Below are 43,437 nucleotides of genomic sequence, written 5' to 3'. Positions count from 1 at the left end.
ACCCCGGCGCCCACGACCACGCCGGCGACCAGCACGTGCCCCACGTCCGCCTCAGCGGCCTATGGCTGGAACAACTGGGCTTTGCCATCGGCACCAAGCTGCGCATCACCGCCAGCGAAGGGCAGCTACTGATGGAGGTGTTGCCGCCGGTGGAGACGCCGGCCAGGGCGCGCAGCGTGCGGCGATGATGCTGCGGCTGCCAGCCGCCTTGCGATTGACCTCGGTGCCCGATGCCACTAGCGTCGCAGCCACACCAGCGCACAACGGACGCTTCATGATCGCGCGCCCCCTCTACGCCTTGCTCGCCACCCTCGCTCTGGGCGCATGCGCCCACACGGCGGCCACCCCAGCCCCGGCAACCGTCACGGAGACATCTGCCATGAATTCCTCAGCCGAATCCAAAGTCACTCCTGTTGGCAGCGAACCCAGCGGGCCGATACGAACAGCAGAGGATGCGCTCACCCGCATGCTTGCATTGATTCAAGCAATTCACGGACTGGACGATCTGACACCCGACTACCTGGAGTACAAAATGGGGGTTCCGGTGACGCGTGCGGCAGCTGATCCCAAGCGTTATGGCGCCAGTGCTCCGCTTACCAGTGAGTGGGGTTACAGCTTTGGCATGGATCAGACGCCTACTGCGGGGCGTTGGTTCGAGTTCACTTTTATTCCAGCGCAAGCGGGTGCTTCCCCGTCCATGACGGAGATCTGCAGGATCGATTTCGATACGTTTACCAAGAAGCTGGAAAACATCGGGTTTGTACGTCAACGCAACATGGTGGAAGACGGGCGATGGATGAGTGACTTCTTCAGCCGCCCAGGCATGCGGGTGGAGGTGTTTCCACGAGGTGAGGCCGATGCACCGCAGGAGCGGGTGGAGCACCACTGCGTTGAATGGATCTACATCCGTTAACCCAAGGAACGGCCATGCCTTTGAGTCCACAGGCGCAAGCCATTGTTGATGACTTCGGCCGCCAGCTAGGCGTCACCCCCGAACATGTCATCAATCTACAGGGTGTGCTTGCCGCATCGCCGGTTCTGCTTGACCAATTCAATGATGCGGTTGCCAAGCAACGCGTACTCAGTCTAAAACCTCTGACTGATCCGAATGCAGGCGGGACGTTTACGCCGGATGAGAATTCCATCCGGCTGCCGCTGTCCAGGCTTTCCAATGGGCCTGGCGGAAAGTTGCTTGATTCCGGTGACATGACGTTTGTGCTGGGGCATGAACTACAGCACGCCATGTACAGCCCAACTGCAGCTGCTTCCCGTAAGGCGTTCGAAACCGCAGCGGTGCAGATAGCCAAGACAACGCACGATTATTCGGACGCAGCGGAGAAGGTTTTATCAAGCAACCGTGTAGATGAAGCAAGCGCAGAAATTGCAGGCTGGAATGCAACCGTCAGTAGGGTAAAGCAAGCAAAGCCGGATGCCTCCCTGGAAGATATCTTTCGGGAAGCACCCGGCCGTATGCACGACTTCATTGATCGAACTGGCGGAATGCCGCGATTCAATTACGCACTCAAGTCCAACCTTACCTTGAACGCAGATATGACGATGCCCGTCACTCCTGCCAACGTCGAGGCAATGGGTGCAAACTTCTTCGACAAGGATGCCAAGAGCACTCGCATCGGCTATACGGGTCAGTCCGACTACGCCAACCACTACGGCCCGTGGGTGGTTGGAACGGCTGCCATCTACGAGCGCCACTACAACAAGCCAAAGCCAGGAGACCCGGAACAGCCGATGATCCTGGACATGCAGCGCTTGGGATTGAAGGAAGAAGTACTGGAGCGCAACGGCATCGACCTAGGCAGCAATACCCGCCCCATGCCTTACCTCGACAGCAGCACGCAGCCACCGACGCCCGGCTTGTTCCAGCACAGCAAGAATACGCACCTGCACGTCTCGCCCATCACTGCACGCGAACTGGAACAGGAACTGCGGGAACGCGATCCCCAGCTGCCAGGCTCATCAGCTCAGCTCCTTCCATCAGACCCTGGCCACGCGGATCACTCGCTTTACCAGCAAATTAGGGATGGGGTGCAAAAGCTCGATGCCCAGCATGGCAGGGAGTGGGATGCATCGAGCCAGCGCATGACGGCCAGCTTGCTGTCGCTGGCAAAAGAGGAAGGGTTGTCGCGGGTGGATCATGTGGTGCTCAACAACCCAACGGCTCAGCTGGCGGGCGGCGAGAAGGTCTTCGTCGTTCAGGGCGCCCTCAACGACCCGGCTCACCAGCGTGCCCATATGTCGACCATGGACGCCGTGCAGACACCAGAGACCCAGTCGTTCGATCGCCTGCAGGTAATCAACCAGACTCAGGCTCAGGCGCGCGAACAGCAGCAGGCGCTGGAGCAGTCCCAGCAAGCCGTCAGCCAGGCTGGTCCGTCGATGACGCGCTGAGTGTTTCGCAACGAGATAACGAGGTCCAAATAACGGTTCCAGGTTCACTTCCACGGCAGCCTGGCCGTCGCCAAACCATCGCGCCCATGCCTGCGCGCGTAGCGGCATAGATCGGCAGCGATGCTGGTAGTGACACGACAACGGCCGCAGTACGCGGCCGTTGTCGTTAGATCAGGCAACCAGGATCGTCTTCCCGAATCCCGAATCCCGAATCCCGAATCCCGAAGAATCAATGATCGCTGGAACGCAAGCTATCCACATCCAGGATCAGCGCCATGCGGCCGTCGCCGATCAGGGTGGCGCCAGCGTAGCCGGGCAGGCCGCGCAGGGCACGGGGCAGGGGCTTGATCACCACTTCCTCGCGGCCGCGGACCTGGTCCACCACCAGGCCGAAACGGGTTTCGCCGGCCTGCAGCAGCACCACGGTCAGCAGCGGCGGCTGTTCGGCAGGTACGCCCAGCCAGCGGCGCAGGTCGATCAGCGGCAAGGTGTGCGAGCGGCGGTCCAGCACGGCGCGGCCGTCGAACCAGCCCAGCGAGGTCTGCGGGGCATGCAGCACCTCGACCACGCGCGCCAGCGGCAGCGCATAGACCGCTTCGCCGGCCTGCACCAGCAGGGTCGGCAGGATGGCCAGGGTCAGCGGCACGCGGATCATGAAACGGCTGCCGCGCCCCAGTTCGGACTGGATCTGGATCTGCCCGCTGAGTTCGCGGATGCGCGATTGCACCACGTCCATGCCCACGCCACGGCCGGAGATGTCGGTGACCTCGGCCTTGGTCGAGAAGCCCGGCATGAAGATCAAATGCAGGCACTCGTCGGTGCTCAGGCGGGCGGCGGCTTCGGCGTCTATCAGGCCCTTGTTGCGGGCGATTTCGCGCAGGCGTTCGGGGTCGATACCGGCGCCGTCGTCCTGGATCTCGATGCTGACGTAGTCGCCTTCCTGCTGCGCGGACAGGCGCACATGCCCGCTGCGCGGCTTGCCTGTGGCTTCGCGCAGGGCCGGCGATTCAATGCCGTGGTCGATCGCATTGCGCACCAGGTGCACCAGCGGGTCGGCCAGGGCCTCGACCAGGTTGCGGTCCAGTTCCGTCTCGGCGCCGATCAGTTCCAGCTCCACTTCCTTGGACAGGGTGCGCGCGACATCGCGGGCCACCTTGGGAAAGCGCGAGAACACCTTGCTGACCGGTTGCATGCGGGTGCGCATCACCGCGGTCTGCAGGCGTGCGGTGGCGATGTCCAGGGTGCTGACCGCGCGGTCGAGTTCTTCGTCGCGCAGGCGGGTGCGCAGGGTCTTGAGGCGATTGCGCGACAGCACCAGTTCGCCGATCAGGTTGACGATGGCATCCAGGCGCTTGGTGTCCACGCGCACGGTCTGCTCGGCGTCGGCTCCCTTGGCCGCCGCCTTGGGCGCGGCCTTGGCGCCGGGCGCAGCGGCGCCATGTGCGTCGTCGGGTGCGGGCGCTGCGGCGGCGGCCTTGGGCGCGGCCTTGACTGCCGGCGGGCCGCTCTTGGCATCGAACTGCGCAATCAGCGAGGCCGGTGCATGCGGCACGGCTTCGCCCGAGCCCATTGCATCCAGCATGGCCTGCAGGTAATCCAGCGACTGCTGCGCGGCATCGAAGTGATGCGCCTGCAACACCGCCTGGCCGGAGCGCGCCATGCCCAGGGTTTCCTCGGCGGCGTGGCAGAGCTCGACCATGGGCTTGATCGCCAGAAAGCCGGCGCCGCCCTTGAGCGTGTGGAAGCCGCGGAACACCGCGTTCAGCTGGTCGGCTTCGTCAGGTGCCTGTTCCAGCGACACCAGCTGTTCGCCGAGGCGATCCAGGATTTCCTGGGCCTCGACGATGAAATCGGCAGCAATATCGTCTGGAACAGCACTCATGGTTACAGCCCCAATCCGGACAGCAGGTCATCGGCGTCGTCCTGCGACACCGCGTGACGGTCCAGGCCCTTGACTGCAGGACCGGCAAGACCGCCGTCGTCTTTCTTCGGCTCTGGATTCTTCGGCGGCAGGCCGAGCGCACCGAAACCCTCGTGCACGCGCCGGACGATGCCGGCCACGCGACGGATGATCTGCCCGCTCAGGTCCTGGTAGCTCTGCGCCAGCGACAGCTCGGTCAGGTTGTGGCGCATCTTGTCCATCAGCGCGCCCTGGTCCTGATTGAGCCCACCGTCGCGTAGCTGGTTGGCCAGCTCACGGCATTCCTCGACCAGATCCAGCGTGCGATGGCTGGCCTTCTCGGTCATCTCCACCACGTGGTCCAGGCGCGAACACGCATCGTCCAGCTCGCCGGCTTCCTCGGGCACGGTGGGCAACTCGCCCAGCGCCTGGCCGAGTTCGCGTGCAAGCCGGCTCAGGCCCTGCATCATCGGGCGCGTGCGCAGGGCGGCGAGGTGGTCGACCTCGCGCTTCCACGCAGCTTCGTCACCGCTTTCCAGTGCATCGAGCGCGCCCTGCAGGCGGTCGATCAACGCGGCGCGTTCGGCATTGGTGTCCACGGTGGCGTTCATCAGGCGGTCGCCGCCAGACGTTCGAACACCTTGCCCAGCTTCTCTTCCAGCGTCTGCGCGGTGAACGGCTTGATGATGTAGCCGTTCACACCGCACTGGGCTGCTTCGATGATCTGCTCGCGCTTGGCTTCGGCGGTCACCATCATCACCGGCAGGTGCTTGAGCTTGGCGTCGGCGCGGATGTTGCGCAGCAGGTCGATGCCGGTCATGCCGGGCATGTTCCAGTCGGTGACCACGAAATCGAACGGGCCGGCCCGCAACGCTGCCAATGCGCTGTTGCCGTCTTCGGCCTCTGCGGTATTGGTGAAGCCAAGATCGCCCAACAGATTCTTGACGATGCGCCGCATCGTCGAGAAGTCGTCCACGATCAAAATCCGCATGTTCTTGTTCACATCAAGCTCCTAACACTAAAAAATACGCGAAAAAATCATTCGTCGATTTCGACACCGGCATCGGCCAGTTCGAAGACCTTGAGGCGGCCGCGCAGACGCACCACCGCCTGGCCATGGATCTGGCACACGCGCGATTCGCTGACACCGAGCACGGCGCCGATTTCTTTCAGGTTCAATTCCTGTTCGTAGTACAGCGACAGCACCAGCTGCTCGCGCTCGGGCAACTGGCCGATGGCCTTGCCCAGCTCGCGGCCGAACTCGCCGCGCTCCATCATCTGCTGCGGATTGGGGCCACCCTTGGCGGTGGTGTCCAGCTCGCCGTGATCCTCGATCCGCGACTCCAGGCTCAGCACCTGGCCGCGGGCGGCATCTTCCATCAGACGCAGGTAGTCCGGCAGCGGCATCTCCATCGCGGCGGCCACTTCGGTGGCGGCGGCGGCGCGGCCGGTGTGCTGCTCGATCTTGCGCACGGCCGCGGCGGCATCGCGTGCACGGCGGTGCACCGAACGCGGCACCCAGTCGCCACGGCGGATCTCGTCGATCATCGAGCCGCGGATGCGGATCGAGGCATAGGTCTCGAACGAGGCGCCCTGCTCGGAATCGTAACTGCGCGAGGCTTCGATCAGGCCGATCATGCCGGCCTGGATCAGGTCGTCCACTTCCACGCTCGCCGGCAGGCGCGCGGCCAGATGGTGGGCGATGCGGCGCACCAGGTCGGCGTGCTGGGTGACGATGTCGTTGGCGTTGTTGCGCTGCACGGCACGGTACTGCGCGGTGGCCGTGGTTGCGGTAGCGGTGCTCATGCGGCCACTCCCCGTTGGATGATGCGTTCGACGAAGAATTCGACGTTGCCGCGGGACACGGTCGGGGCCTGCCAGCGCGAGGTACGGCGAGCGATTTCTGCAATGGCCTGCGCCGACGGACTGGCGGGGTAGGCCTTGATGACCGGTTGCTGGCGCTGTACCGACAGGCGCAACCAGTCGTCCTGCGGCACGTGGCCGAGGTAGTTCAGCGACACGTCGCCGAGGAATTTTTCGCAGACCCGCGACAGCTTGTCGTACAGCAGGCGGCCTTCGTTGGGGTCGCGCACCATGTTGGCGATGATCTGCAGGCGGTCCACGCCGCGTTCGCGCGAGAGCACCTTGATCAGCGCGTAGGCGTCGGTGATCGAGGCCGGCTCGTCACAGACCACCACCACGGTGTCCTGGGCGGCCTGGCAGAAGGTCAGCACGCTGTCGGTGATGCCGGCGGCGGTGTCGATGACCATCACGTCCAGGTCGCGCTCCAGTTCGGAGAACACGTTGACCAGGCCGATGTGCTGGGCCGGGGCCAGTTCGGCCATGTGGCGGCGACCGGAGGCGGCCGGGACCACCAGCACGCCGCCGGGACCTTCGATGATCACCTCGTCCAGCGTGCAGCGGCCGGCGATCAGGTCGGCCAGGGTGTACTTGGGCGACAGGCCCAGCACCACGTCCAGGTTGGCCAGGCCCAGGTCGGCGTCCAGCAGCAGGGTGCGCTTGCCCATGTCGGCCAGCGCCACGGCCAGGTTGGCGGAGATGTTGGTTTTGCCCACGCCGCCCTTGCCACCGGTCACGGCAATGGTGCGCACCGGGCCCAAAGGCTCGGGACGGGTCGCCGACAGGGGGAAGGCGTTGGTCAGCTTGGCGTATTCACGCGACTGCATGGTTGTGCTCCGGAGTACAGGGCTTATCGGCAGCGCGCCGCAAATCTTCAAGGCGAAGAACGAGACTGGCGGCATTGGCGCGGTGCAGGTCGTCGGGGACCCGCTGTCCGTCAGTCACCCAGGTGATGGGCATTTGGTGATCGACGACGACCGACAGCGCACTACCGAAGCGGCCGGTCTCGTCAAGTTTGGTCAGCACCACGCCCTGGGGCTTGGCGTGGGCGAAGCGGCGCACGACCTCGTCGAGGTCGGAAAAGTGCGCGTTGGCAGGCAGCACCAGCAGCGAGGTGACCTGGTGCGCGGCGCGCAGCCAGTTCAGCTGCGCGGCCAGGGCGCGGTCGCGCTGGCCCATGCCGGCGGTGTCGATCAGCACCAGCTTGTAGTCGCGCAGGCGCTCGAGCAGTTCCAGCAGGCTCTCGGCGCTGTCGGCCTCGTGCACGGCGATGCCGAGCTGACGGCCGTAGCTGTGCAGCTGCTCGCGGCCGCCGACGCGCTGGGTGTCGGTGGTGACCAGGGCCACGTCGCGCGGGGCGTGCTGGGCGGCGAAGCGCTGCGCCAGCTTGGCGATGGTGGTGGTCTTGCCGGCACCGGTCGGGCCGACCAGGGCGATCACGCCGCCGCGTTCCAGCGGGTCGACCGGGGCCACCGGCAGGCGCTTGGACAGCAGGCCCAGCATCAGCCCGCGGCCGCGGTGCAATTCGGTATCGGCCGGGATCTGCAGCGCCACATCGCGGATCAGGCCGGCGTCGAAGCCATAGTCGTCCATCAGCTCCAGGGCCTGCGCACGCACCGGTGAGCCGCGCAGGCGCTCGTCGGTGAGGCGGTTCATTTCGCGCTCGATCATCTGCCGCATCAGCGCCAGCTCGCCGCGCAACTGCTTGAGTTCTTCGTCGTTCTGCGGCGCCGGGACGGCGGCGGCCGGCACCGCGGCCAGCGCCGGCGGGGCGGCCACCAGCGGCGGCAACGCGGCCGGCGGCAGGATCTGCGGCAGCGCGTCCAGGTCGAAGTCGGCGTCGTCAGCCAGCGCGTCTTCGTCCTGGTCGTAGCCGGCCTGCACAGGGGCGGCGGCGGCGGCCATGATCGGCGTCGGCGCCTGCACCGGGGCGGCCTGCACGGCGGCGCGCTGCACCGGGGCGGTGGTCAGGAAGTCGGCGAACAGTTGTTCCGGCACCGCCGACAACGCGTGCTCCTGGCGCGGCGCGGCGGACACCGCAACGGCGCGGGCCAGGGCCTGGGCGGCGGGCGAGGGGACGGCGGCGGTACGGACCGGTGCGGCGACCGGGGCCTGACGCGGCACGTTGACCGGCTGGCGCAGCGCCATCGCGGCGATCATGTCTTCGGCGGCGCTGGCAACGCGCTGGCGCTGGCTCGTACCGGCATCGGCAGCCGGCGCGAGCGGTGCGTGGACCGGCGCGGCCGCGGCTTGCGGGGCCGGGGCCTGCTGGGCAGGTGCCGACGGGATCGGCGCGGCGGCAACCGCCGGCGTCTCGGAGCGGGCGGTTTCCAGGGCGCGCTGCACCAGTTCTTCGTCGTAGTTGCTGGCAGCGACGATCTCGATGCCTTCGGCGGTACGGCGATTGGACAGGATCACGGCGTCCGGGCCGTGTTCTTCACGCACCATGCGGAATGCGGTGCGCATGTCCGGGGCAACGAAGCGTTTGATTTTCATGCCAAGTGCCTCCAGGAACGGGACCCGCCGGACGCCGGACGGGTGCGCGATGAATGTGGGTGCGTTGCCAGCGTCATGAGGTGCCTGTCCCGTTCGGTTGTTCCAAGTGCTGCTCTCGCCCCGCAGCGGTGACGCTGGCTGCGGTCTCGCCAGAGCTAATGCATGTGGTGTGCCAAAACGTGGTGCCAGGGTTCCGGCGCGGGGACCCTGGTCGGTCGGGGTGGGGCGGCGGCTGTGCGTCTGGTCCGGATTGGGAGTTCAAGTCAATGGATTGATTGACTTTTCTCCGGGCCGGCACGGTGTTGGCATTGCCCGTGCGGGCGGATGCGCTGGCGGTGCGGGCGCCGGGATTGCTGTGCCCGGCACGCCTCGAAACGGCCGGCGGCGTGCAATCGATTGGATGGCCGGACTGGTGGCGGCTTTCCGACGCCGGATGTGGCGGTCGGTCTGAACGCGTTGCCGGTCGGCGTGTTGGAGGCACAACGGCCTGACGATTTCGTAGGAGCGCACCCGGGCGCGACGGGGCTGTCCCGGTAACGCCGGTCGCGCCCGGGTGCGCTCCTACAGGGTGTTCTGGTTTGCGGCGTGCCGTCGGATACCCGGCGCGTCGTAGGAGCGCACCCGGGCGCGATGGGGCTGTCCCGGTAACGCCGGTCGCGCCCAGGTGCGCTCCTACAGGGGTGTCCTGGTTTGCGGCGTGCCGTCGGATACCCGGCGCGTCGTAGGAGCGCACCTGGGCGCGATGGGGCTGTCCTGGGAAAGCCTGTCGCGCCCGGGTGCGCTCCTACAGGGGTGTTCTGGTTTGCGGCCGTGCCGTCGGATACCCGGCACGTCGTAGGAGCGCACCTGGGCGCGATGGGGCTGTCCTGGGAAAGCCCGTCGCGCCCGGGTGCGCTCCTACGCCTTAGCTGATCGTGCCGACCAGCTTCAGGCGCTTGTCTTCGGGCACTTCGCTATAGGCCAGCACCGACAGGGACGGGACGCTGTGGCGGACCAGGCGGGCCAGCGCGGCGCGGACCTGGCCGGGGACCAGCACCACCGCCGGTTCGTTGCGGGCTTCCTGCTTGCCGACGCAGTCGGCCAGGCTCTGGTGCAGGCGCTCGGCCAGGCCGGGTTCCAGCGCCACGCCGTTGCCGTGGGTGGATTCCTGCAGCACGCGCTCCAGCTGCGGGGCCAGCGTGTAGACCGGCAGCTCGGCCGACATGCCGGCGATCTCCTGCACGATGAAGCGGCCCAGCGAGGTGCGTACCGCGGCGGTGAGCGTGGTCGGGTCCTGGCTGTGCGGGGCGTGCTCGACCAGCGCTTCGACGATCTTGCGCAGCTGGCGCACCGGGATGCGCTCGATCAGCAGGTTCTGCAGCACGCGCACCACCACCGACAGCGGCAGCGCCTTCGGCGTGAGGTCCTCGACCATCTTCGGCGCGGTCTTGGCCAGGGTCGCCAGCAACTGCTGCACTTCCTCGTGGCCGAGCAGTTCCGGGGCGTGTTCGCGGATCAGGTGCGACAGATGGGTGGCGACCACGGTGGCCGGGTCGACCACGGTGTAGCCCATCGATTCGGCATAGGCGCGTTGGTGTGGCTGGATCCAGGTGGCATCCAGGCCGAACGCCGGGTCCTTGCCGGGAATGCCGTCGAGCTGGCCGAGTGCACCGCCCGGGTCCAGCGCCAGTTCGCGGTCGGGATAGATTTCAGCGGTGGCCACCGGCACCCCGTGCACCAGCAGCCGATACGCGTTGGCCGACAGCTCCAGGTTGTCGCGGATATGCACCGGCGGCACCAGGAAGCCGATGTCCTGGGTGAGCTTGCGGCGCACGCCCTTGATGCGCGCCATCAGTTCGCCGCCCTGGTTCTTGTCCACCAGCGGAATCAGCCGGTAGCCCACTTCCAGGCCCAGCGGGTCGATCGGGCGCAGCTCGTCCCAGCTCAGCTCGGAGCTGGCCTGGGCGGCGGTGGCCGCCGCGGCGGCCTTGGGGTCGGTGGCCGGGTCGCCGGTCGGCGGGATGACCAGGCTGCGCTTGTACATTTTCCAGGCGATCACGCCCAGGATCAGGCCCAGCGTCAAAAACGCGACGTTGGGCATGCCGGGCACCAGGCCGACCAGGCCCAGGATGGCCGCGGCCACCGCGAGGGCGCGGTGCTGGCCGAACACCTGGCTGATCATGGCGCCGCGCATGTCCTGCGCGCGCGAGGCGCGGGTCACCAGCAGGGCGACCGAGGACGACACCAGCAGGGCCGGCAGCTGTGCCACCAGGCCGTCGCCGATGGACAGCAGGGTGTAGGTGGAGGCGGCATCGACAAAGCTCATGCCGTGCTGGAACATGCCCACGGCCATGCCGCCGACCAGGTTGATGAACAGGATCAGGATGGCGGCGATGGCGTCGCCGCGGATGAACTTGTTGGCACCGTCCATCGCACCGTAGAAGTCGGCTTCCTCGCGGACCTCCTCGCGGCGGGCCTTGGCTTCCTCGCGCGTCAGCAAACCGGCGTTGAGGTCGGCGTCGATGGCCATCTGCTTGCCGGGCATGGCGTCCAGGATGAAGCGGGCGGTCACTTCCGACACGCGCCCGGCACCCTTGGTGATGACCACGAAGTTGATGATGGTCAGGATCGCGAACACCACGATGCCCACGGCGTAGTTGCCGCCGATGACGAACTGGCCGAACGCCTCGATCACCTTGCCGGCCGCGGCATGGCCGTCCTGGCCGTTGATCAGGATCACGCGGCTGGAGGCCACATTCAGCGCCAGCCGCAGCATCGTGGTCATCAGCAGCACGATCGGGAAAATGGTGAATTCCAGCGGGCGCTGCACGTACACCACCGCCAGCAGCACCATCAGCGAGATGGCGATGTTGAAGGTGAACAGGGCATCCAGCACCGGTGCGGCCAGCGGCACCATCAGCATGGCCAGCATGGCCATCAGGGCCAGTGGCGCGCCCAGGCCGTTGCGCAGCAACTCCATGATGCGCCGGGCGTTCATCGGGGCGGGTTGGGCGCTCATGCGCTGGCTCCCTTGCCGAACTCATCCACGTCCAGCGACGGCAATTCCGGCATCGGGCCGCCGTTCCAGCCACGCAGCTGGTAGACGTAGGACAGCACCTGGGCCACGACCGAATAGAGTCTCACGGGAATTTCCTTGCCAATTTGCGCTTCTCTATACAAGGCGCGTGCCAAAGGCGGGGCGGTGACGATCGCCACCCGGTGCTGTTCGCAGGCTTCGCGGATGCGGAAGGCCATTTCGTCCACGCCCTTGGCCACCACGATCGGGGCGCGCATCTTGCCGCCTTCGTACTTGAGCGCCACCGCATAGTGGGTCGGATTCATCAGCACCACGTCGGCCTTGGGCACCGCTTCCATCATCTGGCGCTGCGACATCTGCATCTGCATCTGGCGGATGCGGCCCTTGACCTCCGGGCTGCCCTCGCTTTCCTTCATCTCGCGCTTGATCTGTTCGCGGGTCATCTTGAGCTTCCGCAGCCAGTTCCACTTCTGGTAAGGGGCGTCGATGGCGGCCAGCAGCACCAGCGCGCCTGCGGTGTAGAACAGCAGGCTCTTGGTGAAGTCCAGGCCGTTGCCCACGGCCTGTTCCAGCGGCTGGTTCACCAGCGAGCGCAGGCCGTGCAGGCCCTTGGAGATGCACAGGCTGGCGGCCAGGCCGACGAACAGCAGCCGCAGCATCGACTTGACCAGCTCGGCCAGGCTGTTGCTGCCCCACATGCGCTTGATCCCGTTGGCCGGGTTGAGCTTGGTGAGGTCGGGCATGATCGCCTTGCCAGAAAACCGCAGCCCGCTCATCAGCAACGGGCCGGCCAGGCCGGCGGCCAGGCAGATGCCGATCAGCGGCAGCATCACCCACAGCAGTTGCAGCAGCAGGTCACCGAAATGGCCGAACAGCGCCATCGGGTTTTCACGCATCTTCGGGTCCGGGCTGAGCGCGGTCTTCATCCACACGCTGGCGCCATCGCCGATGCCGCGGGCCAGGGCCATCAGCGCGAACACGCCGGCGCCGAACACCGCAGCGGTGGACAACTCGCGCGATTGCGGGATGTTGCCCTGCTCGCGGGCTTCGCGCAGGCGTTTTTCGGTGGGAAGCTCTGTGCGTTCGCCGCCGTCTTCGGACTCGGACATGGAGATGCCGGTGGGGGATCAGCCTGGCCTCATGCAAGCTGCGTTCCAATTGGGGCCGGGAATCGGGAATCGGGATTGGGGAATCGGAGAGCGGTGATCGCGTGGAGCCGCTGGCGGGGTGTTGTGGTTGGTGGTGAGCAAGCGCACGCCGGGCTCTGTGGATGGCGCTGCCATCGCGATAGATCGCCCCGCCTGCGCGCCTGCGACGGCTGTTGCAGTTGGAAGGCGCGCAGGTCGCCGCGTGCGCGGGGGAGGCCGCAGGCAGGAAATGGGGGGCGGCGGACCAAGTGTAGGCTGGTGCTTGGCTTGGTTGGCGGGTCAGAGAGTGATGGCAGGTGCCGGGGCGGCGGTCGTTTTGACGCCTTTCGCTTAACGGGTCGGGCGAGTTGCGCCGTCGCGTTGGGCGACCACCACCGCGATGAAGTGCTCGGCGTCCATCGGCCGGCCCAGCAGATAGCCCTGCAGCTGGTCGCAGCCCAGCCGTTCCAGGGTGTTGCGCTGGGCGGCGGTCTCCACGCCCTCGGCCACCACCTGCAGGCGCATGGTGTGGGCCAGTGCCACCACCGCTGCGACGATGGCGATGTCTTCCGGGCCGTTGTCCAGGGCCTGCACGAAGCTGCGGTCGATCTTGAGTTCGTGCGCGGGCAGCTTGCGCAGGTACATCAGGTTGGAATAGCCGGTGCCGAAGTCGTCGATGGCGATGCGCACGCCCAGCGTGTTGAGCTGGCCGAGCGTGCGCAGGCAGGCTTCGGCATCGCGCATGGCCATGCTCTCGGTGATTTCCAGGGTGAGCTGGGCCGGCGGGATCGCATGGTCGGCCAGGGTGGTTGCCACCTCGTCCAGCAGGCTGGGCGAGGCCAGTTGCGTGGCCGACAGGTTGACCGCCACGCGCCAGTGCCCATGTCCGGCCTCGCGCCAGTCACGCATCTGCCGGCAGGCCTGCTGCAGGACCCAGCTGCCGAGCGGGCCGATCATGCCGCTGCGCTCGGCCAGCGGGATGAAGCTGTCCGGCGGCACCAGGCCGCGCTCGGGGTGCTGCCAGCGGATCAGCGCCTCGGCACCGATCGGGCGGCCGTCGTCGGCGCAGTACTTGGGCTGGTAATGCAGGACGAACTGGCCCAGTTCCAGCGCACGCGGCAGATCCTGCAGCAGCTGCAGGCGTTCGCGGGTGGTGCCGGTCATCGAGCGCTCGAAAAAGCTGTAACGGTTGCGCCCGGCCTGCTTGGCGTGACGCATCGCCGCATCGGCATGGGTCATCAACTGATGCTCGCTGCCGGCATCCTCCGGATACAGCGCAATGCCGACGCTGCTGCTGAGGCGCAATTCCTGGTTGGCGACCAGGAACGGCACCGCCAGTGCCTGCAGCAGATGCGCGGCGATCGCGGCGGCATCCTCGGGGTCGGCGATGGCCGATACCAGCACGAACTCGTCGGCACCCAGCCGCGCCAGGCTGCCATGGGCGCGCCGGTGTGCACGCATGCGCTCGGCCACCGCCACCAGCAACTGGTCGCCGAACGGGTGGCCGTAGCCATCGTTGATCGCCTTGAATCCATCCAGGTTGATCAGCATCACCGCAAAGCGTTGCCCGTCGCGTTGGGCGCGGTCGATGCCCTGCAGCACGTGCTCGTGCAGCAGCACGCGGTTGGGCAGGCGGGTGAGCGGGTCGTACAGGGCCGCCTGCACCAACTCGGCATTGGCCTGTGCCAACGACGCGGAGAGCACGTCGGTGCGTTGCTGGAACCGCCGCGACAGTACCGAGATCACCAACGCCAGCGCCAGCAGCGCCAGCGTGACCAGCACCACCACGGCCGCCAGCCAGGGCAGCGGCAGGTGCGCACCGGCCGCCGCACCGCAGAGGCTGCCGGGCGCGAACCGCGCGGCCGCCATGCCGGTGTAATGCATGCCCACGATCGCCACGCCCATGATCATCGCCGCGATCAGCCGCAGGCTGTAGCGGCGGCCGCCGTGGCGCAGCCGGAAGGCGATCCACAACGCCGCTGCCGAGGCGCCGATGGCGATGAGGATGGACAGCCCGAACAGCAGCGGGTCGTAGCTGATGGCCGGGGACATGCGCAGCGCGCCCATGCCGATGTAGTGCATCAACGCAATGCCCAGCCCCATCAGCACCGCACCCAGGCCCAGCCGCGGCCACGGCAGGTTCGCACGCGAGGTCAACCACAGCGCCAGGGCCGCGGCCAGAATCGCCGCCAGCATCGACCAGGTGGTCAGCGCCAGGTCGTAGCCCAGCGGAATCGGCAGGCGAAACGCCAGCATGCCGACGAAGTGCATCGACCAGATGCCGATGCCCATCGCCACCGCGCCGCCCATCAGCCAGGCCACGGCATCGCTGCCACGACTGGCCGTCACACGTGCGGCCAGATGCAGCGCGGTATAGGAGGCCAGCACGGCCACCACCAGCGACAGCATCACCATGCCAGGGTTGTAGGTTCCGACCACCCATCCACTTCCAGCGCCGAAGGACGCGCTTGCTCAAGCACGTAGCGACCCCGGGCGCCAGTTCTTGAGCGCCTGCGGGCAGCCAGCGGCGATCCAACGCGCATGCGCTGATCGGCCTGGCGCGGGCGGCAGGCGATGCGGTGATGTGGCGCGTCAGCCATGCAGTTTCTGCGCAAGGCGACGATGCTGCCGCACCTGTGATCGGCAGGCGGGTCGGCGTCACTGCACGCGTGGGTGCCGTGTATCGGAAGCAGGATCCGTACGTGGGTGTCGAACCGACCTACGCCCGGGCGGCAGCGCGCATGCTCATGCCACCGACGATTCGGGCTCTTCCGGTTCGATGCGATTGCGGCCATGCCGCTTGGCGCGGTACAGCGCTTCGTCGGCACGCGCCAGCAGCGTGGCGGCGTTGTCGCCGCTCCGGAACCAGGCCACGCCCACCGAACAGGTCACCTGCAGCGGCCGGGTGGTGCCGACCTCGTACGGTGCCAGGCTGAGCTTTTCGTGGATGGCGCGCAGCCGGTGCTGGCTGTGCCGCGACATGCCCGGCAGCAGCAACAGCAGTTCCTCGCCGCCATAACGGCCCACCTTGTCCGAGTCACGCAGGCAGCCGCTCAGGCGCGCACCCACCTTGGCCAGCACCGCATCACCGACCAGGTGCCCGTGCTGGTCGTTGACCAGCTTGAAGTGGTCCAGATCGATCAGCACCACCGCCAGCGGATGGCCGCCGTGCGCGCAGGCCTGCAGTTCTTCGGCCATGGCGTCGAGCACGCCGGAGCGGTTGAGCAGGCCGGTCAGGGCATCGTGGCTGGCCTTCAGGGCCAGCGCTGCGCGCGCGCTTTCCAGGTCGCGTTTTTCGTGTTCCAGCTGGTAGGTGCGCTCGGCCACCAGTTCGGCGAGCATGCGCTCGCGTGCAACCAGGTGGCGATGCCGCCAGCGCCACAGGCCGGCCAGCAATGCGCTGCCGATCAGCACATACAACGCGATCGCCGGCGGGCTGCGCCACCACAGCGGCGCCACCGCAAACGCCAGCTCGGCGATCGGCGAGGCCGTGCGGCGGTAGCGGTCCAGGACCTGCACCTGCAGGCGGAAATGCCCGGAGGGCAGCGGCGGTTGGTCGATCGACAGATCCTCGCTCTGGATCCATGCGTCGTGCAGGCCGCGCAGGCGGTAACGCACCGTCAGGCGACTCGGGTCGTCGTACACCTCCATCGTGGACAGCTCGATATGCAGCGGCTTGTCGCTCCAGCCCAGCAACTGGCCTTGCTGCACCGGTACGCCGCCGCGGCTGACGCTGTCGATGCGCACGCTGGGCTGGCGCGCATCGAACAGCTGCGCCGGATCCAGCAGATGACTCACGCCGCGCGAGGTGCCGATCCAGACCGATCCATCCGGATCCTCGGCGAAGGCCGCTTCGGAGATGTCGTCCCACAGCAGGCCCTGCGACTGCGACAGATGCGCCCAACGCTCCCCGTCGTAGACCTCCACGCCGCGTGCGTGGCCCACCCAGACCCTGCCGATGCTGTCGCCACGCATCAGGTAGACGCCGACCTCGCGCAGCGCTTCGTCGCTGATCGCCTGCAGGTCCAGCCGGTCGCCAAGCAGCATGCCGTGCCAGAGACCGGGCCGATAGAACGCCAGCCACACCTCGCCGCCATCGCTGATGTGGAACTTGCTGATCCACGGGTCGGACGTGCCGCCGTTGACCAGCACCTCGACCCTGGACCAGCGCGCGCCCTGCAGGCGGAACAGGCCGTTGGCGGTGGACACCCACAGCGTGCCGTTGGCGGTCTGCTGGATGTCGGTATAGGCGATCGTGGGCATGTCGGCGACCGCTTCCATCGTGCCGCCTTCCAGCGGGCGCCGGATCACGAACAGCCCGCCCGCGCTGAGCATCCACATCCGCCCCTGCCGGTCGATCAGCAGGCGGCGCGCGGTACGCGGCAGCTTGGCAACCTGTGCACTGCGGCCATCCGGCCAGGTGCGGCGCAGGAAACCGGCCGAATTGAGCGTCCACAGGCTGCCGTCGGCACTGCGTTGCATGCCAATGATCTGGATCCCGGAGGCCGGCAAGGCCGGGACGAACCGTCCCCCGGGATCGGCCTGGCGGCCGGCACCGTGTTCGTTGCCGACCAGCAGCGCCCCCTGCGCGTCGCGGGCGATCGACCAGGTGGGGGCGGCCGGCATGCCTTGCGAGGCGTCCCAGTTCTCGATCCATTCGTAGCCGGCCCAGCGCACCAGGCCTTCGCCATCGACGGTCATCCAGACATCGCCATCGCGGTCCACCAGGATCGCGTCGCTGCTGCCGGGCGGCAGCCCGTTGCCGGCACCGAAGCTGCGCCAGCGGCCGTTTTCCCAGCGCGCCAGACCGTCGTTGCGGCGGACCAGCACGCGCCCTTCGCGGTCCAGCACCAACGGCGCCTGTCGCCCGATGGTGCTGCCATCGAGCAATGGCAGCGGCCGCACACTGAATCTGCTTGCGCCCGGCGCGCGATACAGCAGGGTGCCGGTGCCACGCACCCACAGTGCGCCGTCATGGTCGCGCAACACGCTGTACCAGCGATCTTCCGGCACGCCCTGGTCCGGCCCGTAGACCTGCACCTTGCGCTGCGCATCGATGGCGCACAGCCGCCTGGCGCAGCCGGCCCACAAGGTGTCGCCTTCCACCGACAGGCTCAGCACCTTGGCCAGTTCGGGCACGCGCACCCGGGTGGCGGTGTCCAGCAACGGTTCGCTATGCCAGCGGCCATTGCCGCGTGCGCTCAACCGCTCCAGCGTGCCGCCATTGGCCAGCACCGTGCCCCAGGAGGGACTGGCCAGCAGCATGTCTTCCTGCAGATGTTCGGCCTCATCGGGGGCCAGCTTGCGGAAGCCGTGCTCGTCGCCGACAAACAGCGCCTGGAAGCCGGCCACCCACAGCCGCCCGTCGGCGGCTTCGCTCATCGAGGCAATCGGTTCGTTGCGCAGGCCATCCAGCTCGACCTGCTGGAAGCTGCGCCCGTTGTAGCGATACAGGCCGCTTTCGGTGCACACCCACAACAGCGTGGTGCGGGTCTGCAGCAGACAGGTGCCGGCAAGCCCGAGCAGGCCCTGGTCGTGGGCATAGCGACGAATGCTCGCGCTCTGCGCGGCAGCCAGATCGGCCAGCAACAGCAATCCCAGCAGCAGCACCGCCAGCAACGGTGCACACCGGTGTGACGACCTGCATTGGCGGTACTCAGACCCCACGGGCGTTGCACTCTCCCACGCGTCGGCCTGCGTGCTCCGCGCCCTTCGCGCGGGTGTCTCACGCTTGCCATGGGCGGCCCCCATCGTAGGCCGCAGTAAACCGACTAGCGGCTGTTCACGTGTGTTTCTTTAATGCGTGAGCAGGCATGGTGGCGTGATTGCGCAGCGGGCACCGCCATATAAGTGGCCTGTTGTTCCCGAGCCGCGCACTGTCGCTGCAGGCGCGATCACGCAGATTGCTTGATGCCGGTTGCGCAACGGCTGTGTGCTGCCCGCGTCCAGGCCTCCATTCGGCAGCAGACATGGCGTTGTCGGCGATGCGTCGGTAAGGCGCGCTGCGTGCCCCGGCCGGTTTGCAGATCCCAGCATTGGCGCTGCTTTTCAGCTTGCGTGGCAATGCAGGTTCAGCCGTTGGCCGCCGCGTGGTAGGCCACCTGGTCGTAATCGATGCGGTTGCGTCCACTGCGCTTGGCGCGATAGAGCGCGGCGTCGGCCCGGGCCAGCAGTTGTTCCAGGGTTTCGCCCGGCTGGAACCAGGCCACGCCCACCGAACAGGTCACCGGCAAGCCGCCGCCATCGATGGGGTAGTCGCCGCAGATGCCGCGATGCAGCGCCTGCAGGCGACGGCTGGCCTCGGCACTGAGCCCCGGCAGCAGCGCCAGCAATTCCTCGCCGCCGTAGCGGCCGATGCGGTCGTCGCCGCGCACCAGCGTATCCAGGCGCCGGCCGACCTCGGCCAGCACCGCATCCCCGGCCAGGTGGCCATGCAGGTCGTTGACCAGCTTGAAGTGGTCCAGGTCGATCAGCGCCACCGCCAGCGGCTGCGCGCCGGTATCGGCATGGGCCAGCATGCCGCGCAGCGCGTGCAGGATGCCGGCGCGGTTGAGCAGCCCGGTCAATTCGTCATGGGTGGCCTTGAGTGCGAGTTCGGCGCGCGCCGCTTCCAGCTCGCGCTTGTCCTGCTCCAGCTCGGCGGTGCGCTCGGCCACCAGCTGCTCCAGCTCGCGCTTGCGTCGCAGCAGCTTGCGTGTGCGCCAGCGCAGCAACGCAATCACCGCCGCAATGCCCAGCAGCACGTAGCCGGCCATTGCCGGTGCGCCGCGCCACCACGGTGGGCGCAGCACGAAAGGCAGCCGCGCCACCGGGCTGGCGCTGCGCTGGTAGGCGTCCAGCGCCTGTACTTCCAGCGTGTAGGTGCCGGGTGGCAGCAGGGGATAGGTGAGGTGGCTCAGCGAGGTCGTGGTCCAGCGCGCCTGGTGGCCCTCCACCCGGTAGCGGAAGCCGATGCGGTCCGGGCCGCCTTCGGCGCCGGGTGCGCTGATGTCCACATCCAGCGGCACCTGCGACCAATCGACCTGTGTCCCCGCGGTGATCGCCTGGTTGCCACGCCGCACGCGCAGGATGTCCGCGCGCAATGGCGGTGCAGCGAACACGCGCAACGGATCGATCAGATGGGTGGCGCCGCGACTGCTGCCGAGCCAGATGCTGCCATCCACGTCCTCGAAGAATGCATTGGCCGACATGTCGTCCCACAACAGGCCCTCGGTGCGCGTGGCCCGCGACCAGTGGCCGTTTTCCAGCATGTCCAGGCCCTGGCTGCTGCCCAGCCACAGCCGGCCCTTGCGGTCGTGGCGCAGGATGAACGGCATCACCCGCGCCACCAGCGGGTCGTCGACCGCGCGCAGCGCCAGCACGCCATCGGCCTGCAGGCGGCCATGCCACAGCCCGGTATCGCGCAGCGAGATCCACAGCTCGCCATCGGGGGCAAAATCGATCAGGAAGAAATCCTGGCTGGGCAGCGCGCCACGCACCTGCACGCGTTGCCAGGTGCCGTCCGCCCGCCGGTTGTACAGCCCCTCGCGGGTACTGGCCCAGAGCCGGCCCCGGGGATCGAGATCGACATCGCCTATGAACGCGGCCGGCACGCCCGCATCGCGGGTGGCCTGATACGGCGCGCCCGGCGGCATGTGATACAGGCCGCGCGGCGTGGTGATCCACAAGGTGCCGGTGGCGTCGAACAGCAGCTTGTTGATCGGCAGGCCCAGCTGCAGCACGTCGACGGTCCTGCCGCTGTGCGGATCGCGCCGCGCCAGTGCGCCGGATGAGCGCGCCACCCAGGCCGCGCCGTCTGCCGGCGAGAGCGCCATGGAGATCGACTGCAGCAGCGGCTGCCCGTCGTCCAGCGTCCAGGGTTGCATGCGCCCGCTGCGCGGATCCAGCATGTTGGAGCCGGCATCGCCGCCGACCAGCAGTTCCCCGCTGGGCAGGCGCTGGATCATCCAGGTCGGCGCTTCTGCCAGCCCCTGCTGCTCGTCCCAGTGCTCGATGTTGCCGTAGCCCAGCCAGCGCTGTACGCCCAGGCCGCGGGTGCCGATCCACAGCTGGCCGGTGCTTTGCATCATCAGCGGGCCGACCATCGGGCTGATCGGCAGCCCCTGGTCATGGCCGAAATAACGCCAGTGATCGCCTTCCCAGCGCACCAGGCCGCGATCGGAACGCGTCAGCAGGCGGCCCTGTGCGTCTTCGGACAGGGTGGTGGCCGCCGAGAGCGTGTCGAAGCTGGTGCCTGCCGGTGCCGCATGACTGCGGAATACGCGCTCGCCCGGCGCACGCGCCAGCACCAGGCCACCGCCACGCAGCCACACGGTGCCCTGGTGGTCGCGGAAGATCGCCCGCCACTGCCGCTCCGGCACACCGTCGGCTTGCCCGAGCAGCTCGCTGCGCCCGTTCGCGTCGATCCGGCAGACGTGCTGTCCGCAGCTGGTCCATAGCGCCGTGCCATCGGCCAGCAGTGCCTTGCCGGCGGGCAGGGAGGTGCCATCGGCCAGCTGCAACGGCAGCGGGCGCACCGACCAGCCGCCCGTGCGCTCCGGCGACAGGCGCAGCAAGGCGTTCTCGCTGACCACCACCATGCCGTCGGCGTAGGCGGCCAGCACGTTGCCGCTGTCGGCGCGGATCGGTTTGCCGTCATGCAGGAGTTGCACGAATGCGCCACTGTCGCGGACGAACACGCCGTTGGCACTGGCCACCCAGAGCCGTCCTGCCGCATCCAGCGCCAGTGCACGGATGTAGCGCGCATCCAGGCCGCTTTCCTGGCCGACCGGTATGAAGCTCTCACGCTCGAAGCGGTGCAGGGCCAGCTCGGTGCCCACCCAGACCACGCCCTGGCGGTCTTCGAGCAGGCTGTTGACGGTCATGCCCTGCAGGCCATCGGCCTGGGCGTAGTCGCGGAAGCTGTAGGTCTGTGCCTGGGCGTGCCCGCACACCACGATCCCCAGCATCCAGACGCAGGCCCGGGCCCACCAGTGGCCGCCTCGTGACGCAATCGGAGCGAACAGCGCAGACACGTTGGGCATCGGTTCCCGCGGGCGTTGGCGTGGGGTGAGTGATGGCGACTGGCGGTATCAATCGTCCTGTGGCGTTGACGGCTGGACAGGGCGAAACTTGAGGCAGTTCACAGTTACGGATGTGCCCGCTAGGCGGTCAATTCCCTGGCGGCGTCGAAGGCGGTATCGAACATGCGCTGCACGGGCGGGGCGAATTCGCTGGCGAAGCTGGACAGCAGGAACAGCCCCAGCAACACCGTCAACGGCAGGCCCAGCTGCATCGGGTTCAACGCCGGCGCGGCTTTGGCCAGCGCACCGAAGGCCAGGTTGACCGCCAGCATCGCCACCATCATCGGCAAGGCCAGGGTGAGCCCGCCGCGCAGGATCTGCAGGAACAGGGTGGGCGCCACTTCGGCGAATGCGGCGGCGTCGGGGATGGCGGTGCCGATCGGCAGGGCCTTGTAGCTGTCCACCAGCAGCGCGATCACCGCAAGATGGCCGTTGGCCGCGAAGAACAGCAAGCCGAATCCCAGGTAGAACCACTGCGCGATCACCCCGGAGGTCACCCCGCGCAGCGGGTCGGACATCTGCGCGAACGACAGGCCGGTGGACTGCGACACCAGCTCGCCGGCCATCGCGCCGGCCTCGAAGATCAGCTTGAGCATGAAGCCCATGCTGGCGCCCACCGCCAGCTCACGGGCGACGCTGAGCACCGCCTGCGCGGTGAATCCGTCCCAGTCCGGCACCGGCGGCAGCAGCGGCGCCAGCACCATCGACAAGGTGCCGGCCAGCATCACCCGCACCCGTCCCGGTACCGCGCGCGTGCCGATCAACGGCATCGCGGTCAGCAACGCACCGGTGCGCAGCATCGTCCACATGATCGCCCCGACCATTGCGAACGCGCGCTGGCCGTCGATCACCATCTGGGTGGCAGCATCCATCCGCGCCGGTCCGCTAACCGATCAGATGCGGAATGCGCTGGAACAGCGCAATGGTGAACTCCACCAGATGCCCCAGCAGCATGCTGCCGGTGGCGAACAAGGTGGCCGTCAGCGCGACCGCCTTGGCCACGAAGGCGATGGTCGGCTCGTTCAACTGGGTGGCGGCCTGCACCACACCGATCACGACACCAACGACCAGCACCGCCAGCAACATCGGTCCGGCAATCCACAGGACGGTGACCAGGCCACCACGCAATTCGGTCAGGGCGATTTCAGGGCTCATGGGTGTGGTGATGCAAGTGGGGTGCCAAAGGGAATGGGATTGGGGAATCGGGAGGCGGGAATCGGGAGGCGGGAGGCGGGAGTGTGAATAGGGGGAGGAGATTTGAGCTGTGCGTCGGGGTATGGGCTGACGAAGGTGCGGTCTGCAGAAGCTCGCCCCTCTCCAGTGAGAGAGGGGTTGGGGTGGGGGTACGAGGCGATGCCTCGCCACGCGTGTTGGGTGGCTCGGCTGGGGTATTGCGCAGCTGTGCGCTTTGGCCGCTGTTGGCTGCACTGGCTACCGCTGTTGTTGTTTGCTCTGCGGTTGCGTCGGCGTTTGCGGCTCGGCCTTGGCACGCCGGCAAACCGGGTGGACACGCCGGCAGGCGGCGCGTGTGCAACCGCGCGGCTACGACGCGTTGAAGCTCGCCGCCAACGTGCCCACCACCAGCACCCAACCATCCACCAGGATGAACAGCAGGATCTTGAACGGCGCCGAGATCAACATCGGCGACAGCATCATCATGCCCATCGACATCAGCACGCTGGCGACCACCAGATCGATGATCACGAACGGGATGAAGATCAGAAAGCCGATCTCGAACGCCGTCTTCAGTTCGCTGGTCACGAACGAGGCCACCAGCACCGGGAACGGCACCGCGTCCGGGCCGGCGTACTTGCCGTCGCCGGCCATGCCGGCGAAGGTCATCAGGTCGGTCTCGCGGATCTGCGCCAGCATGAAGGCGCGCAGCGGCTGGGTGGTCAGCGTCCAGGCGGTCTGGAAATCGATCTGGTTGTTGAGGTACGGCGACAGGCCCGCGCCCCACATCTTCTGCCACACCGGCATCATCACCAGCGCGGTCAGAAACATCGACAGCCCCAGCAGTACCTGGTTGGACGGGGTCTGGCCGGTACCCAGCGCCTGGCGCAGCAGGCCCAGCACGATGGTGATGCGGGTGAAGGCGGTCAGCACCAGCAACATCGACGGCAGCAGGGTGATCGCCGTCATCAGTAGCAAGGTCTGCAGCGGCAGGCTTACCGGCTGGTCGCCGATGCGGCCAACGCTGACATTGGGCAACGACGGCAGCTGATTGGCACCGGCGGGCGCGGCCGCCGGCGCTGCGGCGGGAGCGGCGGCCTGGGCCATGGCCGGCAATGCGGCAGGCGTGGCCGCGGCCAGCAGCGGGCAGCTCATCACCAGCAGGATCAGCACCAGGCGGAGGCTGCGCCCCCAGCGATTCCAACGACTCAACATGTCACGGGTCCTTGCGCAGCTTCTGTGCCAGCAGCTGGGCGAAATTGGGAAGTTGCTTGAAGTTGGGCAGGGTGGGGGCGGGCGCGGGCGGCAGCGGTTCGGACAGGGTGTGCAAGGTGTTGATGCCGCCGGCGGTGACGCCCAGCAGCAATTGCTGGCCGTTGACCTCCACCACCACCACGCGTTCCTTGGCACCCACCGCCAGGCTGGTCACCAATCGCAGGCCCTCGGTGTTGCGGAAACCGCTGCCGGGCATGCGCTTGAGCAACCAGCCCAGGCCGACGATCAGCGCCAGCACCAGCAGCAATGCAAAGATCGCGCCAAACAGGCTGGGCGAGGACGGCGCCTGCGCGCCGACCTGGGTGGCCTTGGCCGCGACCGGCGCGGCAGCGGCCAGCAGGCCGATCACCGCAGCCTCCGGATCCGTTCGCTGGGGCTGACCACGTCGGTCAGGCGGATGCCGAAGCGGTCGTTGATGACCACCACTTCGCCATGCGCGATCAGGGTGCCGTTGACGTACACGTCCAGCGGTTCGCCGGCGCCGCGCTCCAGCTCCACCACCGAACCCTGGTTGAGCTGCAGCAGGTTGCGGATCGGGATGCGCGCGCGGCCCACTTCCAGCGACAGCGTCACCGGCACGTCCAGGATGACGTCCAGGTTGAGGTCGGTGGCATTGTTGTCGTGCTCGGCCTGCAGGCTGTCGAAGGTGGCGGGCGCGGCGTCGAGGGTGTCGGAGTTGATCATTTGCTGGAATCCTGGGAGGGAACGGCGCGTGGGGCTTGCACGCCGGGCGGGCGTACGGCGGTGATCTTGACGGCGTTGTTGCCATTGGACACGCCGAATTCGCCGGTGAACAACGGGATGTCTTCCACGCACAGCGGCACCTGTGCGGGCAGGTCGATCGGCAGGATGTCGCCGACCTTCAGGCCGGTGAGCTGGCGCAGGCTCATGCGCTTGCTGGCCAGCACGCTGGACAGGGTCACCTCGGCGGTGTCCAGTTGCTCGCGCAGCATCACGTTCCAGGAGTCGTCGCGGTCGTTGCGGTCGCTCTGGATGCCGGCATCGAGCAGTTCGCGGATCGGCTCCAGCATCGAATACGGCAGGGTGATGTGGATCTCGCCGCCGCCGCCTTCCAGTTCGACATGGAAACGGCACACCACCACGTACTCGCGCGGGGTGACGATGTTGGCGAAATGCGGGTTGATCTCCGAGTTGATGTACTCGAAGTCCACTTCCATCACCGGCGCCCAGGCTTCCTTCAGGTCGGCGAAGGTCTGCTTGAGCATCAGCTGCACCACGCGCATCTCGGTGGCGGTGAATTCACGGCCTTCGATACGGGTGTGGTAACGGCCGTCGCCGCCGAAGAAGTTGTCCACCACGGTGAACACCAGCGTGGGTTCGAACACGATCAGGCCGGTGCCGCGCAGCGGCTTGAAGCGGATCAGGTTGAGGTTGGTGGGCACATACAGCGAGTGCATGTACTCGTTGAACTTGACCAGGTCGATGCCGCGCACCGACAGGTCGGCAGAGCGCCGGATCAGGTTGAACAGGCCGATGCGCCACAGCCGCGCGAAGCGCTCGTTGACCATCTCCAGGGTCGGCATGCGGCCACGGATGATGCGGTCCTGGCTGGACAGGTCGTACTGGCGCGCCTCGCCGGGCAGCGGCTCCGGCTCGGTGTTGACCGCACCCGAATCCACGCCATGCAGCAGGGCATCGATTTCGTCCTGGGAAAGCAGATCGCTGACGCTCATGGGGCAGGCCTTACTGGGTGACGAAACTGGTGAACAGCAGTTCTTCGACGCACTTCTTGCCGGTCTCGCCGGTCATGACCTTCTGCGCTTCGGCCAGGGCCGCCTTCTGCAGCTTCTGCTTGCCGACCAGGTCGGCCACATCGGCGGCCTTGACCTGCGACAGCAGCATCAGCAGATGCGCGCGGATGGCCGGGGCGTTTTCGGTGATCAGCTTGAGGTCTTCCGGATCGCGGGTGACCAGCTGCACTTCGACCTGCAGGTACTGCGGGCCGTCGCCGGGGTCGGCCAGGTTGACCACGATCGCCGGGTCCATCGGGAAGTACTGCGCCGGCTTGGGCACCTCGGCCACCTTGGGCGCGTCGTGCTTGCCGCCTTTCTCCTCGCCCTTGTGGCCGAAGAAGAACCAGGCGCCGCCGCCGGCCGCGGCCAGCACCACGACCCCGACGGCGATCAGCAGAAGTTTCTTGCCGCCCTTCTTCTTGTCGCCCTTGTCGTCTTTGTCTTCGGTCTTCTTGGGTTTTTCAGCGGCTGCCACAGTCTGCTCCAGGGGAATGCTCACCCAGTGGATGCAATTGGCATGCCAATGACGCGACGGTTTCCTGGCGCACGTGCAGGTTCAACGGCAAAACCCCCGCAAGCCTTGCGCTGCGAGGGTGGGTGGGCGGTGCCGGCACGTGCCGACACGCGGTTTTCGGCCGCGCCGGGACGTTCCCGGCGCGCGGACTCAGGCGTAGGCGTCCAGCAATCCACGCTGGCGTAGCACCACCGACGGAATTCCGACGGGTGGGCTGTCGTCCAGGCTGAGGCCGTTGCCGTCGCTGCCGCCACCGTTGCGGTTGCCGGACTGGCTCTGCTGTTGCTGGCCGACATCGGCCTGGCCGAGCTGGAAACCGTTCTGCCCGAGCATTTCGCGCAGGCGCGGCAGGCTCTGCTCCAGCGCCTGGCGCACGTCGGCATTGGCGGAGCTGAAGCTGGCATTGACCTTGTCGCCGTCCAGGTGCAGCCGCACCTCGACCGGACCCATCTCGTTCGGGGTCACCTTGATATGCGCATGGCCGATTTTCTGGTCGGCCAGCCAGCTCATGCGCGCGCCGATGGCGTCGTCGAAGCTGTCGCTGCCCATGTCCGGGGTCGGGGTGGGCGAGGCGCTGAACACCGGCGCCGGGTCCTGCAGGCGGCCGAGCGCGGTCGCGGTGGTGGTGGTTGGCAGCACGAACGCCGGGGCGTCCGGCGCTGCCGGGCCGGCGCTGTCGTCGGCGCCCGGGTCCAGCGCCTTGGTCGCCATGCTCATCAGCGCAGCCGCCTGGGCGTCGCCGCTCAAGGCGGTGACGGACGTGGGCTTGGCCCCGGCGGCGGCAGCCGGTGCCAGCGCGCCCAACGCGGGCAGGGCGGTGCCGGCGGTCGTGGGTGCGGCGGATGCGGCTGCATCGGTCGGCAGCGCAGTTGCGGTCGGCGTGGTGCCGGCGGCAGCGGTCACGCCGGCCGCCAGTGCCGCGGCTGCGGCGGCGAGTACATCGCCACCGGGCAGCGCCTGCGTCAGCAGGCCCATGCCGAAACCGCCCAGGCCCGGCGGTGGCCAGCTGGGGTCGGTGGCGGTGGCCGCGTCGGCCGGCGCGTCTTCGTCGTCGGTTGTGGGCTTGCCGGTCTTGGCGGAGCCGGCGGCGCTGCTGCCGTCGGCGGCAGCCGGTTCCTTGGCGCCGGCCTTGGCGGCCTTGGCATCGCCATCCTGCGCGCGCGGGCGTGCGGTGGCATCGCCGGGCGCATCGTCGCCGTGGTCGTCGTCGCTGCGTTGCCTGTCGGGCTGGCTGGGCTTGGGCGCGGCCTGCTTGGCCGGCACGCGCTCGGGCGCCTGCGGCGGGGCCTGGTTCGGCGTGTTGGCCGGGTTGAGCATGCGCGCGAACTGGTCCTGGCCGGCGTCCGGCTCGGACGAGGGATCGCTGTAGCTGGATTTCCTGCCGGTGCTAGCGAGGGCGCCGAGGCCGGCTGCAAAGGCGGACAAGGGGTTCATGCGGATTCTCCGTGGGTATCTTCGCTGCGGGCCAGGCGCGAACGACGCGCGCCGAGGTCGTCCATCTCACGCTGGTCGCGGCGTTCGATCACCTTGTTCTCCTGCGCGCGGTAGCTGGCGGCCAGCTGTTCCAGCACCTGCTTCTCGCGGCTGGCCAGCAGCAGCCGGGTGCGCTCGGCTTCCACCTTGTTGCGGTTGTTTTCCACCGTCTGTGCCTGCTGCAGCACCGCGCTGTCGAGCCGGTCCAGGAAGGCGCGGCGGTTGCTCAGTGCAGCGGCGCTGGTGCCGGCCATGTGGCTGTTGGCGTATTCCTCGGCGTAGCGGCGCAGCTCTTCCAGGCGCGACTGGTGGGTGTCCAGGGCGCGCTGACGCTCGGCCAGGTCGCGCGCCACCTTGTCTTCCTGTTCCTGGGCGCGGCGCAGCAGCGGGTCGATCCGTTTGGATTGCATCATGGATTAGTTCTCGGGTTCGACCAGCCGCTGCAACGCGGACAGGCTGTCGGGCAGGTCGGCGGCCCGGTGGACGTCCTGGCCGAGGAATTCGACGATCTCCGGCCAGCGCGCCAATGCTTCGTCGGTGGCCGGATCGCTGCCGCGCTGGTAGGCGCCAATGGCGATCAGGTCGCGGTTGGCGGTGTAGGCCGACAGCAGCCGCTTGAGCTTGCGGATGCGCAGGCGCCAGGTGTCGTCGGCGATGTCCTGCACCACACGGCTGACCGAGGATTCGACGTCGATGGCCGGGTACAGGCCGCTGTCGGCAACCCGGCGCGAGAGCAGGATGTGGCCGTCGAGAATGGCGCGCGCGGCGTCGGCGATCGGGTCCTGCGGATCGTCGCCTTCGGTCAGCACGGTGTAGAAGGCGGTGATCGAGCCGCGCCCCTTGGCGCCGTTGCCGGCCCGTTCGACCAGCGCCGGCAATTTGGCGAACACCGACGGCGGGTAGCCGCGGGTGGTCGGCGGCTCGCCGACCGACAGGCCGATCTCGCGCTGCGCCTGGGCGAAACGGGTCAGCGAGTCCATCAGCAGCAGCACGTTCAGGCCCTGGTCGCGGAACCATTCGGCAATGGCGGTGGCGCGGTAGGCGCCATGCAGGCGCGCCAACGGCGGGCGGTCGGCCGGGGCGGCCACGACCACGGCGCGGCGCAGGCCTTCTTCGCCCAGCGTGGTTTCGACGAAGTCGCGCACTTCGCGGCCACGTTCGCCGATCAGCCCGACCACGATCACGTCGGCCGAGGTGAAGCGGGTCATCATGCCCAGCAGTGTCGATTTACCGACACCGGAACCGGCGAACAGGCCCACGCGCTGGCCGCGGCCGATCGGCAGCAGCGCGTTGATCGCGCGCACGCCGACATCCAATGAGGTGGTGATCGGCTCGCGCGCCAGCGGGTTGATCGACACGCCAGCCATGCTGACGCTGCCTTCGCCGCGGATCGGGCCCTTGCCGTCCAGCGGGGTGCCGTCGCTGTCGATGACCCGGCCGAGCAGGCCTTCGCCCACTTCCACGCCGCCGCGGCGCCGCGAGGGCACCACGCGGGCGTTCGGCAGCAGGCCATGCAGTTCGGCGCTGGGCATCAGGTAGGTGCGTTCGCCGGCGAAGCCGACCACTTCGGCATCGACCCAGCCGCCGTCGACCTCGACCTTGCAGGTGGCGCCCATCGGCGCCTCGCAGCCGGTGGCTTCCAGGGTCAGGCCGACCGCGCGACGCAGGATGCCTTCGCGGATCAGGGTGCGCCCGGCCGTGGGCTCCAGCCCGAGGCCGCCCAGGCGGGTGGCCAGGCGCAGGTTGCGCGCGTCCAGCCAGTCGGCCGGGGCCGGGGTGGTGCCCAACAGGTCGCTCACAGGCCTGCTCCGGATTTGCGCATGACCGTCTCCAGCGCGGCCCGCAGGCGCGCATCCAGTGTTCCGTCCACGCGCACGCTTTCGGCGTGCACGCGCAGGTCGCCGCGGCTCAGGCTCAGGTCCGGGGCCACGCGGGTGGTGCTGCTGGGCGCCAGATGCGGCAGCAGCGCGGTGATGTCGTCCGGGTGCAGGCGCACTTCCACCTCGCGGCCGGCCCCGCCGACTGCGTCGATGGCCTCGTGCACCAGCTCGGCCAGCAACTGCGGGTCGGCCTGATAGGCACGCCCGACCAGCGAACCGGCGATGCGCACGGCCAGCTCGCCGAGCGCGCCGACCACTTCGTTCTCCAGCCGCGCCAGCGGGCGGGTGAAGTTGTCCAGGATGCCGTCGATCTGCGCGGTCAGGCGGCGCACCTCCGACTGGCCCTGGGCAAAGCCGTCGGCATGCCCGCGCGCAAAGCCTTCCTGCTGGGCGGCGTCTTCGATGGCCTGGATCTCTTCCAGGGTCGGCGGACGCAGCACCGGCTCGTACACCGCCGGTTCGTCGAATTCCGGCTCCGGCGGGGCCGGCTCCAAGTGCAGGTCGGGGGCCAGCCAGCGGGTGACGATGTCGGTCATACCATCGCCTCCGCACCGGCGCCGCCCAGGCTGATGGCGCCTTCGTCAGCCAGGCGGCGGACGATGGTGAGGATTTCCTTCTGCGCCGCTTCCACGTCGGCCAGGCGTACCGGGCCGCGCGCTTCCATGTCCTCGAGCAGGATCTCGGCCGCGCGCTGGGACATGTTGCGGGTGATCTTCTCGCGCACCTTGACGTCGGCGCCGCGCAGGGCCAGCCCCAGGCGCTCGCCGGAGACTTCGCGCAGCAGCGTCTGCAGGCCGCGGTCGTCCAGGTCCACCAGGTTGTCGAACACGAACATCAGGTCCTGGATCTTGCCGGCCAGGTCGGCGTCGATCTTGCCGATCTCGCCCAGCACGCCCTGGTCGGCGCCGGTGTCCAGGAAGTTTAGGATGTTGGCGGCCACCTTGATGCCGCCCACGTTGGACGACTTGAGGTTCTGGTTGCCGGAAAACTGGCGCTCCATGATGTCGTTGAGCTCGCTCAGCGCATTGGGCGGGATGCCGTCCAGGGTGGCGATGCGCAGCAGCACGTCGGCGCGGGTGCGCTCGGGCAGCAGCTTCAGGGCCTCGGCGGCCTGGTCGCTGTCCAGATGCGCCATGACGATGGCGATGATCTGCGGGTGCTCGTTGCGCACCAGGTCGGCCACCGCGCGCGGGTCCATCCACTTCAGGGTGTCCAGGCCGGTGGTGTTGCGGCCGAGCAGGATGCGGTCGATCAGGCCACCGGCCTTGTCGGCGCCCAGCGCCTGGATCAGCACGTTGCGGATGTAGTCGTCGGCGCCCACGCCCAGCGAGGTCTTGCCGGCCAGTTCGCCATTGAACTCGTCCATGACCTTCTCGACCTGGTCGCGCGAGATGCCGGTCATGGTGGCCATGGCGATGCCGATCTTCTGCACCTCCTTGGGGTCCATGTGCTTGAGCACTTCGGCGGCGTCGCTTTCCCCAAGCGACAGCAGCAGCACGGCGGCGCGCTGTACGCCGGTCATCGGTGGTGTATCAGGCTTCACTGGCGACCCATCCCTTCACGACTTGTGCGACACGTTTTGAATCGGCTTTGACTGCTTCGCGTGCGAGGCGCATGCGTTCTTCGTAGGCGTCCGGCAGCGCGATCGGGGTCTTGCGGTCCTGACCGAGCTGGGCGGTGTCCTCTTCCAGGCGCGGCATCAGGTCGTCATCGTCGACCATCCGCACGTCGGCGCTCTGCGGAGTGCCATCGTTGCCGCCCTTGGCCTGCTTTTCCTTGATCGCGGTCACGCCGGTGAGCTGGCGCAGGGTGGGGCGCACCACGCCGAACAGCAGCGCCAGCACCACCACCGCACCGACCAGCAGGCGCAGACCGTTCTGCACGCGCGGGTCTTCCCACCACTTCGGACCTTCCTCGCCAGCGACCGCTTCGCGCACGAACGGGGCGTTCATCACCGACACCGTATCGCCACGGGCCGCGTCGAAGCCCACCGCCTGCTTGACCAGGCCCTCGATGCGGGTGAGCTCGGCGGCCGTCAGCGGCTGCTCGACCATCTTGCCCTTGGCACCGGGGCGCGGGACGTTGTCCAGCAGCACCGCCACCGACACCCGCTTGATGCGGCCGGCCGGCTGGCGGGTGTGTTGCAAGGTCCGGTCCAATTCGTAATTGCGGGTGGCGCTCTTGGAACTTTCGGTCGGCGCGGCCGCTGCGGCGGCCTGGCCATTGGCAGCGGCCGGGGTGCCCGGTGCGCCGGCAGTGGCGTTTGCGGCCGGCGCCGGCGGCTGGCCGGGGCTGTTGCTGGTGGCGCCCGGCGGGCCCTGCGGGCCGGTGGCGCTGGTGCTGGTGTCGCTGACCTGCTCGCTGCGCAGCTTGGCCGGCTCGCCGTTGTAGAGTTCGCGAGCTTCCTCGACCACCGAGAAGTCCATGTCCACGCTGACTTCCGGGTTGACCCGGCCCGGGCCGGTCATCGGCTCGAGCAGCTCGCGGATACGCTGGTTGTAGGAGCTTTCCTGGCGACGCACCTGTTCGAACTGGGCGGCGTGCTGGGCGGCGTCGCTGTTGGGATCGGCGATGGAGAGCATGCGGCCGCTCTGGTCGACCACGGTGACGCGCTCGGGGGTCATGTCCGGGATGCTGGAGGCGACCAGGTTGACGATGGCGTCGACCTGGTTGCGTTCCAGGCCCTGGCCACCGCGCAGCTCCAGCACCACCGAGGCGCTGGCCACGTCACGCTGGCGGGTGAAGGCGCTGGGCTTGGGAATGGCCAGGTGCACGCGGGCTTCGCGCACCGGGCGCAGGGTGCCGATGGTGCGCGACAACTCGGTCTCCAGGGCGTGCTGGTAGCGGGCGTTTTCGACAAACTGGCTGACGCCGAAGCCCGGGTCCTTTTCCATCAGCTCGAAGCCGCCGCCGGTTTCCTTGCCGGTCAGGCCGGAGCCGGCCAGCTTCAGGCGGGCGTCGTACAGACGGTCCTGCGGCACCGAGATGGCGCCGGTTTCCTGGTCGATCTTGAACGGGATCTGCGCGGTGCGCAGCAGGTCGGCCGCCTCGGCATTGCCCTTGTCGTCCAGGCCGGTGTACAGCGACTGGTAACCGGGTTTCTGCGACCAGAAGAACACCGCCAGACCGGCCGCCACCGCCACGGCGATCATCGCCATCATGGTCAGCTTGCGGGTGATCTGCAGGCTGCGGACACGGTCGAACCATTGCCCCGCCTTTTCGGCGTTCTGGTTCATGTTTTCTTTGGTGATCGCGAGTGCCATGTGTCGTCAACCCTTACAGCGGCATGTTCATGACGTCCTGATAAGCCTGGACGAGACGGTTGCGGACTTCCACGGTGGCGCGGAAGGCCACCTGGGACTGCTGGGAGGCGACCATGACCCGTGCCAGATCGGCACTGGGGTCGCCCATTTCGAAGGCCTTGGCCAAGGCGCCGGACTTCTGCTGTGCCTCGTTCACGCCGCCGATGGCGCCGCGCAAGGTCTCGCTGAAGCTCGGCGCCTGGGTGGCCGGCGTTCCCTGCGTGCCGGCCAGCCCCTGGATCTGGTTGCCGCGCGCCGCATCGCCCACCGCACCCATCGGGCCTTGGCCCATCTGCGTCTGGTAGCTGCGGATCTGCGAGAGGATGGAGGTAACGGAGTCGCTCATGGGTGCGGTCAGCCAGGGAGGCATCCACACCAATGCAAGCGGCGTGCCGAAACTGCGCCGGGATTCCGGCGCGGGACGTTCCTGGGGCGCCGGTCACGAGCACGTCGCAGCGATTCCGGCCCCCATCCGCCCTTCGGGCACCTTCCCCCGCACGCGGGGGAAGGGAGCCGATGGTGGTCAGCTGCAGTGCGCCGACAGATCACGCGCAGCCAAGGTTTTCCCTTCCCCCGTCACGCGCAGCCAATGCTTTCCCTTCTCCCGCGGGCGGGAGAAGGTGGCGCGCAGCGCCGGATGAGGGCGGCACTGTCAATTGCCACGCCGCTGCATGCATGGCAACGCGCGGACTGGCGTGTGGTCGCACGCCCCCATCCGCCCTTTGGGCACCTTCCCCCGCACGCGGGGGAAGGGAGCCGGCAGGCGACCAGTTGTAGTGCAACCGACAGCTCACACGCAGCCAGGCATCCGTTCTACCGCAAGCGGGAGAACGCTGAAGCGGCGTGCCAGGCTAGTCGGGCAACCAGGCCGCCCGCCAGGTATCCAGGTTGCTGCCGCGCAACATCCAGTCGCGGCGCACCACGTCACGCAATGCCGCGCCTTCTGCCGCCGAAGCGGCCGGGTCGGCCAAATGCTCACGGATCGCGCCGATCCAGTCGCGGTAGCGGTTCTTCACCAGGGTCACCGGCAGGCCGCCCTGGTAGCAGCGCACGTCGCTGGCGATCACCGGGTAGCCGCAGGCGCCGTACTCCAGCAGGCGCAGATTGCTCTTGCACTCGTTGAACAGGTTTTGTTCCACCGGTGCCAGCGCCAGGTCCAGATCCAGCGCCGCCAGTGCGGCCGGGTAGTGGTCGATCGGCACGCCGGGCTGGAACTGATGGATGTGCTGGCGCAGTGCGAACGGATACATCCCCATGAACACCCATTCGACCTCGTCGGCCAGCTCGCGCACCACATCGGCGATCAGTTCCAGGTCGCCGGTGTGGCTGGCGCCGCCGGCCCAGCCGATGCGCGGCTTGCCGCCCTGGCGTTCCTTACGGTCGGACCGCGCGGGCAGGTGTTCCCACCAATGCGGCGGCAGGCGGTTCTCGGCCACGCGGATGTCGCTGTGCAACCCGGCGAATGCCTCGGCCAGCGCCTGGGTGGACACCACGAAGCGGTCCACCATGCCCAGCCCACGCCGCACTGTCTTGAGGATGTCCTTGGGCATGTGCTCGCGATGCGCGTTCTTCAGGGGCAGGTTGGGCAGATAGTCGTCCAGCTCATAGACCTTGAATGCGCGCGACAGCGCCTGCATCCGCCGCATCGCTTCCAGTCGCGGCTCGCCGACCTGGCGTTGCAGGATCACCACGTCGGGATCCTGACGCGCCAGCTCGCTGATCTCCAGATAGCCGTTGAACAGCACGCCTTCGACCATGCCGGCCTCGCGCAGGGCGCGCAGCGGCTGGATCACCCGGTAGTGGCCGCAGCCTTCGACATCGGCGGGCAGCGCGATCATCGTCGGCAGCGGTCGCCACGACTGCAATGGCCGCCAACTGGCGCGCGGGTCGGCCAGCTGGAAGCCGGCGCCGGGATCCAGCGAGAAGCCCGGGTTGTAGGCCGGGTCGTTGGCCATCACCGGTAGCCAGCGCGCATACATCGCTTCTTCGTCGAGTGCGGTGGAGGGCGTTGTGTCGGGAGGATCGATCAGCAGCTGCGCGCGCGCGGCGTAGACATTGAGATAGCCGGCCTGCTGCAGGCGCAGGCACAGATCGACATCGCTCCATTGCGCCAGCGCCGGCTCCTGCGCAAAGCCGCCGGCGTCCAGGAACAGCTGGCGCGGCAGCATCAGGCATTCGCCACTGAGCGCGCTGTAGTTCTGATCCAGCTGCAGGCGTTGCAGATAGCCGGAGTCGTCGAACGCGGCACCTTCGAACGCGCGTGCTGCCGGTGCGCTCAGGCCCAGCAGCAAGCCGGCGTGATGCACGGTGCCGTCACCGCGCAGCAGCTTGCCGGCCACCGCGCCGACCTCCGGGCGCAGCGCGTGGTTGAGCAGCTGCGCCAGCCAATCGGCCTTGATCGCCGCGGCGCCCGCTGCCAGCCACAACAGCAGCTCCCCACGCGCCTGCCCGGCCGCCGCATTGCAGGCCGCCTCGCGCGAGGGCGCACCGTCGAAGCGCAGCACGCGGATCTGCTGCAGGCCAAGGTTGTCGATGCCCGCCAGCCAGTCGCGCAGCGCCGGCTCGGCGCTGTCGCCGCGATCCAGCAACAGCAGCTCGTAATGCGGGTAGCCGGTGTTGGCGAGCACGCTTTCCAGGCAGCGTTGCAGCTGCGCCAGGCGGCCATCCACCAGCACCAGAATGCTGACCAGCGGCTGCTGTGCATGGCGGTAATCCACCGCGTGCCGGCCGGGGCCGTTGCTGTCCACCACCGCGTCCACGTATCCGCGCGCGGCAAGATGGCGGCTGATGGCGCGCTGCTGGTCTTCGTCGCCATGCCGCGTGCTGGCCGATGCCACCAGCAAGGGTTCGGCGATGTGCTGGACGCAGGCCAGGCCGTAGCGTTCGACTAGCCCCAGCTGGTAATCCAGTTCGAAGGCGTCGCCCGTTCCAGCCGGAAAACCGCCATCGGCAACCAGCGTGGGGTGCCGGAACAGCCAGTGCCGCGACATCGTCGACGGCGCACTCAGCAACATGTCCAGATATAGCGCCGGCCGCATCGCCAGCCCCAGCTGGCCGTCGTCCAACGCGACCACTTCATCGGCGTAGATGGCCTGACACGTGTCCGGCAGCGCAAGCATCTCCAGCGCCACGACTAGCAGGCCGCTGGCGGTGAACAGGCTGCCGGCCTCGACCAGCAGTACCCAGTCGATGGACTGTTGTGCGGCGATGGTCCGGTTGAGCGTGGACACCAGCCCGTCCGGGCCGACCAGCACACCGCGCTCGCCGTGCTCGGCGGCCTGCTGCGGGGAGCTGCTGAGCACCCAGGTCTGCTGATTCGGATAACACGCCACCGCTGCCAGGCTGGCCTGGGTTGCGGCCACCGCTGCCGCGTCGCCAGTGTCGTCGATCAGCATTACTGCGATCCGCGGGCCGCCCGCATGCGCCTGCAAGCGCGCATCGATCAAGCCGCGCTGGACCATGCTCGGATGCCGCACACCCAACCAGGTGGACGGCGACACGCGCTCGGCCAACCCCGCGCTCTGCATCAACGCATTGACCAGATCCACCGACTTGAACACGCGTGCCTTGTGCGGGCTGAGTGGGGCGACGCGCACTTGGCGGTTGTCGCCGCTCTCGCGCCGCCAGCCCAACTGGCGGATGCCCTGGCGCAGATCTTCGTGGCCCTGGTCGCCGACCCCGACCTGATCGCGGCCGGCCTGACTGAACTGCACGCTGGACACGCGAAAATGCGTGAGCGGGCTGGACAGCAAGGCCAGGTTGCCGTGACGCAGCAGCTTGACGTAGATCGCCAGGTCGCCGACCCAGTGGATGGCCTTGCCGTTCAACATCATCAGCTCATTGCCCAGCGCCACCAGGTCGGCGCGCCGTGCAAGCACGCAACTCGGCTCGCCGATGAAGTTGATGGCATGGTCGGCCAGGAACGACACCAGCTCCGGCCCGTCGATCAGCACGTCCTCGCCGAACGAAAAGTTGGTGGCCAGGATGTCGGGCAACGGGGCGCCGTCATCGTCGATCCGCAGCCGGCGCGAGGACGCCAGCGCGGTGCCGGGGTTGCGTTCCATCGCCGACACCAACTGCGCAATGCAGTCCGGCTGCAGCACATCGTCGTCATGCAGGAACTTGACGTATTCGCCTTGCGCCAGGCCGATGCCCTTGATGGTGCTGCCGAGTTCGCCCAGTCGCGCCGGATTGCGGTGGTAGCGGATCGGGAAGGGAGCGCTCGCCAGGCGCGGCGCCAGCACAGCCTCAATCGCGCCATCGCCATTGTCGTCGCAGATCACCAGTTCCAACGCCGTGTAGGTCTGCGCCAGCACGCTGTCCAGCGCCTGCGCGACATAGCGCGGCTTGTAGGCGGGCATGACGATGCTGACCAGGGCGTTGGGCGTCATCGGCGATCGATTGGCTTGAACAGTCACAGGTGGATCCAAGGCGCGGAACGGGGGAGGGCGGGGCGCCCCATCGTGCGCCAGTAGATAGCGCACCTGGGTGGGGTTCAACCTGGCCGGTCATGCAATAAGCGTGCCGTCGGTGGTGCGGTGGCAACCTGACCGGCAGCGGCACGCAGTCGCCCTTAGGGCTGAGGACGATCTCGCGGTTGTGCTGAGTCTTTGCGATACACCACCTCGATCCAATCGGTACGCAGGCTCTTTGGGTTCTTCGACAGTTTGGCGATGTCCCACAACGAAAAGCCGGCCGCCTGCATCAGGTTGACCACCTCGACGAAGCTGTTGGTCTTGCCGTAGAAATCGTAAAGGCCGATTTCGATCACTGCGCAGTCGGTGTGCTGCAGGATCGCAGTTGCACCCTCCAGCACCTGTCGCTCGAACCCCTGCACATCGATCTTGAGAATATGTACCTGGGCGATCCCCAGCAAGACGCAGGCATCGTCGAGGGTGGTCTTGCTGACCACAATTTCCTCGTTCGTCGCCTGCCGCGCATAGCCGAGCGAGTCGGTGGACTCCGCGTTGATCGGCAGCAACCCGCCCAGGTGCGAGATGCTCTGCCGGTAATAATGACCGACTTCTTCCTTCTCGCCCAATGCAACACACCTGGTGGTCGTGCCGAACTGTGCAGCCACTTTTTCCAGCTCGGCAAAATTCTGCGGATCTGGCTCGAACGAATACATCTGGCAATCCGGATAAATCGACTTGAAGTGCTGGATCGACTCGCCGCGATGCGCACCCACGTCCAGCACCACCGGCGCGTCGGTCTTCAGTAACTGGTCGAAGAAGCGACGTGGCGAATACGCCTGGGCATGCGCCTGGTTTCTGAGATCGGATGTGCCGCAGATGGGCGAATGCATGCCGGGCTGCGTGTCGGACGTCTCATCCTGGCTCATGGCGCGTTCTGCTCGCCGAGCTGCATCATGCGCAGTGCCGCTTCCACCCGCACTACATCAGCCGGCGTATCCACCGCGATCGACTGGTTGCTCATCTGCACCATGCGCACTTCGAAGCCCAGTTCGAGAAAGCGCAGGATCTCGATATCCTCGATTTCTTCCAGGGGCGTCTTGCAAGACACCGATGCAAACGCCTGCAATGCCTGCCTGGGAAACGCATAGGCGCAGACCTGCCGCCAGGCGTGCCGGAACTCGCCTTGCTTGGTGACCGGGATTGCCGCGCGCGACATGTACAGCAAACGCCCATCCGGGCGAACGACCACTTTGGGCACGCTCGGATTACGGAACTCGTCGATGTTGGCGACCGGGCAGTAACCGTTGATCACATCACTCGGCGCTGCTGTCGCAGCGTCTATCAGCAGGCGTAGGTCTTGTGGATTGAATAGCGGATCGTCACCCTGCACATTGATGTAGGTGTCCACGTCGAGCTGTTGTGCAACTTCGGCAACGCGATCGGTGCCGGTCAGGCAGGCACTGGAGGTCAGCAAGGTGCGGATGCCGGCCTGCTCGCAGGTACGTTGAATCACATCGCAGTCGGTGGCGACCAGAATCTGCTCGGCCGGCGCCGCCTTGGCGCATTGCTGATAGGTGCGCACGATCATGGGCACACCGCCTAGCTCGATCAACGGTTTTCCGGGCAGGCGCGAAGAGTCGCGTCGCGCGGGGATGATGATGGCGTAAGTCATAGAAGCCTCCTGGCAACCGATGGCGTTGAGTGGCGAGGGCGGCTCAGCCAACTCTGCCTTGCCAAAAATCGGTGGAGTTGAGCTCCAGCCGGCTGACTGCCTCGGCAGCCTCAAGTACCGCATCGGTGTCAGTGAACAGCCGGTTCCACAAGTCCGTCGAGAAACCGTAGCTGTTGTCGCGCGCTACATTGAACAACGACACGAGCTTCAATGACGTCCAGCTCATCTGTGGCTCCAATGCCAGCAGACGGGACTTTGCAAAACGGTAGCTGTCGACCAGGGTCTCTGCCGGAAATCCGAGCTGGCGTGCGTAGCTCTTCCACAACGACGATTCGAAGGCGTATTGGCTCAGCTGTTGAAAATGCCGATCGGGTGCAAGTTCGTTCATTGGAGAAAACTCGTCGTCCGCATAATTCGCCGGTCGCGGATCCTCTGGCATCGACTACAAAGCCAGCATGTCCTGCGTCCTGCCAAGCATGGCTTTCTCGGTGAAAAGGAACGGGATGTTTCGAAACCCCGCTCCCAAAGAAATTGCGATTTTTCCTTGATTGCGTTTGCCTCTGAAATGGACATTGATGGCGTCGTGCGTTGAGCCGGTCAGCACGTTGTCGCTACGGCAACGCACCGCAAACGCGATGCCTTGCTCGGCCAGATGCTCCACGCCCAGACGTGCGGAACGCAGCACCGCATTGCGGTAGTGCAGGCCCAGGTTGTCCGGCTGAGGCACCAGAATCAGCTTATCCAGCCAGGGCCTGCAGCGGTCCAGTAGCGCACTTGGTTGGTGGTCCCAGGTCACCATGCACTGGTACGCCCAAGGGAAACGCAGACGATTCCAGGCCAGCACCAGGGGCGTAAAGTCGAACGCTAGCCCCTGCACGAAGATGCCGGTATCCGGCTTGGTCAGTTGTCGCGACAGTTGCAGCTCGGGCAACAGGCGCGAGAAATCCTGCAATTCCTGCAACAGTGCAACGCTGCCCTGGCCGTATTCGACGGCACGTACCGTGCGGAAACGGCCATGTGCCTTTGCAATCTGGTTCATCACCTCTGCGGCGTGATTGGAGAAGATGACGATCAGCACATCATCGACCGATTCCTCCTCCAGTGCCGAAGGTGGTCTGACCGGCAGGCCATGGACAGTTGTGCCCTGATTCTCCGGCCGCGGGCAGATGGTGTACTGCAAGTTCAACTGCTGGGCGATGGCTGGATAGAAATCACGGAAAAACTGTCCTGCCCCCCAGCCGATCAACTTGGTGCTGCGCAGATTCAGTCCTGGATATTTGATCGTGGCTCGCTCGATCGAGCCGACTGCTAACGCCATGACAGGGCTTCCTTATGTACTTTGCTGGTCTTATCAGTGTCATTGAATTCGGAGATGCTGTTGTTCTTCGTCGAGCAGCATCGCGCCGATTGCGATTGCGATCATCCAGCGCCATGTCACGATCGAGTCGGCGACATGGCGCTGGGCGCCTGACGGATGCGGCGTAGGCGGTCATCGTCGGACAAAGCGGGCCGCGCACATCGCGACGATTTTTTAAGCCCCCCGCGTTGCGGGCGTCAGTCATCGCTCCATCTCTCAAGTCGTGAGTTTCCCCGGGCTTACTCCGCCCAGGGCGGCGGTGCGGCACCGGCCACGGGCGATGCATACAAAACGAGGTCGTAGTAGTGGCCGGGAGAGTGCTGGCGTAGACGGAAGTGATAGCCATCGACCAGTTTGTCCAGTTGCTCCACGATATCCAGCAGATCCTGGGCGTAGTGGTATACACAGATGGCCATGCGGGGGCGCTGGGTACGGATGAGGTGAGATGCGCCTTCCAGTGCCCTGGCCTCGAACCCTTCGATGTCCAACTTCAGTAGGGTGAGCTTTTCCAGCTCGTCGTCCAGGCGTGTCGTAGCCACGGAGATTCCGCCATTTGGCGATACATGGCTGGAAACGGTGCCGGTCTGCTCGAAGCGCAGCGTCGTCTGTTCGTTGGAGATGGCTTTCTTTATGGCCCTGAAGTTATGCGGGGGAAGGGGGAGGGTGCTGGCGATGCCCTCCAATTTCTGGAAGTTGATGCTATCGGGTTCAAAGGCGGTGATGCTTTCATAATGATGGCGGGATGCTTCCAGAAACTTGTGCACGATGGGGCCCTGGAAGGCACCGCCATCGCAGAAATGTTCACGCCGACCCAGCTGGAATGTGCTGCTATCGGCGTATGTTGAAAAGTACTCGTTGATCGGCGTCGCCCAGCAATCCAACAGGAGGCTGGAGTTGTAGGTCAGGCGGAACAACAGGTTGCTGTAGAGCGTAAAGACGCTGAGATCGTCGTCCAGTCGATCGGCAAGACGCAGGAATTCGTCCAGGCGCGCAAGCGTCCGCTGACGGTATACCCGGGCAGGCTCGTATACGGCGGGCAGCCCACAGTGCGCAACGGCCAGGCAGGCATCCACCCTTTCAATGCCTGCTTGTTCGCAGAGCTTGCGGGCAAGACCCGATTCTCCAGGGCTGTAGGAAAAATCGATGGCCAATGCCTGGGGATGCTGAGCCGCTTGTTCAATGAACTGGCGCGAGCTCCAACGCGGCACGCCATGAACGGTGTCGCTGTCGCTTGGCTGGTCATCGACGGCGGCAATGACATGGCTGGAGCGCTGGACGATCTTTGGGCCATAAATCTCGCCAATGCCCGAGCGCGGATGGAGCAGAAAGAGGGGGCGTTGCTCGAAGCGTGGGATCAGCGGATCCAGGCAAGGCGCAATGCTCAGTTGCTCGATGCCCGCGCTGGTACAGAGGTCATTTGCAAACGCCCGACCGCGCGGGCTGCAAGAGAAATCGATAGCGATCGCATCGGCGTACTGCCCTGCCTTGGCAAGGAACTCCTGACTACTCCAGCGCGGTGCGCCGTGAATGCGGTCCAGGTGGATGCTTTGGTCATCAATCGCGGCAACCACATGGCGCAGGTCGGCAACGACGCTGGGGCCATGCACCACGCCAGCATAGGACTCGGGAGCGACGAGGAATGCAGGGCGGCCGGCAATCGCGGGCAGGCGCGCGATGACATCTTCGAGTACGGGGCGCTCCTGCTCCGCAATTCGGAGAATCTGTTGGCGAAGCTGCTCATTTCTTGAGCTCATGAACGTCATCTCTCGTAGGTGTGAATAGGGGCGTCGTAGCGGGCGTCGAAATAGGTCTTGGCAGGTACGTCCTCGCAGTAGACGCGCGGCCAGCCAAGTTCGCAGCTTCGTCCCACCTTGACGCCACCGCGCACGATGGCGCCAGTCCGCAGGATGCTATTGCCGCCGATCTCGACGCCCGCGCCGACGTGCACACCGTTCTCTATCCAGCATGACGATTTGACGCGGCATGCCGGTCCGAGGTGCGCGCCGGCATGGATGACGGTGTTGTAGTCGATCCTGCACCCGTGCCCGACGACGGCATGGGCACCCACGAATGCGTTGAGTCCGATGACCGTGTCAGCGCCGATGGCTGCGCTGGGGTGGATGAAGGGCTCCAGCTTGAAGCCACGTTCCATTGCTGCCTGCATCAATTCCATGCGCTTGAAGTTGCCGAAGCGTTCGTCGAAAGCCACAAACATGGCCCCTTCGGTCGGATTCAGCCCATCCAGCACGCCAAGATCGAACTCGTGTCCCGCGTCTTGTGGCACGTCGACCCTGATGACCGTCTCGTCCTGCCGCGTCTGCTTCCAGGCATGAAAGGCCAGGTCGAGGTAGTCGCTGCTGCCGATGATCCACCTAGATTTCATGTTCGGTCTCCATCAGCGTCGTGTACCAGCGTTCGACCAGGCGATTCATGGATTCATAGGCTCCCTGGGTAGGTAGCGGAGCGTCTGTGTGCAAGGCCGCCTGCACCCGCTCCATGATGTCCACGTCTTCGCCTACCACCACCTTGCTGCCGTGCATCTGTGCCAGTAGCACTTGGCTGGAGGAACCGTAAGGCTGTTTCCTGCGTGCGCTAAACCAGTAGATTTCCAGGTCGGTCTGGTCCGGCGCGACGGGAATGTGGTGTTCCAGGGTGAAGGAATAGCCGCCGTTAGCACTGGCGATATGCAGGTTTGGGAAGGCAAGCCAATTGAAGTAGGCGTCCTGCTTGCCCCAGCGTTCCACTTTCTCGTGCC

General features: G+C 66.9%; 36 protein-coding genes (1 of these 36 running past the window's edge). 3 read left to right on the top strand and 33 right to left on the bottom strand.

The features are described 5' to 3' along the window. The 3 genes from EO174_RS16885 to EO174_RS16875 form a co-directional block, all read left to right on the top strand. Positions 1-188 (top strand): SymE family type I addiction module toxin (locus tag EO174_RS16885; protein ID WP_126946051.1); only part of this gene is annotated, 188 nt, incomplete at its 5' end. A gap of 86 nt (positions 189-274) precedes the next feature. Further along, positions 275-913 carry a hypothetical protein gene (locus EO174_RS16880; RefSeq protein WP_126946048.1) on the top strand — a complete coding sequence of 213 codons (639 nt, stop codon included), beginning with the start codon at positions 275-277 and terminating at the stop codon, positions 911-913. 14 nt (positions 914-927) lie between these two features. Then, positions 928-2,406 (top strand): XVIPCD domain-containing protein, encoded by a 1,479-nt coding sequence (locus EO174_RS16875; RefSeq protein ID WP_126946045.1) that lies wholly within the window; start codon positions 928-930, stop codon positions 2,404-2,406. 229 nt (positions 2,407-2,635) lie between these two features. Here EO174_RS16875 and EO174_RS16870 read toward each other — a convergent pair whose 3' ends face one another. The 33 genes from EO174_RS16870 to EO174_RS16715 form a co-directional block, all read right to left on the bottom strand. Further along, on the bottom strand, positions 2,636-4,288 hold the full coding sequence (locus EO174_RS16870; RefSeq protein WP_126946042.1) for a chemotaxis protein CheA: 1,653 nt from the start codon (positions 4,286-4,288) through the stop codon (positions 2,636-2,638). 2 nt (positions 4,289-4,290) lie between these two features. After that, entirely contained in the window at positions 4,291-4,917 is a 627-nt protein-coding gene (locus tag EO174_RS16865) for a protein phosphatase CheZ (protein ID WP_104585132.1), read from the bottom strand. Further along, positions 4,917-5,309 (bottom strand): chemotaxis response regulator CheY, encoded by a 393-nt coding sequence (gene cheY / locus EO174_RS16860; protein ID WP_002813536.1) that lies wholly within the window; start codon positions 5,307-5,309, stop codon positions 4,917-4,919. Before cheY ends, EO174_RS16865 begins: the two co-directional genes overlap by 1 nt. A 35-nt stretch (positions 5,310-5,344) precedes the next feature. Then, the gene (locus EO174_RS16855) at positions 5,345-6,112 is read right to left on the bottom strand and encodes an RNA polymerase sigma factor FliA (protein ID WP_047125417.1); all 768 of its coding nucleotides are present in this window, start codon (positions 6,110-6,112) and stop codon (positions 5,345-5,347) included. Next, a complete protein-coding gene (locus tag EO174_RS16850) occupies positions 6,109-6,993 on the bottom strand; it encodes a MinD/ParA family protein (protein WP_047125416.1) in 885 nt (294 codons plus the stop codon). Before EO174_RS16850 ends, EO174_RS16855 begins: the two co-directional genes overlap by 4 nt. After that, a complete protein-coding gene (flhF, locus tag EO174_RS16845) occupies positions 6,980-8,662 on the bottom strand; it encodes a flagellar biosynthesis protein FlhF (protein WP_115677177.1) in 1,683 nt (560 codons plus the stop codon). Before flhF ends, EO174_RS16850 begins: the two co-directional genes overlap by 14 nt. A 904-nt stretch (positions 8,663-9,566) precedes the next feature. Next, positions 9,567-11,639 (bottom strand): flagellar biosynthesis protein FlhA, encoded by a 2,073-nt coding sequence (gene flhA, locus EO174_RS16840; protein ID WP_024937671.1) that lies wholly within the window; start codon positions 11,637-11,639, stop codon positions 9,567-9,569. A gap of 17 nt (positions 11,640-11,656) precedes the next feature. After that, positions 11,657-12,787 (bottom strand): flagellar biosynthesis protein FlhB, encoded by a 1,131-nt coding sequence (gene flhB, locus EO174_RS16835; RefSeq protein WP_126946039.1) that lies wholly within the window; start codon positions 12,785-12,787, stop codon positions 11,657-11,659. Positions 12,788-13,156: 369 nt separating this feature from the next. Further along, complete coding sequence (locus EO174_RS16830) at positions 13,157-15,244, bottom strand: EAL domain-containing protein (protein WP_126946036.1); 2,088 nt, start codon at positions 15,242-15,244, stop codon at positions 13,157-13,159. A 306-nt stretch (positions 15,245-15,550) separates the two neighbouring features. Continuing rightward, positions 15,551-18,472, bottom strand: a complete 2,922-nt coding sequence (locus tag EO174_RS16825) for a ligand-binding sensor domain-containing diguanylate cyclase (protein ID WP_164740244.1) — start codon at positions 18,470-18,472, stop codon at positions 15,551-15,553. A 404-nt stretch (positions 18,473-18,876) separates the two neighbouring features. Beyond that, complete coding sequence (locus tag EO174_RS16820; RefSeq protein WP_164740243.1) at positions 18,877-21,828, bottom strand: ligand-binding sensor domain-containing diguanylate cyclase; 2,952 nt, start codon at positions 21,826-21,828, stop codon at positions 18,877-18,879. Positions 21,829-21,947: 119 nt separating this feature from the next. Next, positions 21,948-22,739, bottom strand: coding sequence for a flagellar biosynthetic protein FliR (fliR, locus tag EO174_RS16815; RefSeq protein WP_053051291.1), 792 nt, complete (start codon positions 22,737-22,739; stop codon positions 21,948-21,950). 13 nt (positions 22,740-22,752) lie between these two features. Beyond that, entirely contained in the window at positions 22,753-23,022 is a 270-nt protein-coding gene (locus EO174_RS16810; RefSeq protein WP_005917968.1) for a flagellar biosynthetic protein FliQ, read from the bottom strand. A gap of 387 nt (positions 23,023-23,409) precedes the next feature. Beyond that, a complete protein-coding gene (gene fliP / locus EO174_RS16805) occupies positions 23,410-24,255 on the bottom strand; it encodes a flagellar type III secretion system pore protein FliP (RefSeq protein WP_039521458.1) in 846 nt (281 codons plus the stop codon). 1 nt (position 24,256) lies between these two features. Beyond that, positions 24,257-24,664 (bottom strand): flagellar biosynthetic protein FliO, encoded by a 408-nt coding sequence (gene fliO / locus EO174_RS16800; RefSeq protein ID WP_126946027.1) that lies wholly within the window; start codon positions 24,662-24,664, stop codon positions 24,257-24,259. Continuing rightward, the gene (gene fliN, locus EO174_RS16795) at positions 24,661-24,999 is read right to left on the bottom strand and encodes a flagellar motor switch protein FliN (RefSeq protein WP_104648690.1); all 339 of its coding nucleotides are present in this window, start codon (positions 24,997-24,999) and stop codon (positions 24,661-24,663) included. The genes fliO and fliN overlap by 4 nt, the downstream gene beginning before the upstream one ends. Next, positions 24,996-26,009: a flagellar motor switch protein FliM gene (fliM, locus tag EO174_RS16790; protein WP_104582707.1), complete on the bottom strand. Its 1,014-nt coding sequence runs from the start codon at positions 26,007-26,009 to the stop codon at positions 24,996-24,998. The genes fliN and fliM overlap by 4 nt, the downstream gene beginning before the upstream one ends. Before the next feature lie 10 nt (positions 26,010-26,019). Continuing rightward, a complete protein-coding gene (locus tag EO174_RS16785; protein WP_180496968.1) occupies positions 26,020-26,568 on the bottom strand; it encodes a flagellar basal body-associated FliL family protein in 549 nt (182 codons plus the stop codon). Between the two features lie 165 nt (positions 26,569-26,733). After that, positions 26,734-28,017: a flagellar hook-length control protein FliK gene (locus EO174_RS16780; protein WP_126946024.1), complete on the bottom strand. Its 1,284-nt coding sequence runs from the start codon at positions 28,015-28,017 to the stop codon at positions 26,734-26,736. Then, entirely contained in the window at positions 28,014-28,469 is a 456-nt protein-coding gene (gene fliJ, locus EO174_RS16775) for a flagellar export protein FliJ (RefSeq protein WP_104582704.1), read from the bottom strand. The genes EO174_RS16780 and fliJ overlap by 4 nt, the downstream gene beginning before the upstream one ends. Positions 28,470-28,472: 3 nt before the next feature. Beyond that, a complete protein-coding gene (fliI, locus tag EO174_RS16770; RefSeq protein ID WP_104648693.1) occupies positions 28,473-29,855 on the bottom strand; it encodes a flagellar protein export ATPase FliI in 1,383 nt (460 codons plus the stop codon). Continuing rightward, positions 29,852-30,472 (bottom strand): FliH/SctL family protein, encoded by a 621-nt coding sequence (locus EO174_RS16765; RefSeq protein ID WP_104582702.1) that lies wholly within the window; start codon positions 30,470-30,472, stop codon positions 29,852-29,854. The genes fliI and EO174_RS16765 overlap by 4 nt, the downstream gene beginning before the upstream one ends. Further along, positions 30,469-31,458 carry a flagellar motor switch protein FliG gene (gene fliG / locus EO174_RS16760; RefSeq protein ID WP_016904678.1) on the bottom strand — a complete coding sequence of 330 codons (990 nt, stop codon included), beginning with the start codon at positions 31,456-31,458 and terminating at the stop codon, positions 30,469-30,471. The genes EO174_RS16765 and fliG overlap by 4 nt, the downstream gene beginning before the upstream one ends. Positions 31,459-31,468: 10 nt before the next feature. Then, positions 31,469-33,199 (bottom strand): flagellar basal-body MS-ring/collar protein FliF, encoded by a 1,731-nt coding sequence (gene fliF / locus EO174_RS16755; protein ID WP_126946021.1) that lies wholly within the window; start codon positions 33,197-33,199, stop codon positions 31,469-31,471. A 13-nt stretch (positions 33,200-33,212) separates the two neighbouring features. Further along, positions 33,213-33,584: a flagellar hook-basal body complex protein FliE gene (fliE, locus tag EO174_RS16750; protein WP_006449786.1), complete on the bottom strand. Its 372-nt coding sequence runs from the start codon at positions 33,582-33,584 to the stop codon at positions 33,213-33,215. Positions 33,585-34,089: 505 nt separating this feature from the next. Next, the gene (locus EO174_RS16745) at positions 34,090-37,599 is read right to left on the bottom strand and encodes a glycosyltransferase (protein ID WP_126946090.1); all 3,510 of its coding nucleotides are present in this window, start codon (positions 37,597-37,599) and stop codon (positions 34,090-34,092) included. A 212-nt stretch (positions 37,600-37,811) separates the two neighbouring features. After that, entirely contained in the window at positions 37,812-38,579 is a 768-nt protein-coding gene (locus tag EO174_RS16740) for an FkbM family methyltransferase (protein WP_126946018.1), read from the bottom strand. Then, positions 38,576-39,325: a 3-deoxy-manno-octulosonate cytidylyltransferase gene (locus EO174_RS16735; RefSeq protein ID WP_126946015.1), complete on the bottom strand. Its 750-nt coding sequence runs from the start codon at positions 39,323-39,325 to the stop codon at positions 38,576-38,578. The genes EO174_RS16740 and EO174_RS16735 overlap by 4 nt, the downstream gene beginning before the upstream one ends. 43 nt (positions 39,326-39,368) lie before the next feature. Next, positions 39,369-39,713 carry a hypothetical protein gene (locus tag EO174_RS23260; RefSeq protein WP_241240034.1) on the bottom strand — a complete coding sequence of 115 codons (345 nt, stop codon included), beginning with the start codon at positions 39,711-39,713 and terminating at the stop codon, positions 39,369-39,371. Between the two features lie 54 nt (positions 39,714-39,767). Further along, positions 39,768-40,643: a hypothetical protein gene (locus EO174_RS16730; protein WP_241240033.1), complete on the bottom strand. Its 876-nt coding sequence runs from the start codon at positions 40,641-40,643 to the stop codon at positions 39,768-39,770. 278 nt (positions 40,644-40,921) lie between these two features. After that, the gene (locus EO174_RS16725; RefSeq protein ID WP_126946012.1) at positions 40,922-42,445 is read right to left on the bottom strand and encodes an FkbM family methyltransferase; all 1,524 of its coding nucleotides are present in this window, start codon (positions 42,443-42,445) and stop codon (positions 40,922-40,924) included. Continuing rightward, positions 42,442-43,065, bottom strand: a complete 624-nt coding sequence (locus EO174_RS16720; RefSeq protein WP_104582696.1) for a UDP-3-O-(3-hydroxymyristoyl)glucosamine N-acyltransferase — start codon at positions 43,063-43,065, stop codon at positions 42,442-42,444. Before EO174_RS16720 ends, EO174_RS16725 begins: the two co-directional genes overlap by 4 nt. Further along, on the bottom strand, positions 43,055-43,437 hold the final stretch of the coding sequence (locus tag EO174_RS16715) for an aromatic ring-hydroxylating dioxygenase subunit alpha (RefSeq protein WP_126946009.1). The gene runs 763 nt beyond the window's last position; only the last 383 of its 1,146 coding nucleotides appear in the window; the start codon falls outside the window, past its right edge; the stop codon is at positions 43,055-43,057. The genes EO174_RS16720 and EO174_RS16715 overlap by 11 nt, the downstream gene beginning before the upstream one ends.

The organism is Xanthomonas sp. BRIP62418 (assembly GCF_003993495.1).
Taxonomy (GTDB): domain Bacteria; phylum Pseudomonadota; class Gammaproteobacteria; order Xanthomonadales; family Xanthomonadaceae; genus Xanthomonas; species Xanthomonas euroxanthea.
The sequence above is the reverse complement of the archived record's forward strand: the minus strand, read 5'-3'. Positions and strand labels throughout refer to the sequence as shown.

Excerpts from the sequence above, each read along its gene's own strand:
- EO174_RS16880 (WP_126946048.1), top strand. The coding sequence starts at position 275 with ATGATCGCGCGCCCCCTCTACGCCTTGCTCGCCACCCTCGCTCTGGGC.
- EO174_RS16875 (WP_126946045.1), top strand. The coding sequence starts at position 928 with ATGCCTTTGAGTCCACAGGCGCAAGCCATTGTTGATGACTTCGGCCGC.
- EO174_RS16870 (WP_126946042.1), bottom strand. The coding sequence starts at position 4,288 with ATGAGTGCTGTTCCAGACGATATTGCTGCCGATTTCATCGTCGAGGCC.
- EO174_RS16865 (WP_104585132.1), bottom strand. The coding sequence starts at position 4,917 with ATGAACGCCACCGTGGACACCAATGCCGAACGCGCCGCGTTGATCGAC.
- EO174_RS16855 (WP_047125417.1), bottom strand. The coding sequence starts at position 6,112 with ATGAGCACCGCTACCGCAACCACGGCCACCGCGCAGTACCGTGCCGTG.
- EO174_RS16850 (WP_047125416.1), bottom strand. The coding sequence starts at position 6,993 with ATGCAGTCGCGTGAATACGCCAAGCTGACCAACGCCTTCCCCCTGTCG.
- flhF (WP_115677177.1), bottom strand. The coding sequence starts at position 8,662 with ATGAAAATCAAACGCTTCGTTGCCCCGGACATGCGCACCGCATTCCGC.
- flhA (WP_024937671.1), bottom strand. The coding sequence starts at position 11,639 with ATGAACGCCCGGCGCATCATGGAGTTGCTGCGCAACGGCCTGGGCGCG.
- flhB (WP_126946039.1), bottom strand. The coding sequence starts at position 12,787 with ATGTCCGAGTCCGAAGACGGCGGCGAACGCACAGAGCTTCCCACCGAA.
- EO174_RS16820 (WP_164740243.1), bottom strand. The coding sequence starts at position 21,828 with ATGCCCAACGTGTCTGCGCTGTTCGCTCCGATTGCGTCACGAGGCGGC.
- fliR (WP_053051291.1), bottom strand. The coding sequence starts at position 22,739 with ATGGATGCTGCCACCCAGATGGTGATCGACGGCCAGCGCGCGTTCGCA.
- EO174_RS16810 (WP_005917968.1), bottom strand. The coding sequence starts at position 23,022 with ATGAGCCCTGAAATCGCCCTGACCGAATTGCGTGGTGGCCTGGTCACC.
- fliP (WP_039521458.1), bottom strand. The coding sequence starts at position 24,255 with ATGTTGAGTCGTTGGAATCGCTGGGGGCGCAGCCTCCGCCTGGTGCTG.
- fliN (WP_104648690.1), bottom strand. The coding sequence starts at position 24,999 with ATGATCAACTCCGACACCCTCGACGCCGCGCCCGCCACCTTCGACAGC.
- fliM (WP_104582707.1), bottom strand. The coding sequence starts at position 26,009 with ATGAGCGTCAGCGATCTGCTTTCCCAGGACGAAATCGATGCCCTGCTG.
- EO174_RS16780 (WP_126946024.1), bottom strand. The coding sequence starts at position 28,017 with ATGAACCCCTTGTCCGCCTTTGCAGCCGGCCTCGGCGCCCTCGCTAGC.
- fliJ (WP_104582704.1), bottom strand. The coding sequence starts at position 28,469 with ATGATGCAATCCAAACGGATCGACCCGCTGCTGCGCCGCGCCCAGGAA.
- EO174_RS16765 (WP_104582702.1), bottom strand. The coding sequence starts at position 30,472 with ATGACCGACATCGTCACCCGCTGGCTGGCCCCCGACCTGCACTTGGAG.
- fliG (WP_016904678.1), bottom strand. The coding sequence starts at position 31,458 with ATGACCGGCGTACAGCGCGCCGCCGTGCTGCTGCTGTCGCTTGGGGAA.
- fliF (WP_126946021.1), bottom strand. The coding sequence starts at position 33,199 with ATGGCACTCGCGATCACCAAAGAAAACATGAACCAGAACGCCGAAAAG.
- fliE (WP_006449786.1), bottom strand. The coding sequence starts at position 33,584 with ATGAGCGACTCCGTTACCTCCATCCTCTCGCAGATCCGCAGCTACCAG.
- EO174_RS16745 (WP_126946090.1), bottom strand. The coding sequence starts at position 37,599 with ATGCCCGCCTACAAGCCGCGCTATGTCGCGCAGGCGCTGGACAGCGTG.
- EO174_RS16740 (WP_126946018.1), bottom strand. The coding sequence starts at position 38,579 with ATGAGCCAGGATGAGACGTCCGACACGCAGCCCGGCATGCATTCGCCC.
- EO174_RS16735 (WP_126946015.1), bottom strand. The coding sequence starts at position 39,325 with ATGACTTACGCCATCATCATCCCCGCGCGACGCGACTCTTCGCGCCTG.
- EO174_RS23260 (WP_241240034.1), bottom strand. The coding sequence starts at position 39,713 with ATGAACGAACTTGCACCCGATCGGCATTTTCAACAGCTGAGCCAATAC.
- EO174_RS16730 (WP_241240033.1), bottom strand. The coding sequence starts at position 40,643 with ATGGCGTTAGCAGTCGGCTCGATCGAGCGAGCCACGATCAAATATCCA.
- EO174_RS16725 (WP_126946012.1), bottom strand. The coding sequence starts at position 42,445 with ATGACGTTCATGAGCTCAAGAAATGAGCAGCTTCGCCAACAGATTCTC.
- EO174_RS16720 (WP_104582696.1), bottom strand. The coding sequence starts at position 43,065 with ATGAAATCTAGGTGGATCATCGGCAGCAGCGACTACCTCGACCTGGCC.